Source organism: Pirellulales bacterium, from assembly GCA_036499395.1.
Classification (GTDB): Bacteria; Planctomycetota; Planctomycetia; order Pirellulales; family JACPPG01; genus JACPPG01.
This window is the reverse complement of record DASYDW010000100.1, coordinates 115,343-173,013: the sequence shown is the minus strand read 5'-3', so window position 1 is coordinate 173,013 and position 57,671 is coordinate 115,343. Positions and strand designations below refer to the sequence as shown.

The 57,671-nt window shown below is 61.9% G+C and carries 47 protein-coding genes and 1 tRNA gene (2 of these 48 running past the window's edge); 26 read left to right on the top strand and 22 right to left on the bottom strand.

The features are described 5' to 3' along the window. Positions 1-959: the 3' portion of a sigma-54 dependent transcriptional regulator gene (locus VGN12_18870; GenBank protein ID HEY4311518.1), read on the top strand. 439 nt of this gene lie to the left of the window's left edge; the window shows 959 of its 1,398 coding nt (coding positions 440-1,398); its start codon lies beyond the left edge, outside the window; its stop codon occupies positions 957-959. A 136-nt stretch (positions 960-1,095) separates the two neighbouring features. After that, positions 1,096-2,388, top strand: a complete 1,293-nt coding sequence (locus tag VGN12_18865) for a hydroxyacid-oxoacid transhydrogenase (protein HEY4311517.1) — start codon at positions 1,096-1,098, stop codon at positions 2,386-2,388. Positions 2,389-2,460: 72 nt separating this feature from the next. Here the strand turns inward: VGN12_18865 and VGN12_18860 are convergent, their stop codons facing one another. From VGN12_18860 to VGN12_18845, 4 genes are all read right to left on the bottom strand, one after another. Beyond that, complete coding sequence (locus tag VGN12_18860) at positions 2,461-2,886, bottom strand: hypothetical protein (GenBank protein HEY4311516.1); 426 nt, start codon at positions 2,884-2,886, stop codon at positions 2,461-2,463. Between the two features lie 23 nt (positions 2,887-2,909). Beyond that, positions 2,910-3,248, bottom strand: a complete 339-nt coding sequence (cutA, locus tag VGN12_18855) for a divalent-cation tolerance protein CutA (GenBank protein HEY4311515.1) — start codon at positions 3,246-3,248, stop codon at positions 2,910-2,912. An 87-nt stretch (positions 3,249-3,335) separates the two neighbouring features. After that, the gene (locus tag VGN12_18850; protein ID HEY4311514.1) at positions 3,336-4,298 is read right to left on the bottom strand and encodes a Gfo/Idh/MocA family oxidoreductase; all 963 of its coding nucleotides are present in this window, start codon (positions 4,296-4,298) and stop codon (positions 3,336-3,338) included. 116 nt (positions 4,299-4,414) lie between these two features. Then, positions 4,415-4,485: transfer RNA gene (locus tag VGN12_18845), tRNA-Cys, on the bottom strand. A gap of 191 nt (positions 4,486-4,676) precedes the next feature. On the opposite strand from VGN12_18845, the gene VGN12_18840 reads away from it, so the two are divergent. Beyond that, positions 4,677-5,987, top strand: coding sequence for a hypothetical protein (locus VGN12_18840; GenBank protein HEY4311513.1), 1,311 nt, complete (start codon positions 4,677-4,679; stop codon positions 5,985-5,987). A 30-nt stretch (positions 5,988-6,017) separates the two neighbouring features. On the opposite strand, the gene VGN12_18835 is transcribed toward VGN12_18840, so the two are convergent. The 3 genes from VGN12_18835 to VGN12_18825 form a co-directional block, all read right to left on the bottom strand. After that, entirely contained in the window at positions 6,018-6,473 is a 456-nt protein-coding gene (locus VGN12_18835) for a hypothetical protein (protein HEY4311512.1), read from the bottom strand. A 258-nt stretch (positions 6,474-6,731) separates the two neighbouring features. After that, positions 6,732-7,817 (bottom strand): hypothetical protein, encoded by a 1,086-nt coding sequence (locus VGN12_18830; protein ID HEY4311511.1) that lies wholly within the window; start codon positions 7,815-7,817, stop codon positions 6,732-6,734. A 32-nt stretch (positions 7,818-7,849) separates the two neighbouring features. Further along, on the bottom strand, positions 7,850-8,413 hold the full coding sequence (locus VGN12_18825) for a sigma-70 family RNA polymerase sigma factor (GenBank protein ID HEY4311510.1): 564 nt from the start codon (positions 8,411-8,413) through the stop codon (positions 7,850-7,852). Positions 8,414-8,733: 320 nt separating this feature from the next. On the opposite strand from VGN12_18825, the gene VGN12_18820 reads away from it, so the two are divergent. From VGN12_18820 to VGN12_18810, 3 genes are all read left to right on the top strand, one after another. Continuing rightward, positions 8,734-8,910 carry a hypothetical protein gene (locus VGN12_18820; GenBank protein HEY4311509.1) on the top strand — a complete coding sequence of 59 codons (177 nt, stop codon included), beginning with the start codon at positions 8,734-8,736 and terminating at the stop codon, positions 8,908-8,910. 310 nt (positions 8,911-9,220) lie between these two features. Then, positions 9,221-9,961, top strand: a complete 741-nt coding sequence (locus tag VGN12_18815) for a DUF1080 domain-containing protein (protein HEY4311508.1) — start codon at positions 9,221-9,223, stop codon at positions 9,959-9,961. 292 nt (positions 9,962-10,253) lie between these two features. Further along, entirely contained in the window at positions 10,254-14,195 is a 3,942-nt protein-coding gene (locus VGN12_18810; GenBank protein ID HEY4311507.1) for a dockerin type I domain-containing protein, read from the top strand. A 12-nt stretch (positions 14,196-14,207) separates the two neighbouring features. Here the strand turns inward: VGN12_18810 and VGN12_18805 are convergent, their stop codons facing one another. Continuing rightward, positions 14,208-14,690 carry a hypothetical protein gene (locus tag VGN12_18805; protein ID HEY4311506.1) on the bottom strand — a complete coding sequence of 161 codons (483 nt, stop codon included), beginning with the start codon at positions 14,688-14,690 and terminating at the stop codon, positions 14,208-14,210. Between the two features lie 148 nt (positions 14,691-14,838). Between VGN12_18805 and VGN12_18800 the strand changes: the two genes are divergently transcribed. Then, a complete protein-coding gene (locus tag VGN12_18800; GenBank protein HEY4311505.1) occupies positions 14,839-16,104 on the top strand; it encodes a DUF1501 domain-containing protein in 1,266 nt (421 codons plus the stop codon). Between the two features lie 54 nt (positions 16,105-16,158). Here the strand turns inward: VGN12_18800 and VGN12_18795 are convergent, their stop codons facing one another. Next, entirely contained in the window at positions 16,159-18,648 is a 2,490-nt protein-coding gene (locus VGN12_18795; protein ID HEY4311504.1) for a trypsin-like peptidase domain-containing protein, read from the bottom strand. Here VGN12_18795 and VGN12_18790 point away from each other — a divergent pair. Beyond that, positions 18,596-19,033, top strand: a complete 438-nt coding sequence (locus tag VGN12_18790) for a hypothetical protein (GenBank protein HEY4311503.1) — start codon at positions 18,596-18,598, stop codon at positions 19,031-19,033. The two genes, VGN12_18795 and VGN12_18790, sit on opposite strands and share 53 nt — an antisense overlap. 231 nt (positions 19,034-19,264) lie before the next feature. Here the strand turns inward: VGN12_18790 and VGN12_18785 are convergent, their stop codons facing one another. The 5 genes from VGN12_18785 to rpmG all read right to left on the bottom strand — a co-directional run bounded on the left by VGN12_18785 (position 19,265) and on the right by rpmG (position 23,690). Next, a complete protein-coding gene (locus VGN12_18785; protein HEY4311502.1) occupies positions 19,265-20,200 on the bottom strand; it encodes a hypothetical protein in 936 nt (311 codons plus the stop codon). 46 nt (positions 20,201-20,246) lie between these two features. Then, positions 20,247-20,648 (bottom strand): hypothetical protein, encoded by a 402-nt coding sequence (locus VGN12_18780; protein ID HEY4311501.1) that lies wholly within the window; start codon positions 20,646-20,648, stop codon positions 20,247-20,249. Between the two features lie 79 nt (positions 20,649-20,727). Then, positions 20,728-21,402 (bottom strand): protein-L-isoaspartate(D-aspartate) O-methyltransferase, encoded by a 675-nt coding sequence (locus VGN12_18775; protein HEY4311500.1) that lies wholly within the window; start codon positions 21,400-21,402, stop codon positions 20,728-20,730. 19 nt (positions 21,403-21,421) lie between these two features. Further along, the gene (gene recJ, locus VGN12_18770; GenBank protein ID HEY4311499.1) at positions 21,422-23,209 is read right to left on the bottom strand and encodes a single-stranded-DNA-specific exonuclease RecJ; all 1,788 of its coding nucleotides are present in this window, start codon (positions 23,207-23,209) and stop codon (positions 21,422-21,424) included. Between the two features lie 313 nt (positions 23,210-23,522). Continuing rightward, positions 23,523-23,690, bottom strand: coding sequence for a 50S ribosomal protein L33 (gene rpmG, locus VGN12_18765; protein HEY4311498.1), 168 nt, complete (start codon positions 23,688-23,690; stop codon positions 23,523-23,525). A 319-nt stretch (positions 23,691-24,009) separates the two neighbouring features. On the opposite strand from rpmG, the gene VGN12_18760 reads away from it, so the two are divergent. The 4 genes from VGN12_18760 to VGN12_18745 all read left to right on the top strand — a co-directional run bounded on the left by VGN12_18760 (position 24,010) and on the right by VGN12_18745 (position 30,462). After that, on the top strand, positions 24,010-25,782 hold the full coding sequence (locus tag VGN12_18760) for a prenyltransferase/squalene oxidase repeat-containing protein (GenBank protein HEY4311497.1): 1,773 nt from the start codon (positions 24,010-24,012) through the stop codon (positions 25,780-25,782). Between the two features lie 243 nt (positions 25,783-26,025). Then, positions 26,026-26,379 carry a helix-turn-helix transcriptional regulator gene (locus VGN12_18755; protein HEY4311496.1) on the top strand — a complete coding sequence of 118 codons (354 nt, stop codon included), beginning with the start codon at positions 26,026-26,028 and terminating at the stop codon, positions 26,377-26,379. 12 nt (positions 26,380-26,391) lie between these two features. Further along, positions 26,392-28,290 carry a hypothetical protein gene (locus VGN12_18750; protein ID HEY4311495.1) on the top strand — a complete coding sequence of 633 codons (1,899 nt, stop codon included), beginning with the start codon at positions 26,392-26,394 and terminating at the stop codon, positions 28,288-28,290. A 36-nt stretch (positions 28,291-28,326) separates the two neighbouring features. After that, positions 28,327-30,462 (top strand): hypothetical protein, encoded by a 2,136-nt coding sequence (locus VGN12_18745; protein HEY4311494.1) that lies wholly within the window; start codon positions 28,327-28,329, stop codon positions 30,460-30,462. Between the two features lie 3 nt (positions 30,463-30,465). Here the strand turns inward: VGN12_18745 and VGN12_18740 are convergent, their stop codons facing one another. From VGN12_18740 to VGN12_18730, 3 genes are all read right to left on the bottom strand, one after another. After that, positions 30,466-31,512 carry a hypothetical protein gene (locus VGN12_18740; protein HEY4311493.1) on the bottom strand — a complete coding sequence of 349 codons (1,047 nt, stop codon included), beginning with the start codon at positions 31,510-31,512 and terminating at the stop codon, positions 30,466-30,468. Positions 31,513-31,745: 233 nt separating this feature from the next. Continuing rightward, on the bottom strand, positions 31,746-32,630 hold the full coding sequence (locus tag VGN12_18735) for a hypothetical protein (GenBank protein ID HEY4311492.1): 885 nt from the start codon (positions 32,628-32,630) through the stop codon (positions 31,746-31,748). Between the two features lie 43 nt (positions 32,631-32,673). Beyond that, positions 32,674-33,654 carry a hypothetical protein gene (locus VGN12_18730; GenBank protein ID HEY4311491.1) on the bottom strand — a complete coding sequence of 327 codons (981 nt, stop codon included), beginning with the start codon at positions 33,652-33,654 and terminating at the stop codon, positions 32,674-32,676. A gap of 489 nt (positions 33,655-34,143) precedes the next feature. On the opposite strand from VGN12_18730, the gene VGN12_18725 reads away from it, so the two are divergent. The 3 genes from VGN12_18725 to VGN12_18715 are packed head-to-tail and all read left to right on the top strand — an operon-like array spanning position 34,144 to position 39,412. After that, the gene (locus VGN12_18725) at positions 34,144-36,375 is read left to right on the top strand and encodes a hypothetical protein (GenBank protein ID HEY4311490.1); all 2,232 of its coding nucleotides are present in this window, start codon (positions 34,144-34,146) and stop codon (positions 36,373-36,375) included. After that, on the top strand, positions 36,375-37,388 hold the full coding sequence (locus tag VGN12_18720) for a trypsin-like peptidase domain-containing protein (protein ID HEY4311489.1): 1,014 nt from the start codon (positions 36,375-36,377) through the stop codon (positions 37,386-37,388). The genes VGN12_18725 and VGN12_18720 overlap by 1 nt, the downstream gene beginning before the upstream one ends. Beyond that, a complete protein-coding gene (locus tag VGN12_18715) occupies positions 37,388-39,412 on the top strand; it encodes a hypothetical protein (protein HEY4311488.1) in 2,025 nt (674 codons plus the stop codon). Before VGN12_18720 ends, VGN12_18715 begins: the two co-directional genes overlap by 1 nt. A 155-nt stretch (positions 39,413-39,567) precedes the next feature. Here the strand turns inward: VGN12_18715 and VGN12_18710 are convergent, their stop codons facing one another. Both VGN12_18710 and prpB read right to left on the bottom strand, forming a co-directional pair. Next, the gene (locus tag VGN12_18710; protein ID HEY4311487.1) at positions 39,568-40,686 is read right to left on the bottom strand and encodes a citrate/2-methylcitrate synthase; all 1,119 of its coding nucleotides are present in this window, start codon (positions 40,684-40,686) and stop codon (positions 39,568-39,570) included. After that, positions 40,683-41,567, bottom strand: a complete 885-nt coding sequence (prpB, locus tag VGN12_18705) for a methylisocitrate lyase (GenBank protein HEY4311486.1) — start codon at positions 41,565-41,567, stop codon at positions 40,683-40,685. Before prpB ends, VGN12_18710 begins: the two co-directional genes overlap by 4 nt. Before the next feature lie 293 nt (positions 41,568-41,860). Here prpB and VGN12_18700 point away from each other — a divergent pair, with 293 nt between their 5' ends. The 6 genes from VGN12_18700 (at position 41,861) to VGN12_18675 (ending at position 47,401) form a co-directional block, all read left to right on the top strand. Next, positions 41,861-43,432 carry a DUF6798 domain-containing protein gene (locus VGN12_18700; GenBank protein HEY4311485.1) on the top strand — a complete coding sequence of 524 codons (1,572 nt, stop codon included), beginning with the start codon at positions 41,861-41,863 and terminating at the stop codon, positions 43,430-43,432. Between the two features lie 5 nt (positions 43,433-43,437). After that, on the top strand, positions 43,438-44,133 hold the full coding sequence (locus VGN12_18695) for a CoA pyrophosphatase (GenBank protein ID HEY4311484.1): 696 nt from the start codon (positions 43,438-43,440) through the stop codon (positions 44,131-44,133). A 146-nt stretch (positions 44,134-44,279) separates the two neighbouring features. Further along, on the top strand, positions 44,280-44,969 hold the full coding sequence (locus tag VGN12_18690) for an HAD family phosphatase (protein HEY4311483.1): 690 nt from the start codon (positions 44,280-44,282) through the stop codon (positions 44,967-44,969). A 218-nt stretch (positions 44,970-45,187) separates the two neighbouring features. Next, positions 45,188-45,937, top strand: a complete 750-nt coding sequence (locus VGN12_18685) for an NTP transferase domain-containing protein (GenBank protein HEY4311482.1) — start codon at positions 45,188-45,190, stop codon at positions 45,935-45,937. 161 nt (positions 45,938-46,098) lie between these two features. Then, positions 46,099-46,956 (top strand): HAD family hydrolase, encoded by an 858-nt coding sequence (locus VGN12_18680; GenBank protein ID HEY4311481.1) that lies wholly within the window; start codon positions 46,099-46,101, stop codon positions 46,954-46,956. A 220-nt stretch (positions 46,957-47,176) separates the two neighbouring features. Further along, positions 47,177-47,401, top strand: a complete 225-nt coding sequence (locus VGN12_18675) for a hypothetical protein (protein ID HEY4311480.1) — start codon at positions 47,177-47,179, stop codon at positions 47,399-47,401. A gap of 34 nt (positions 47,402-47,435) precedes the next feature. Here the strand turns inward: VGN12_18675 and VGN12_18670 are convergent, their stop codons facing one another. Together VGN12_18670 and VGN12_18665 are read right to left on the bottom strand one after the other, a co-directional pair. Further along, entirely contained in the window at positions 47,436-48,995 is a 1,560-nt protein-coding gene (locus VGN12_18670) for a DUF1501 domain-containing protein (protein ID HEY4311479.1), read from the bottom strand. Positions 48,996-49,105: 110 nt separating this feature from the next. Then, positions 49,106-51,130, bottom strand: a complete 2,025-nt coding sequence (locus VGN12_18665) for a VCBS repeat-containing protein (protein ID HEY4311478.1) — start codon at positions 51,128-51,130, stop codon at positions 49,106-49,108. A gap of 264 nt (positions 51,131-51,394) precedes the next feature. Between VGN12_18665 and VGN12_18660 the strand changes: the two genes are divergently transcribed. The 4 genes from VGN12_18660 to VGN12_18645 all read left to right on the top strand — a co-directional run bounded on the left by VGN12_18660 (position 51,395) and on the right by VGN12_18645 (position 54,446). Beyond that, positions 51,395-51,631 (top strand): FeoA family protein, encoded by a 237-nt coding sequence (locus VGN12_18660; protein ID HEY4311477.1) that lies wholly within the window; start codon positions 51,395-51,397, stop codon positions 51,629-51,631. Continuing rightward, positions 51,628-51,876: a ferrous iron transport protein A gene (locus VGN12_18655; GenBank protein HEY4311476.1), complete on the top strand. Its 249-nt coding sequence runs from the start codon at positions 51,628-51,630 to the stop codon at positions 51,874-51,876. Before VGN12_18660 ends, VGN12_18655 begins: the two co-directional genes overlap by 4 nt. Before the next feature lie 106 nt (positions 51,877-51,982). Next, positions 51,983-54,226, top strand: coding sequence for a ferrous iron transport protein B (gene feoB, locus VGN12_18650; GenBank protein ID HEY4311475.1), 2,244 nt, complete (start codon positions 51,983-51,985; stop codon positions 54,224-54,226). Positions 54,227-54,236: 10 nt separating this feature from the next. Beyond that, positions 54,237-54,446: a FeoB-associated Cys-rich membrane protein gene (locus VGN12_18645; protein ID HEY4311474.1), complete on the top strand. Its 210-nt coding sequence runs from the start codon at positions 54,237-54,239 to the stop codon at positions 54,444-54,446. Positions 54,447-54,507: 61 nt separating this feature from the next. On the opposite strand, the gene VGN12_18640 is transcribed toward VGN12_18645, so the two are convergent. Further along, on the bottom strand, positions 54,508-55,542 hold the full coding sequence (locus VGN12_18640; GenBank protein ID HEY4311473.1) for a DUF1573 domain-containing protein: 1,035 nt from the start codon (positions 55,540-55,542) through the stop codon (positions 54,508-54,510). Positions 55,543-56,113: 571 nt separating this feature from the next. On the opposite strand from VGN12_18640, the gene VGN12_18635 reads away from it, so the two are divergent. Next, positions 56,114-57,671, top strand: partial view of a thioredoxin-like domain-containing protein gene (locus VGN12_18635; protein HEY4311472.1) — the 5' portion only. The gene runs 701 nt beyond the window's last position; 1,558 of the gene's 2,259 nt are visible here — the first part of the coding sequence; it begins with the start codon at positions 56,114-56,116; the stop codon falls past the right edge of the window.

Genomic DNA, 57,671 nt, shown 5'->3' with positions numbered 1-57,671 from the left:
AAGAAGTCTTCAAACGCATCGCCCTGGTCGCGCGCACCGACGCTTCGGTCCTGATCACCGGCGAGAGCGGCACCGGCAAGGAACTCGTGGCGCGAGCGATTCAACGCCATTCGTTGCGTGCAGCATCGCCGCTGGTGCCCGTGAATCTCGCGGCGCTCAGCCCGACGTTGGTCGAAAGTGAATTGTTCGGCCATGCCCGCGGCGCGTTCACAGGCGCCGCGGGCGATCGGCAAGGACTGCTCGAGTTGGCCGACGGCGGAACGGTGTTTTTCGACGAGGCGGGCGACATTCCCGCCAACGTGCAAGTCAAGCTGTTGCGCGTGCTCGAGCAAGACGAGGTCACACCGGTCGGCGCGACCGAAGCGCGGGCGAGCAAGTTCCGTGTCATCGCGGCCACCAACCGCGACTTGCGCAGCGAAATCGTCCGCGGTAATTTCCGCGAAGACCTTTATTTCCGGTTGGCCGTCTTCGAGATTCCGCTCCCCCCGTTGCGCGACCGCGTGGAAGATATTCCGCTGTTGGCTGAGCGCTTCCTCGCCGCCAGCCAGCCGCACGATGCCAAGGCGCGATTCACCGAGGCCGCGATCGAAGAGCTATGCCGCCGCCCCTGGCCCGGCAACGTGCGCGAACTGCGCAACGCCGTCGAGCACGCCGTGATCCTGGCGCGCGGCAACGCAATCGGCCCCGAGTATTTCCCCTCAGCACTCGATCTCGACAATCCGCAGTCCGATGTCGGCACGATCACCAGCCTGATCCGACGCTGGGCCGAGCAACAGTATCGCGATTCGCAAGGAATCGAAGATCTGTACGAGCGGTTGCTTGAACTGGTTGAACCACCCTTGTTGGAGGTCGCCATGCGGACGCATCACGGCCAGCGTATGTCGGCCGCCCGCAGCCTGGGCTTGCACCGCGCCACGCTGCGCAAAAAGCTCGAACACTTCGGCGTCAGCAACGATTGAGTCGTGCCTGGTTCGCGTATGTTGACGAGGGCGGAAATCATCACACAGCCCCCACTCCGCCGCGGCGTCCCCGTGGGCTAAGGTTTCTCTTGGGCAGGTCTTCGTTTCTCGCTGATCGCATGGGAGTTCACGCCGCGTGACCGACACGTATCACGATCACGATGTCATCTTCGAGATGGCTACCAGCAACCTGCGCTTCGGCACAGGAGCCACGGCCGAGGTCGGCATGGACCTGACAGATATGCAGGCGCGCCGCGTGCTAGTCATGACCGACGCGCGCATGGCCCGGCTGCCGCCGGTGGCCAAGGTGTGCGAATCGCTCGAGCGCGAGCGGATTCAGTTCGACTTGTTCGACCGCGTTCGCGTCGAGCCCACCGATGAATCGTTTCAAGAGGCGATCAGCCTGGCCACGGCCGGCGATTTCGACGCGTTCGTCGCCGTCGGCGGTGGATCGACGATCGACACCGCCAAGGCCGCGAATCTGTACGCCACTTATCCCGCGGAATTGCTGACCTACGTCAACGCGCCGATCGGTCGCGCGCGGCCCGTGCCCGGTCCGCTGAAGCCGCTCATCGCGATTCCCACCACCGCCGGCACCGGCAGCGAAACGACGGGTGTTGCGATCTTCGACCTGCAGGCCACCCACGCCAAGGCCGGCATCGCCCACCGGCGGCTGAAGCCGACGCTCGGCATCGTCGACCCCGACAACACCCGCACACAGCCGCCGCTGGTGGCCGCCTCGTGCGGGCTGGACGTGTTATGCCATGCGTTGGAAAGCTTCACCGCCATTCCGTTTGACAGCCGCCCACGTCCCGAACGCCCCAACTTGCGGCCCGCCTACCAAGGGGCGAATCCGGTCAGCGATATCTGGTCGCTGCGCGCTTTGGAACTGACATCCCGCTACCTGCCACGCGCTTGCAATGGCGCAGATGATGAAGAAGCACGGTGGAACATGCTGCTGGCCAGCAGCTATGCGGGCATGGGTTTTGGCAATGCCGGTGTGCATCTGTGTCACGGCATGTCGTATCCCGTCAGTGGCATGGTGCGCGATTATCACCCGCCGGGATATCCGGACGATCATGCCCTGGTGCCGCACGGCATCTCGGTGATTCTCACCGCGCCGGCCGTCTTCCGCTTTACCGGTCCGGCTTCGCCCGAGCGTCACTTGCGCGCCGCCGAAGTCCTCGGTGCACCCGTCTCGGGCGTCAAAGGCGCAGACGCAGGCGAAGTCTTGGCCGATCGGCTCGTCGAGCTGATGCGCGAATTGCAACTCCCAAACGGCCTCGCCGCGATCGGTTTCACGTCGGCCGATATCCCCGCGCTCGCCAAGGGGGCCGTGATGCAACATCGCGTGACCAAGCTCTCACCACGCCCGGCCGGCGAAGACGACCTGGCGAAGCTCTTCGAAGCCTCGCTGAAGATTTGGTAGACGTAGGGTGCCCTGTGGGCACCGCATTGACCGTGTGTCGTTCATGGTGCTCAAAGAGCACCCTACAAGAAATCATTCCGCAGCAAAGGCCCGGAACGTTGGCTCGTCGACAAAAACCGCCTCGCGCGTCAATTGCATCATCACGTCGGTTTCCGGCCAAGACAGCGCGGTCAAGAATTGATCGAACGCCTCGGGTGGGCACGATCCTTTGACATCGACAAACAGCAGCCGCTCGTCACGATCGTACAACACGCCGTCCAACTGCCACGCGTTGTTAGCCGACGACGATACCCACACGAACGAGCCATCAGGCTCGATGAACAGACGCGGCAATTGTGCGAGCGCGGCCGACGCCTCTTCGAACGTCACGCGAAAGCAGGTCGAGAGCGCCTCTTGCGGCACCGCGAGCGTGACAATCGTTCGCCCGGCGATCTCGATCGAGGCGGCCGGTTTAGCTTCGACGGGGCGAGCGTGCAGTGTGATATGAAACTTGTACATCCGCGCCCCCCCCTGCTCTGCCGTTATTCGTGGTCGGTGGCCGGAGGGAGAATTTCGCCGCTCAACCAGTCGAGATACGCCTGGCTCCCCGCGACGACCGGCGTCGCCAGAATCTCGGGCACGTCATAAGTATGTAATTCGCGAATCGCTTTTTCCACGAGTTCGTACAGCCCGTGGCGCGTCTTCGCCACGCACTGCCACTCGTCGGATGTTTGAATGCGCCCTTCCCAACGAAAGGTACTGGTGATGGGCCCCAGCACTTGCACACAGCCTGCCAAGCGGCGCTCGACAAGCGCCGCGGCAATCCGCTGAGCTTCGTCCTTGGTCGCGGTCGTCGTGACAATTTGCAGGAAGTCGAGCATGGAAACCTCGGGGACGCTTCCCTCTCATCCTACCCTTTCACCCGCATCGGCGAAGGGTTTGAATTGCTGCTCAGAGGGCACGATCGATTAACACAATCCCGCGGCCCGCCGCACGGCATCGATGACCTTCATGTTCGCCAGACCGTCTTCGGCCGGTTCGAGCAATCGACCGGCCGCGACACTGGCGCAAAAACATTCGATCTGTCCCACGTACTGGTCGCTGACCGGAAAGCGGATCGTATCGGTCGCTTCACCGTGCCGATAGACAAGCTCAGTCTCCGGCGGCGGCAGCACCCCTTCCGGCAGTTCCAAAGCACCGGCCGTGCCCACGATTTCGATTCGATTGCGATAAGGGCATTCGAAGCTGCAATCCAGCAGCGCCACGACCCCGTGCGGAAACCGAAGCTGCATCGCCAGCGTCATGTCCACGCCCGACGTGTAGCGCTGCGCATGAGCATGAATCTCGACCGGCTCGGAGCCAGTGAATAACCTCGCGGCGTTGATGCCATAGCAACCAATATCGAAAATCGCGCCCCCCGCTCGCTGCGGATCGAGCCGCCAATCGGTGCGATCGATGTCGAACGAAAAATCCATCTTCACCAGACGCAACTCGCCCAGTTGACCACCAGCCAGCATCTTGCGGGCGTGCGCCACGCGCGACTGGTGGCGCCACATGAACGCCTCGTGCAAGATCACGCCGTGCCGCCGGCAACCGTCGACCATCTCCTGTGCCTCGGCGACGTCGAGCGCCAACGGCTTCTCGCACAGCACATGCTTACCGGCCTGCGCCGCGGCCAACACCCACGGCTTGTGCAGCTCGTTGGGGAGCGGAATATAGACCGCGTCGATCGCCGGATCCGCGATCAGCGCCGCGTACGAATCATGCACCGTCGGAATGTGGTACTCGTCGGCCCAGGCCCGTGCGGTTTGTTGATCGCGACTGGCAATCGCCGCGAGCTTCGCCGAGGGAGCCGCATCAAGCGCGGCAGCAATGGCCCGGCGAACGATCCGGGCACAGCCAAGAATGCCGAAATTCAAAGGTCTTGTCATGACCCAGAATTTAGCAAGCCTTCCGCGATTGTGAAGCAGGCGGAAGGGTGGTCCCGAACGACGGCCGCGTGTCAGACACGCTGGCGATTGAATCTGCCGGGCACGCGTGATCTCAAAGAGGCCGGTGGGAGTCGAACCCACTTAAACCGGGTTGCAGCCGGTTGCCGGGCCGTCTGGCTCCAGCCTCATGGTGTCGTTCATCGCTGAACTGGACGTAGGGTTAGATCGGTTGTCCGTGGCGTGCGGCTTAACTTCCGAGTAACAAATTCTGTCCGACAAACTCTGCCCTGTTTCCCACGCCACCGGCGCGTAGTTCCCGCCTTAAGCCAGACTACAATGGGTCGTAGCAGGTTCACCCGGTTTCGGAACAGGCGTGAAATGAATCAAGATTGTCCCCGTCTGCAACTCGTACTTTGGCTGGGCGTCGCCCTCGGCCTGGCGTCGCTCGCCGGCTGCTCGCGGGCGCCCCAGGCCGCGGCCGCGCACGATGCCGTGTCCCCAGAACTTGCCGAGGGGCCGGTGCCTGACGAAGGGCAAGTCACGCCGACTGCCGCGGGGCTGCAAGCCATCTCGCCCATCTATCACGTCGACCGCATCTACAAGTCGATGACCGGTCCGTGGAGTAGTCGCCAATTGCGATCGCTCGATGCTACCAAGCCGGAATTGGTCTGGATCACCGGCAGTAGCGTGCAGATGGTTGCCGCAGATGGCGTGACGCCAATGCCCGAGCAGTTCATGTGTCACACGAACTTCGATTTCGACGGCGACTGGCACAACGACCTGTTCCAGTCCACGACGCCGCTCGACGGGCGCCTGTTCACGCTATCACAGGGACAACTGTCGGTGCAGTTTCCGCCGGGATTCGGCATTCCCGTCATGTCCAACGAGATCATCGACCTGTCGACTCAGGTCATCAATCTGAACGTCAAGGACCGCGCCTTCGACGTCCGGCACAAGGTTGATATCAGCTTCGTCCGCAATGATGCCGCAAGCGGCGCGATGAAACCGCTGTACGAGCGGGCCCTGATGGGCATGGTTTCGCTCGAAGGGCGCGGGCTGGTTCCCGACCAAAAAGAAACTAGCACCGCGGCAGAACTCCTCCACGCAGCGCACGGCCCGTGCCTATCGTGCTGCGTCCCGGGCATGACGGCCGTCACCGGCTATGAACACAGCGACACGCTCGGGCAGCGATTCTCGACGCATTGGATCATCAAACCGGGGCGCGAAGAGAATCACACCCGGGTCACGAAGATGATGGCCCTGCCGTTCGACACCACGCTGCACTTCCTCGCGGTACACATCCACCCATTCGCCGAATCGCTCGAATTGCGCGACGTGACGGCTGACCAGAGCTTGTTCAAAAGCCACGTCCGCAATGTGTCCGAGGGGATCGGCGTGGCGGACGTCGAATACTTCACAAGCGCCGCGGGAATCCCGGTCTACCGGGATCACGAGTACGAGTTGGTCAGCATCTACAACAACACCACGGCCGAGGATCAGGACTCGATGGCCGTGATGTACGCGTATTTCCTGGACCAGAATTATCGTGGTCCGGATACATCGCTCGCTCAGGTGCATCGCGAAACCGGCACACTCGACGGCGAACTGGACGACACGGTGCAAGCGTTCAACGCCGCCACCAGTCCAGCCACGAGCGCCGGACCGATCTGCAACGCCGAAAAGAAGTAGGTCGGCAGCCAGCGTTTCTTTGCCAGCCGCTTACCACAATCCGTATGCCGCCGTCGATCGGGACGGTGCCATCGGCACGACGATCGTCGCCGAGTTCACTCCGCGCCACTCGGTGCTGTACGGAGAGTTCGATGTCCACATCGGCGAATAATTGCCGGTGAACGGCGTCGGGCTGACGGTCGGACGCGAATTCGAATATCCGAACCAGCGCTGCGCGGCCAATCGTGCCTGGCGTTGATCCGCCTCGAATTCGGCGCGCCGCCGCACGGCCGCCTGCGGATCGCTATAACGGCGCAGCGACTGCTGATAGAGCCACATCTCGGACGTCGGCGTCAATTGACCGAGCGAGAATTCCTGATCGGCCGTCGTGGCTTTCGTGCGCAGCGGGCGCGGTTCCGGATGCGGCCGTGAGTCCGGGTCCTGCGCACGGGCCGCGGCCGGCGCCAGCAGAGCGAATGCCACGATCGCTGCTAAACGAATCTTCATGCCAATCGCTCCTCGATGGAAATCGAGCTTGATGTGTGCCCGCGCCGCCGGGCTTCGCGCACGACCGCACCGCGCCTGTGAAGGATCGATGCGCAGCCTGGGCCCCTCGCAGGGCGAACGGCCGGCGCATCGCGCGGTGCCTGGGTCATGGTCGTCGCGAAACGAAGCGCACAGGCGGCGGGTCGCGCTGGTGCGCCAAAGGCAGGGAACGCTAGGACGCCCCCTGCAAGTCTGTTCGACCGCCGGAGGCTTGCGGGTTTAGCTGGATTTGTCCGCGTTTGTCAGTCGCAGCGGTACTTCGGAAAACAGAGCGTCCCTCCGGACGCTGCTGGCACCGGCGCGTGCTAGCTGTCCGCCGGCCGTTATGAACGACTTGTACTCCGCCGCGCCACCGCTGACGACCAGCACATAGACTAGCTTGCCGCTGCGCCATACGGACATCGCCTTGCCGCCGGTCGGCGGATACGGCTCGTCCGGAGGCTGCGACAGCAGCTCGCCAATTTGAAGCGCCTCGTACCCCGCGTCCGCATCAATGACGTACAACGTGGCCCGGGCTTTCGCACTGCGCAACTGATAAGCCACGCCGCGCCGTCCCAGGAAGTCCTTCACACGCCGCCACGACGTCGGCTGTACGGCCAACGACTTCCAAGGCGCGTAGCCCGTCGGCGGCTTTTCGAGATTCACCGGTTGCTGATCGATCGCGTCCTCGTTGACGTTCAACAAAGAAACGCGGGTGAGAATCTCGTCGGGCCCTAGCAAATGGGCCGACGAGGGATAAACCAGCCAGCCGATCACCGCGACGAGACAAACCGCGGCCAGCGCGCCCAGTCCGGCCCGCGAGCGTTTAGGAAACGCACGACCTTCTTTCGCAGGGCGCTCGCTATCCTCGAACACGACTTCCTCGGCGCTCGTGTTCCGCCCTTCGGCATCGGCGGGTAATCGCTCGGAAGATTTCCCTCTTCGAGGAGCACTGTCCCCAGAAGCACCGCCCGCGGAAATCTTGTCGGTCGATGTGCCGTCTGGAACCGAAAGGGGCGGAAGCTCGCTGACGCCGCTGTCTCCCGTAGCGCCGCTGCCGATCGCCGCGATGCGCTTTCTAGCGGCCGCTTCCAGCGCCCCTAACAATCTCTCGACCGAACCGGCAGGCACCGGCAAATCCTGCATGACATCGCCGATCGTGGCGTCCAATCGCTGGCTGCGCTGCAGCGTGCTACGCACGCGCGCGTCACGTCGACTCCGTTCCGCGAGCGGAGCGAACTCCGGCTGCGACATGTCGTCGCTAGCCGGGCGCACGGCGTCAATCCATTCCGAGGTTTGCTGGTCCACGGTCCGTTTATCTTCCATGTGTCTACTCGATCGGCAACTTTAGCCGTGGCTTACGTCGTCTCGCGCGAGACCGGCACGCGTTCCGGCTCTGGGCCGCGGCTTCCCGCGGCCTGCAACTCCAACTCGAACAAGCGCCCCCGCAGTTGCCCCTTGGCCCGCGACAGCCGGCTCATCACAGTCCCCAGCGGGATACCCAACCGCTCGGCGATGTCGCGATACGAACACTCCTCGAAATAGAACATCAACAACACCAACTTGAATTCATCCGCTAGCGCGTCGAGTGCCGCCTGCAATCGCTCTCGATCGACGGCGCTTTCGACCGCGCCTGCGGCCGGAATCTCGTTGACGTTCAATTCCACGCTGGCCGCTGTTTGCGGGGCTCGACGCCGCCGCGACTTCAAGTAGCAATTACGCAGGATCGTGAACAACCACGCGCGGGCCGTCTCGCTCGAACGCAATTGCGCGAGCTTGACCTGCGCCGCCAGAAACGTCTGCTGCGTCAAGTCCTCGGCATCCGCGACCGAACCCGCCAGACGGTACGCGTACCGGTAGACGTCCGCATGGTGATCCACGACCAGCCTTGCGATTTCCAGCACCACTGGGCCATCCGCCATGACTCACCCCTTCGACAGACCCGTTTCGAGCCTCGTTTATTCCCGCGCGCCGCCCCGATTTCCATAAACATCTCTCCCTCGTCGCGCGCTTCCACAGCACGAAGCGTCGGAAAGTGGATGCAGGAAATCGTGGAATCGGGATCGCAGAGCCGCCACGCTGCGTCCCCACCGAAAGAGAATTCTCATTTCATTGTAGCGAAACGGGAATAAACGCCCACTACTTGCGCATCTACTCGCTAATAGGCGGAAGCGACAGACGGGCCGCACGTCGCGCGCTCGACGCAAAAATCCGTAATTACGAATGAACGAAAGGTAGAACAATGAAGAAGCTGGGTATTTTGGCACTGTTGGTGGCAGCACTCGGTTCGGCGGTCGTAGGCTGCGAACCGGCCAAGAAGAAGACCGAAGCGCCGAAGGCCGCTGAAACCGCCGCGCCGGCTGAAACCCCCGCCGCCGAGGCTCCGAAGACCGAGGCTCCGGCCGAAGCCCCTAAGTAGTCAGGTAAAATCGCCAGCCGGAAACGGCTGGATTTGATTTCGGAGAATGCCGTTTGCATGGCAACGGCAAGAATCCACGGGGAGAGGTCCGCCCGACAGGCGACCTCTCCCCTTTTTATTGCGCTCCCTCAATTGCGATTCCTTAACTGAACGGTCGGTTTCTGCGACTACGGTTGGGCGACACGTCACCCGGGTGCTTGACGACCGCCTTGCCGGCAGCCGAAAATTGTCCCGGCATTCCCGCCCAACCGATTTTCCCGCCCCCACCAGACTTCACGCCCCTGGCCTACGCAGATAAGGACCCACAGCCATGACCGATCGGTTCACATTTCGCCGCCTGAAGAAACCCCTGGCAGTCGTCGCCCTGTTGGCGCTCGTCACAGTCACTGGCGCCTTAAAGGCCAAGGAATACATCAGTGGCAAAGTTTGGCCTGAACCGAAGATTGTCGAGCCGGGCTCGGTCGGTGGTCCGCCGGCCGATGCGATCGTGCTCTTCGGCGGAAAGGATCTCACAGCCTGGGAGGGGGGCGATAAGTGGGAAATCGCCGACGGCGTCGCCACGGCCAAGGGGGGCGGCATCACCACCAAGCAACCTTTCGGCGATTGCCAGTTGCACGTCGAATGGGCTGAACCCTCGGTCGTCACCGGATCAGGCCAGGGACGCGGCAACAGCGGCGTCTATCTGCAGGGGAACTACGAGGTGCAGATCCTCGATTCGTACGACAACAAAACCTACTTCGACGGCCAGTGTGGCTCGGTTTACAAGCAGACACCGCCGCTGGTGAACGTCTGCCGCAAGCCGGGCGAGTGGCAATCGTACGACATCATCTTCGAGGCTCCGAAGTTCGACGCGTCGGGCAATCTGACCAAGCCCGCCTTCATCACGGCCCTGCAAAACGGTGTGCTGATCCTGAATCACTTCCAGGTCGAAGGCGCCTCGGCCTGGGACGCCCCGCCGAAGTACACCGCGCACGAGCCGAAGCTGCCGTTGTCGATCCAGTTTCACGGCAATCCGGTCCGCTTCCGCAACCTTTGGATCCGCGAGCTTTAGTCGACCGTCTGCTCATCTCACGTGGCGCGCGGTAGATCCCAATAGCCAAGCTCCGCACTGCCAGTCGCGCGCGACGCGCTGCGTAGAATGCTCGCGCGCTCTGCCCCCCAGGTGGCCGAAGTTTTCTTGCAATAGGGAGGGCTTACTCCTACCATCCTGGAAATCGCCGGGGCGATTCCTTAGAGAACTTCTCATGCAGTAAGACGGTAAGACACCGTTACAAAGCGTTTGGGATAACGAACAACCAGAGGGGCGCGACGGCATGCCATTTCCCAAACGATCTCACCAGCGCGTGAAGCCTCGCTTTGGTGGCACCTCGCGCTCGATCGGTTTTGAGCCCCTCGAAGCGCGCCGCCTGCTGGCCGTCTTCAGCGCCAATAACGTCGGCAGCTTGATCGCCGACATTAACACCGCCAATACCAACGGCGACGCTTCGAACACGATCCACCTGGCCGCCGGCAGCTATACCCTAAGCGCCGCCACAGGCGAGCTGTTGATTCAGAACACGACGTCGCAGGTTAAGACGTTGAGCATCGTCGGCGCCGGGCCCGACCAGACCAAGATCGACGGCGCCGGTGCCACGCGCGTCATGGAGATCGAAGGCTCGGCCACCACGATGACCGTCGCGATCAAGAACCTGGCCCTGAATAACGGACTCGCCTCCGACGCCGGTCAAGCCGGCGGCACGGCAGCCATCGGCGGCGGGCTGCTGATCGATGGTGGGCAGGTCACGCTCAGTGGCGTCTCGATGGGCAGTAACCGCGCGATAGGCGCCGCTGGCTCGGCCGGCGCGCCCGGCGCCATTGATGGACAAAATGGACACGATGGGCAAAACGCCAGCGGCGGCGCGATCTACCTGGCCGGCGGCGTGCTTACGCTCAAGAACAATTCCAACGTTCACGACAATTTCACCCAAGGGGGAAGCGGCGGCGAGGGTGGCATCGGCGGTTTCCTCGGCAACACCGCGCAGGCAGGTGCGCAAGGTTCAGGCGGCGACGTCGGCGCGCCCGGTGAAGATCATTCCGACGTTCACACGATCCCCGGCGGCAACGGCGATGCCGGTGGTGATGGCCAGTCGGGCACTTCGGGAGCCAACGCCACGCGCGCCGCTGGCAAAGGGGGCGATGGCGGTCACGGCGGCAATGCCAATGGCGGTGGTATCTACGTCGCCAGTGGTCAGCTCAGCCTGCAAGACACGACGATCGTTTTCAATTCTACCTTCGCTGGTTCCGGTGGTCATGGTGGCGACGGCGCCGGTAGTTCACCTCTCGACGGCGGCGCGGGCGGCGGAGGTGGTGCAGGAGGTGACGGCGGAGCCGGCGGGCACGGCGGCCTGGGCGGACCGAAGAACATCCTCATGGGAGGCGACGGCAGCGGCCCCTTCGATGCCGGCTCGGGCGGCAGTGGCGGCTCGGGCGGAAAAGGTGCCTCGGGCGCGCAGGGTGGTAAGGGAGCCAAGGGTGCCGACGGTGGTGATGGCGGCGACGGTGGAAATGCACTCGGCGGCGGACTCTATGTCGCGTCAGGCAACGTGGCGATGCAATCCGGCGGCATCAATGTGAACTTCGCGTGGGGCGGCGCCGCAGGCGATGCCGGAGCAGGCGGAGATGGCGGTGGCGGCGGCGCAGGCGGCAGTGGCGGCGGCGGCGGAGAAGGAGGTGCTGGCGGGGAAATGGGCGGCTTCATCTCCACCAGCAGCGGCAACGGTGACGGCGGTGATGGCGGAGACGGCGGCGACGCGGCCGGCGCCGCCAGCGGCGGCGATGGTGGAGACGCGGGCGATGGTGGCACCGGCGGCAACGGCGGTCGCGCAGCAGGTGCCGGCTTATATGTCGCCGGCGGAACGTTCGTCATGACCGACGCGGCAATATTGGGCAACCCGGCGCGCGCGGGCCAGGGGGGCACGGGAGGCGAAGGAGGTGAAGGAGGCGCCGGAGCCGACGGCGGTGGTGGCGGCGAAGGAGCTCCCGGCGGTCACGGCGGTTTCGGCGGCGAAGATAACACCAGCGCCGACAACGCCGACGGTGGTAAAGGAGGCAGTGGCGGCGACGGATCGGATGGCGCCGACGGTGGCGGCGGCGGTGACGGCGGACATGGCGGCGCAGGCGGTTTCGGTGGCGATGCTCAAGGAGGCGCGCTTGCGATTGCCGCCGGCAGCGTGACGTTGAACAACGTCCAAATGCAAGACAACTCAGTCTATGGTGGGCAGGCCGGCGCGGGTGCGCTCGGCGGCGGCGGCGGTGATGGAGGAGGAGGCGGTGATGGTGGCGGCGGAGGATCGGGGGGCGATGGCGGCACCGCTGGTTCCACTTTCTACTATGGAAACTACGACGGGTCCGGCGGCGACGGCGGTGACGGTGGAAAGGGCGGAAACGGCGGCGGTGGTGGCGACGGAGGACAGGCCGGCATCAGCGGCGGCGGTGGTGGTGGCGGGAAAGCCCAAGGCGGAAGTATCTATCTAGCCGGCGGACAACTCAGCATCGGCGCTGGCACCGTCTACAGCGGCAATGTGAATGCCGGCGCAGGTGGAGTAGGAGCGCCCTTTGCCGTCGGCGGCGAAGCAGGCAAGGCCGGCGACAAGGGAGACGGCGGCCACGGTGGTGCGGGAGGCCTCAGCACTGAGCCTGGCGACGATGGAAACGACGGCGGCGACGGTGAAGATGGCGACGAGGGATCGGACGGCTCGCGCACAGGCCTGGGTCTCGATGGCAGCAATGGCGCGGCCAATGGCAGCGGCATCTACGTTGCCGGCGGCAGCGTCACGACATCATCGCCCGCCACGCACGGCACGGCCGCGACGACACCGTCGGGCGCGGTCTCGACAAACGGCCCCTTCACGGTCGAAGTTGACGCCGTGAATTCAAGCGGAGATGTCGACCCGACCTATAGCGGGCAGATTACGATCATGCTTGGAAACAATCCCAGCGGCGCGACCCTCTCGGGCACGCTCACCCTCACCGCCGTACACGGCGTCGCCACATTCACGGGCCTGTCACTTTCTAAGCCGGGCACGGGGTACACGCTGAATGTCACGATGGCCGGACTCGGCACGACAATGTCCGGCGCGTTCGACGTGGTTGCAGCGCCGCAGGTAGCGCAGGTCCTCGTCAACGGCACCAGTTGGCGCGGCCACGGCAATGGCGCCATCGTTCCGGCGGGCTTGAAAGAACTCAATCCTCTGCCCTGGCCCAACATCAATCAAATCGAGATCGTCTTTACTGCGAACGTAACGGTCACGCAGGCGAGCCTCGAACTATCAGGGCTCAACGGCGAGTACGCGACTTCAGGGTTCAGCTACAACGCGTCGACCTTCACTGCGACCTGGACGCTCGCTCATCCACTCAGTTCTGATCGTCTGAATATTCTGCTGCATTCGACCGGCCCCGCGGCCGTGACGGATGCACATGGCAATCCGCTCGATGGCGAATGGACGAGCGGCAGCCACACCTACCCCTCAGGCAACGGCGTCAGCGGGGGCGACTTCAATTTCGCCTTCAACGTGCTGAGCGGAGATGCCAATCAGGACGGCATCATCAACGCTCAGGATCTGGCACTGATCTCGTCAAACTGGCTGCACACCAGCAGCAGCGCCGACGTCAACGCCGATGGTATCGTCAACGCACAGGACCTGGCACTGATTTCCTCGCGCTGGCTCGCGACGCTGCCAGCCAGCGGCGCGGCACAAGTCACATCGAACGCCACGGTCACCCCACCAGTGCCGATCGCAAGCGTTGTGGGTCCGGTCGCAACAACAAGCGGCATTGCGAGTGGCGCGCTTCCAGCCGCCACGGTCGTGGAACCCCCGTTACGGTCTGTCGTGACGGCAACAGCAGTCAATTCTGATTCAGAGATCACGCCGGTCGCGTCCACAAGCATCGAAGCGATCTCAGTAAACGCGCCGACTGCGACGACGAACACCATCACCGTCGCGCTGCCCGCGTCGACGCCGGCTCTTGTGACCACGCCCACTGCTGAACATCTGGCCTCGTACATCGCAAACGCCAGCGGACCAAATCCCATTGCGGCAAGTGTTGATGGCGCACTTTCTACGGCAATCCCTATAAAAGCGACCGCACTATTCAATGTGGTGCCCAGTCGCGCTACCGGCCAGTCGCCCGCCACTTCAGGTGGTAAACGGGATACTCTCTCGGCATTCGAAGACGCGCATTACTGGTCGCTCGACGAGGACATTCTCGACGCACTGTTAGCCGCGCGACGAACGGGCCGCGGTTAGATGATTCGTTCACTAGAGTGTCAGGCGCGAATCGTTTTTAGCGTGCGCAGGGGGCAAGCTCGACTGAGAGCCTCGCTGATTGATACGGCAGAGCGCGAACCAGGCGATTATCCACAGCGCCAGAATGCCGATCGTTCCGACGAAACCTCGACGAATCATCTCGATCTGCGTCGGAGCGAGTTGCTCGGCGACCATCGCCATCATCGGCTCGCAACCATGCGCCGTAAGTCCAACTCCAATCGCTGTTTGTTCCCATTGAGTGACCGGCCACTCGGCGCAGACGCGCCACAATGGCGCCAGTAAAGCAATGAGGACGACGCAGTCGAGCATGGAAAAGCGGAACCAATGCGTCATCTTCCTGCGTGAATTGTGCATATTGCTTTTAGTCCTGCTACATAGAAGCCGGCCGTCGCGGATCGCAACGCAATCGCCTATTAGACGACCCGGGTAGGCAATTCGTTCCCACCGGCCATTCATAAATTTGCACTGATGCATGCCAGCCCGCTACAATGCGCGACGTCAGAATTCGTAAGCGGCGTACACAAAAACGCGCGACGAACGGGTTCGCCAAACAGAAGCCTTTTGATGTGCTTCTGAGATGACGGGAGCCCGACGTCGGAATCACAGGCGAGGGAGGCCGGCCATGTTGACCTTTTTTGGACGACGGCGGCGATTCTGCGACGGTATCTCGCGGCGCGATTTTCTCCGCGTCGGCGCGCTCTCGGTCGGCGGACTCACAATGGCTGACCTGCTCCGCCGGCAGGCCGCGGCGGCGGCAGGGCCCGCGCCAGGCAAGAGCGTGATCATGGTCTTCTTGCATGGCGGACCGTCGCACCTGGACATGTACGACATGAAGCCGCGCGCCCCGGCCGAATTCCGCGGCGAGTTCCAGCCGATCGCCAGCAACGTCCCCGGCATGGACTGCTGCGAGCTGATGCCACGCCAGGCGCAGATCATGGATCGGCTGGCCATCTTGCGCGGTTTGCACTTCGTCGAAGAGCATAGCGCGCACTCGTTGTGGACCGGATTTCCCGAGCGCGTCAATCGTCCGGCATTCGGCTCGGTGGTCAGTTACTTGAAGGGGCGCCAGGATGGTTTGCCGCCGTACGTCAGCTTGATGAATCAGCCCCTTTCGGAAAACCCCGCGTATTGCGGCACCGCGCACCGCCCGTTCGTCACCAGCGGGCCCGGCCTGGATGATCTCAGCCTGACCGCGGGCATCTCGCTCGACCGGTTGCGCAACCGCAAGCAATTGCTCGGTAGTCTCGACACGATTCGCCGCGATGTCGATTATCGCGGCGCACTCGCCGGCCTGGATACCTACACGGTGCGGGCACTCGACATGGTCGCCTCGAGCAAAAGCCGCGAGGCCTTCGACGTCGAGCAAGAACCCACCGTGGTGCGCGAAAAATACGGCAAGGAAAACGAAGATTTCCTGCGTGCCCGCCGCCTGGTCGAATCGGGCATCTCGGTCGTGACGCTGGTCGTTGGCGGCTGGGATACGCACAGCGACAATTTCAATTCCATGCGCCGCCTGTTGCCACGATTGGATCAAGGCGTCCATGCGCTGGTGACCGATCTCGACGAGCGCGGACTATCGCGCGATGTAGCCGTGGTGGTGTGGGGCGAGTTCGGCCGCACGCCGCGCGTCAATGCCACGGCCGGCCGGGACCATTGGCCGCGCGCCGGCTTTGCACTCTTGGCCGGCGGCAAATTCCAGAAGGGACAGATCATCGGCGAGACCGATCGGCGCGGCGAGTCCCCCGTCGGCCTGTCGATGAATTCCAGCCACGTGTTGACCAGCCTGTATCAGCACCTGGGCATCGACCCGGCGCTAACGATCCCCGATCACAATGGCCGACCGACTTACCTGCTCGACCAGCGCGATCCGGTGCCAGGCTTGATCTAACGGCGCGAACTCGACGGTAACTTCACAATATCGCCGGGCGCCGCGCGTACAGGCTCAATTCTGCCCCTGCGAAGGACGCGGAATGCGGCTGCGCGGCCCGCGTGTGCTGGGGCTGATGTGGCTCGATCGCGAGCGGCTCGTTGACGAGCTTTTCGTCGGCGCGGTTTTAACGACCTGTGGCGTCACCTGCAGCGGCGGCCGACTGGGATTCATTTCCGTCAGCAGCACTTCCACGGCGCGCAACAAATCCTCGCCGTACAGATTGCGATAGCGGATGATCCCCTTGGCATCGATCACGTAATTGGATGGGCAGACCTGCACATTCCAGCGGGTGCTGATCGGTCCCTTCGGCCCGTCCCAGATGCACGGCCAAGTCACCTTTTTCAGCGAGACCGTGGTGCGTCCTTTCTCCAGCGGATCGACGTTGATCCCCAGGATTCGAAAGGGATCGTTCTTGTAGATCCTCAAGAACTCCTGGTGATGCGCATAAAGCTCGCGGGCCTTTTCGAAGGCATCGGTGTAGAAATCAAGAACTACGACGTTGCCGCGGAAATCGCTCAGCTTGGCACCGTGGCCGTCGAAGTCCTTCCCTTTAATTTCCTGGGCCTTCTTACCGACGATCAGATGCTCAACCTCAAACAGCATGGGATCGGCGATGTCACCGATCGTTTTGTCACCGATCGGCACATCGGCGTATTGACTGTTGAGTCGCTTGAGCAGCGTTACGACCTTGGCCTCGGCCGATTTGTCGACGCCCGTGAGACCATCAACCTGATGCGCAACGAGCGCCAGCGTGGCAATCCCTTTGACTTCGCGATGGGGGCTTTGCGAACTGAGCTTGGTCAGAAAATCCTTCACGTCGGCCGGTTCACTCTTAATTAACAGGATCGCCACGTCACCTAGCTTTTCGTCTTCGACGTGGTCTTCGAGCAAACGCGATTCAACCGTCTTCAGGATCTGTCCGGCATGCGGTTTATCGAGGGTCGATAACTCACAGGCCGAAGCCAGCGCTTCGAGCGCAATCTTGTCCTTGCGATGTTGATCGGCCAAGGTAAGCAGCTTCTGCATATAAGCAACGACCGGGCTATGCGCTTTGGCCCTGCCCCGCTCCACTTCACTCCCGGCGCTGCGCATGCTCTTGACGTACTTCACGTATTCGTCCGTGAACCCTTTCAGCACGTCGCCGACCAGAGAATTGACAGCCGGCTTACCCCCCGGCGCCGGGAGTGGCTTCAACTCCGACGTCTGCTGCGGCAGACATTGGTCGATGACGCTGATGTGACAGGCAAACGCCAGATTCCCTTCCTCGTGCATGATCCACGAGTTCACGCCGATCACTTCGCCTCGCGCATTCAACAGCGGACCGCCACTATTGCCGTGCGTGATCGGCGCCGTGGTCTGTATCCAGCGGCCATCCTCGGCTAGGTCCGCGAATTCGCGAATGCCGTCCGGAATATCCTCGTAGCCGCGAATCGCGCTGACAATGCCTGTCGTCACCGTAAAGGCATAGCCCTTGGGATGGCCGATCGCGACGACGTCGTCTCCCTGCTGCGGATCAGCGCCGTGAGCAAGCGTAAGGACCGTGAGCGGATTGGGCGGATTTTTGAGGTGTACGACGGCCAAATCGTGCTTCGCATCGGCCAGATAATAGCCGTCGATATCACATTCGCTGCCGTCTTTGAACTGAGCCGTGGCCTTGGTCGCGTGCTCGATCACGTGGTGATTGGTCAGCACGCGGCCGCTGGCATCAATCAGGAAACCACTGCCAAACGCCTCTTTGCGGCCCGTGGCATCAAAAACGTTAATCAGCACGATCCCACCCCCCACGCGATCGATGATCTCGCGCGTTCCCCCCTTGGCCAATGAACGAGAGTCATCGTTAGCGCTGCCGTTCCCAGGCGATGTGGGCTGCGCGGGCGCGGCACCGGGTTGTCCCGACGCAGCACCAGGTTGTGTGGCCCCCGGCTGTCCCGGCTGACCACTACCAGGCTGCCCCATTCCGGGCGGCATGCCAGGGCGCATCGATCCCGGACGCATTGCGTGCCTTCCCCCCATCGGCATCCCCGGTCGCATACCATTCATCGGCATGCCCGGCGGCATCGCCCCGGGTGGCATTCCATTCGGTGGCATCCCGTTTGGTGGCACAGCGCCGGGAGGATATCCGTTCTGAGGTACAGCGACAAAATCTCCGGGGGGCGCCTGCGTGGTGTTCGTCTCGGGTGTCGCTTGTGACGGCGCATTGCCGGCTGCCGTTTCAGGAATCGACGCGTTAGTCGTTGGGCTGGCGTTCTGAGAAGCTGACTGCTGCACCGGTTGCGCGATTGGCTGCGCGGCCGGTTGAATAACCGCGGGTACAGCGGCAGGTACTGGGCTAACGACCTGCGCGCCCACAGACTGACCAACCAGCGGAGTCGGTGGTGCCGTCGCCGCGATCTGCGTCGGCTGGCTGGTTCGATTCAAGACGACAAACAACACGGCGATCAACAGCCCCATGCAGACACCGACGCCCCCCAGAATCAAGGGAAGCGTCAACTTCGAATGCATCGGCGACTGCGGTACCGTCTGCGAGGGCGTAGGGCGCGGCGCAAGCGGACTTTCGAATGACGCCGATAAGTCGACCACCGGCGCTCGCGGCGGGCCAGCCACCGGGCGCGAAGGTCGCGCACCGGACGATTGCGAAGATTTTGGCGACGATGCCGGTTTGCCAACCGGGGCGTCGGCCGGTCGTGGCCGCGCCGAGGGTGGACGCGTCGATGGCGTCTCGGTTGATGCTGGCCGCGACTTCGACGTTGGGGGGGCTGCCGAACTTGGGCGTGCCGCGGGCAAAGTGCCGGTCGCAGGCGCCTGCACCCGCACCGGTTCCTTGCAATGCGGACAGGCGACGCGCCGCCCCACCCACTCGGCCTTCTTGATGCCGATGCGTTGCTGACAGCTTGGGCAGCGGATCGCGAAAGGAACGAACGCCTCTTGCGAATCGGAACTCGCGTCCGACATGTCACGCCCCTCAGGCCGACCGGAATCAATGGCCTCGCGCGGACACCGCAACCCACGGTGCCACCAGTGGCATCGAGTGTAATGCGTCTAGGACCGCCGGGCAAATACTTTCGTGTGTAACAATTAGCGATCTACTACAGCGCCGACGAGTATCTGCCGCCGATCCTCACGGCCCCTCCGACACGCGATCGGGACTAGTGATTTCCCACCGCAAGACGCACTTCGCGTCACCCCCTGAAATTGGATCCACCGTGGCATCGGGATCGCGCCACAAACTGCCGAGCATCAGTTCACGGTCATCGATCGTATAAAGAAATGGCCGTTGCATGGCAGGGTCAATCGGCCCATCGGCCAGGTACGTTGGCACAAGGTTGTCTAGTGTGGCCGGCAGCGATTTGTGCTCAAGCCGATAACGAGCCAGGGCGACGGCCACGATCCCCAACTGATTCACAATCGTCGCGCGTGCCTCGGCTCGAATCGCGGCCAGTGCGGGGTCTGGGTTTGCAAAGAGTTGCAACACTGGGTCGTCCGGAAAGCTGCCCTGTATTCGAGGCATATCGCCGATGATTTGCAGGCCCTCCGCCAGCGGCAACGTGGCCGTAGCAATGCCATGTTCGCTAAAAGGCAAATACTTCAACATCCTTGGGGGGGTATCAAAACTCACCAGAAAATCTTCGGCGCGAGCAAGCACCCCGTTTTTTGAACCGCGCTGCGGATCCATGTTTAGCGGATCCCGGATAGCCTCGATGGCGACAACCCGCTCGCCCCACAGTGCGAGCTTCGTCCCTTCGTGAAAATCGGTTTGTTCCAGTTCGGATTGCAAAGAGGCGAGATCCGCCGACGAAAAATTTCCGTCCGCGACCATCAAAGAGATCGCTCGCACGATCCTCTGATGTGCAACTGTTCTAAGAAGTTGCGAGGCTAGGAGCGGTTCGGTCCCCAAAGAATTCACCGTACGTAATGCGGCCACCAACGAACCCGTTGCGGCCGTGAAGTCATCGAGCCGTGCGAAATCGTACGCCTCGAGAATCAGGTAGTTCGCAATCTCCGACACCTGAGAGACGTGAGGGATCAAGGCATTCAGCCCGTCCTCGAACCGCACCGCGTATCGGGCCGCGCCGCCGAGACGAGAGGCTTCGTGCCATCGTTCACGGTAAGAGGCAATCGCCGCAAGGAATGCTTCGGCATCCCGTTGACCGCTGCCACGGCTCGGCGAGCCGTGGCAGCACCAATTCCTGATCGACGATTTCCAACTTTTGCGCGGCAGCCGTGACTTCGATCGCCCAAACCTTTTCGTCGCACGCGTACAGATCGGTGGTGTTGGCCTGCGCGACCGGCCGCTCGTAAATCGCGTCGAGATCAGCCGCCGTGACAGGCTCGCCACGCGCTCGAAGTGCGTTCAGCGCTTCGTTAACGGCGCGATTCTGCCACTGCGCGCGAAGAAACGGAAATGCGATCGCCGGCGCCAACGCAGCGGTCGCCAGCAAAACAGCGCGGCGAGAAAAGCAACTGCTGAGCAGATAACGAATCGCTGTTGCGCCTCGAGTCATTCATCCGGCCCCGGTCGACCATTCGTACGGCTGGGCAGAATCTAGCTGACACGCTGCGCGCATGCCAGTTCGTGTTGCATTACTCCTCAGACCGGCGAGAGTCGCGCGCTGTTCCAGGCCCGCCCAGGAGCGGCACGAATCGGCAGTTCGTCAGCGACGTCCGGCGCAGTTTGCCGCCGACCAATTCCAGGCGTTCCAGCACCTGGCTCGTCGGTCCGCCCAGGGGGATGACCAGCGTCCCCCCGTCGGCCAATTGGTCGATCAGCGCCGGCGGGCATACGGCCGTGGCCGCCGCCACCAGGATGGCGCGATAGGGCGCTTCCTCCGCCCATCCCAACGTTCCGTCTCCGACGACCAGCTTTACGTTCTGATAGCCCAGCTCGGTCAACACGCGCCCGGCCCGGGCTGACAGCTCGGCATGAATCTCGATCGAGACGACCCGCGCGGCCAGTTCGGCTAGGATCGCCGTCTGATAGCCGCTGCCGGTACCGATATCAAGCACTGTTTCGTCACCGCGCAACCGCAAGGCTTCGGTCATCATGGCCACGATCACCGGCTGGCTGATCGTCTGACCGCACTCGATAGGAAGCGCGCGGTCGGCGTACGCGTCCTGCGGCTGGGGAACATCGACAAACCGCTCGCGCGGCACACGCCCCATCGCCTCCAGGACCCGACGATCGCTGATCCCGTGGCGCTGCAATTGCTCGCGCACCATGCGCAGGCGGGCCAGTTCCACTTCGGCCGACGATTCCATGACAGCGAGCTTTACACGTTTAGCGCGGCACAGGCTGCGCAAGAGATGCCGGCGGGGGCGCGGCGTTCGCGCTCGCGCGCCAGTCGACTACGTGCAATTCTACGGTGCGCCGGCCGCGAAATTCATTGATTACCGGACGGAAGGCGACGGATAGGGGAGTCGGACAGTTGGCAATTGCCTCGGCCCAGTCGCCGCCGCCGAAGGCCACGCCGCGCAGCGTGGTCTTGTGTTGCGTTAGCTTGAGCGACAGATGCCGCTCGCCTCCGCCTATCTTTTTTGGCGGCTCGGCCAGCGTGACGTCCGTCGCGCACAGCATGGGGCGTGGGTTGGAGTTGCCAAAAGGCGCCAGCCGCTCGATCTGGTCCACGGCCTGCAGCGTCAACTCCGAGAGGAACACCTCGGCATCGATCGTAATCTCGGCCTGTCGCTGCTCGTGAGAAATGTTCTCGGCGGCATGCTCGCAAAAATCGGCGCGAAACGCTTCGAGATTCTGCTCCTCGATTTTCAAGCCGGCCGCCGCGGCATGCCCGCCGTGCGTCAGCAAGTGCGACGAGCAGGCCGTTAGCGCGCGGCAAACATCGAAGCCCGGAATGCTGCGTGCCGAGCCAGTGCCGGGCTTTTGTCCCATCTCGTCAAAGGCAACCATCACGACAGGCCGATGGTGACGATCAACCAGGCGGCCCGCCACGATGCCGATCACGCCGGGGTGCCACCCTCGCGCGGCTAGCACCAGGGCCGAGTCCTGCCCGGCGTCGAATTGCTGCTGTGCCTGCGCCCCGGCCGCCAGCAGAATGCTCCGTTCCAGGCTTTGCCGACTGCCGTTGAGTTGATCGATGTACTCGGCCAGCATGTCGGCCCGTTCGGTCGATTGCGTCATTAGCAATTCGACCGCCAATTGTGCCTGCCCCAGTCGACCGGCGGCATTCAGACGTGGCGCCAGGGCAAAGGCGATGTCCTCGGCATTGAGCCGCGGCTTGCGATCCAACTCGGCACGCCGCATCAACGCCGCTATGCCCAGCACCGGCCGATCGCGCAGCGCCGCCAAACCATGCTGCACCAGCACGCGGTTTTCGTCCACCAACGGCACGACGTCGGCCACGGTCGCGAGTGCCGCCAGCCCGAGCGCTGAGAGCAGAAAGTTGCGCATCCGCTCGTTGACCTTCGGACCGCCCGCGGCTTGTTTAGAGACCAGCCAGGCAAGCTTGAAAGCCACGCCCGCGCCACTCAATCCGGCAAAGGGATAGGCGTGCCCCGGCAATTGCGGGTGGACGATCGCCGTCGCGTCGGGCAGGGCAACACCCGGCTGATGATGGTCCGTGATGATCAGGTCGACCCCCAGCTCGCGCGCCGCTTGTGCTTCGACGACGCTAGCGATACCGCAATCGACCGTGATCACGAGCTTGGCCCCTTGCTTGGCCAAGGTCGCCAAGGCTTCACAGTTCAGGCCATAGCCCTCTTCCAAACGGTGCGGCACGTAGTAGCCGACGTTCGCGCCGAGCAACGTCAGGCATTGCCACAGCAAGCTGGTGGCGGTCATACCGTCGACGTCGTAATCGCCGTAAACAACGATCCGCTGTTTGGCCGCTATTGCGCGCAAGATATGTTCGGCCGCCGCCGTGGCGCCCGGCAACAGCTCGGGATCGCGTAGCGACGTCAAGCGCGGCTCGAGAAAGTTCTGCGCCGCGGCCGGATCGGCCAGTCCTCGCGCGACCAGCAGTCGGGCTACGACCGGTGGCACGCGGGCCGCGCGCTCCAGGGCGCGGATCCGCTCGATGTCATGTGAATGAATGCGCCACAGCTTCGACATATCATCCTGACAAGCGCGCAAGAATGGCGGTTATCCGCCCGACGCCGTGACTAGAAATCATAGCGGCGGATCACGGCCGCCCGAATCGGTCCGTCTCGCGTTGGGCCGGCAATTGGTCGTTGCAGCCCGTCCTGCCTTGGGAGGATCACCCCTGTCTCGGAGTTTCCCACCTCTGAGGAATTGCCCGCCTCGGTGGACTCCTTACAACAGAATTCCTTGCAACGTTGTAAGCGGGGCTCCCGCCTCACAGGGTTAATGGCCTCACAGGACCACGACCTTTGCCGGCCTAATGCGTTTTCTCCTTCCAGGTGCCCTAACGCTTTTTCTTTTCCAGGTGCAGCGTGTGCTTACGCAGGCGGGGCGAATACTTCATCAGCTTCAGTTTCTCGCCGCCGGTTCGCCGCCGTATCGTATAATTCAGGTCGCCGGTTTCCTCGCAGGCGAGAAACACAACTTCGACCTTTTTCTTGCTCTTCGCCATCGGATCACTCGTCTCCCAAAATCGACTCAGGCGTATTTGGCTCTCGTTCGGGCCCTGATTCTAACCGCTCGGGGCCATCTTCTGCCAGCCCTAGGAGTTAAGGTCGGCCGATGGCCGGCATTTCCTTGCATAACGTGGCCTATCGTGTACGGTAAGTAGCTGGGGCGTTGCGCTTAAATGCGGGGGGCGTGCCGGCGCTTTGCGACCTCGGCCCGAGGCGATTTTTGGCTGTCTAATTGGCCTGCGGCATTGCCACCGCGCGGCATGACAGTCACCAGCGGACTGTCCGCTGGCGGGCTTAGGCGAGTGAGAACTAAGCATGGTCGATCAGCCATCGCCGAATGAGAACGCAGGGCGTGCTGCCCCGACGGCGAGCGCTTCTCCGGCCGTCGCCAGGCTGGTTGAAGCCACCCCCCACAAACCCGAAGCCAACCCTGGCAAACCCGTTGGCGCTGTTCCGGCCACTCCCGGCAAAACTGCTGCTGCCATCCCCAAGGGAACGGCACCGGTGAGCGCCGCGGCAGCTGGCAAAGCAACACCGGTCAAAGCAGCGGCTGGCGACGCGGCGAAGGACGCTACCGCCGTCGCCGACCCGGGCCTTGAAGAGCGTGGCGGACGACTCGACTGGATGACCGTCGTTCCCAGTTGGCTCGTCAGCCTGATCGTACACATGACGCTGCTCTTCGCGCTGGCGCTCGTGGTCGATCCCGCGAAAGTCGTCCAACACGTCGCCGACCTGGTAGCAACCGATGCCGAGGTGGGCCAGAACCTCGACCAGATCACCACGGCCGACCTGCCCCCAGGCGCCACCGATCTAGGGCAAACCGAAGGGCTAGCCGACGCGATCACGTTCTCGCCCGACGCCGACGGCACGGATATCAGCACATTGAACGAACTACCTGCCGCACCAGGCGGACCGCTCGACACCACCGACATCGGTCTGGCCGGCGTGCAGGTGATGGACCTGGGCAAGGCACTTGGCTCGGCCGGCGGCGGTGGCGGCGCTGGTGGCGCGGCGGGGGGCGAAGGACTCGAAGGGCGCGGCGACGCGGCGCGCAAGGCACTCGCCATGGAACGCGGCGGATCCGAGGCCAGCGAAAACGCGGTCGGCATGGCGCTGAACTGGATCGCCATCCATCAAAACCCTGACGGCGGCTGGAACTTCAACCATCGCAAAGGCCCCTGCCAAGGCCGTTGTGGCAACGCAGGGAAAATGGAGAACAGCGAGATCGCCGCGACCGCGATCGCGCTGCTCCCGTTCCTCGGCGCAGGCCAGACACACCTACAAGGCAACTACAAGAAAAACGTCCAGGCAGGACTTTACTACCTGGTCAATCACATGAAGGTTGGCCCCGACGGCGGAGACCTGTCTTACGACCAGGGAGTGATGTACGGTCACGGCCTGGCCTCGATCGCACTCTGCGAAGCCTATGGCATGACCAAGGACACCGGCCTGGCCGAGCCGGCGCAACTTGCCGTGAATTTCATCGTCTATGCGCAAGATGAAGTCGGCGGCGGCTGGCGATACACGCCGAAACAAGCCGGCGACACCTCGGTGCTCGGCTGGCAATTAATGGCGCTTAAGAGCGCCCACATGGCCTACCTGAACGTGCCGCCGAAGACGATCAAGGGGGCAGTGAATTTCTTGAACTCGGTGCAGGGCGAAAGCGGCGCCACGTACGGCTACGTTAATCCCGGCAAGGGGCCGGCCACCACGGCCATCGGCCTGCTGTGCCGCATGTACCTGGGCTGGAAACATGACGAGCCGGCACTGGGGCGCGGCATCGAGATGCTCTCGGCCCACGGCCCGTCCCCCAACAACATGTATTTCAACTATTACGCCACGCAGGTCATGCACCACTACGAAGGAGAAGAGTGGACCAAGTGGAACGCCAAGATGCGCGACTTTCTGGTGAACTCGCAAGGTCGCCAAGGGCATGAGCGCGGCAGTTGGTATCTGGGGGGGGACCACAGCTCCGAAGCCGGCGGCCGTTTGTACACGACCGCCATGTGCGCAATGACGCTCGAAGTCTATTACCGTCACCTGCCGATCTATCGCAAAGACAGCACGATGGAAGATTTCGACGAATAGTCAACCAGCGATCCGCAGCTTGCACAGATTCCGCAGATGAATTGAAAAGACGGGTAGCCACCGAGCACACCGAGGCCGCCGATTTTTTTAATCTGCGTCCACCTGCGAAATCTGCGGACCATCTACCTCCGCAGCGAGTGAGGCCAGCCCCACGCCCTCCTGGCACAAAAAAAGCGTTGACAAGCTCGCCGCCCATTACTATGTTACGCATAGTATGTAACACAAAGCCAAGAGGCACGGGACATGCGAATCGAACGCGAGCTGATGCGCGGCGCCGGACCGGTCGCGGTCCTCAAGCTCCTCGAAGGAGGCGCGAAGTACGGCTACGAACTGATCGAAACGCTGGCCCGATCTTCCGACGGCGTGCTCGACATGGGGCAGGCGACTCTCTATCCGCTGCTGTACAACCTCGAAGCCCAAGGGCTGGTCAAGGCCGAGTGGCGCGAGTCGCCGTCGGCACGTCAGCGGAAGTATTACGCCCTGACCGCCAACGGAAAGAAGCGGCTCGCCCACGACGTCGAGCAATGGCGCGCCGTGGCTCGCGCGATGCAAGGGTTGGGCGTTTTGCAACCCGGCCTCGGCGGCGCAACAGCGTAAGGGGCACCGGTCATGCGCAACCGATACGATACCACACCGCCGGCTTCGTGGCTCGCGCGGGCGCGCTACACTCCGCTCGCCGACGCGTTGAGAGGAGAGCTCTCGGCGCAGCTCGATCCGCGCACGTTAATCGCCGCAGCCAGACTGCCGGCACCGTTGGCGGAGTTGATCTATACCGTCGTTCGTCGCACCCGGCTGTGGCGCCGCGAAAAGGTTGACGTTACGCGCGAACTGATCGCGCACTTCACAGATGGCTTGGAGACGGGCCTGCGCGCCGAGCGATTGGTCGCCGACTTCGGCCCCCCCGAAACAATGGCACGACTAATCCGGCGCGGCAAGATCCGCAATCGCACCTGGATTTGGCACTGCGGACGAATGTTCTTACGAGCGAGTGGCGTCACGCTGCTTACTTTTACCGTAGTGTATGCGGTGCTTGCCGCACGATTCTATTTCAGTGCCCCCACCATGGCTCGCAACTACTGGCTCGAAGCCAATCAGGCGCGCGAGACGGCTGACGCCGCCTGGCCGCTCTATCGCGAGGCTCTTGTCAAGCTCGGCGATCCGCGCGACCAACAGCAGCATCCACGCGTCGAGGGCGGATGGTTCGAGGAAGGCCCAGGCGGAGCCCATCGCACGGCACTGGCCGACGCTGTCAAGCGACAACAAAAATCGATTGAGCTGACTCGCGCCGGGGCAAAGAAACCGCGTCTTGGATTCCTGATCGGTGATCCCGCCGATCATAACTTCTATCGCGCGGCGCAAGCTGATTGGCTTCTCGGCAACGAGACTCCGCCGGCCACAGAAAACCAGCCGCTGATCAATGCGATTCTTAGCGCTCCGCAGCAGATACGTGACCTGGCTCGCCTGCTCGTGGCCGATGCCTATGTGGCGGCCGAAGCGGCTGACGGCAGTCGCGTCGTCGATGATTACACGGCGATTTTGGCGCTCAGTGAGCAACTCCATCAGCCTCACAGTTTTCTTGTCGATCAATTGATCTCGCTGGCCATTTTCGGCAGCGCGCTTGAGAATCTCGATCGGCTCTTGGCCGATAGCGCCGGCTGCCTGACAGACGATCAATTGCGCACGCTCGCCCACCGCATTGCCGCTTACCGCGGCGGTAGAATTACCGTCGATTTCTCTGCCGAACGGGCACTGTTCGACGATATACTGCAGCGTGCCTACACCGACGACGGCCATGGTGACGGCCGCCTAACCGCACAGGGACTCAACGTTGTTGGCGACCTCGCCGGGGCGTCGACAGCGGACGATGTCTCGCCTTCCCTATTACTGTTTGGACCTGGCATGTCAGCGGTGATTGCCGGCCGCGCCGAGTCGCGGGCAATGGCTGCCCGATTCTTAGACGAGATCCAGGCAGCATACGAAGGTCCTCCCTGGCTTTGGGATGCTGAAAAGACCCAAGCTCCCGAAAAATGGCTGAAGGAGATCGCCCAAGGCCCCCTTGGTTTTCGTTACCTGTTTCCCGCCATGCACCTGCCAGGAACGGCACACGCACGCTGCGCAGCCGAACGCATGATTCAATGCCGCGACGCGACCGAAACGGTTATTGCGCTGGTGCTGTGGCACCGTCGAAACGGCGCCTGGCCGCAAACCCTTGATGAGCTAGTACCTGACTTGCTTCCCGAGGTGCCTACAGACCGTTTCGACGGGAAGCCGCTGCGATATACCATCCGCGCGGGCCAACCGATCCTGTACAGCATCGGCATCGATCGCGACGACGACGGTGGGCAGCCTACGAAGTCTTCGAATCGCACGCTCCCCGCATCCTACGGACCCGTCGCAGCCGGCGCCTCTCAAAGAGTCGAAGACGGCGACTGGATTCTTTGGCCGCCCGAATCAAAAGCAGTAACCGCTACTCGCGATGATGCGCCGCCGGTAGACCGCGACGAGTAATTCACAATCGATGGCATTCGGTGAGAAACGTTCGCCATGTCTGAAGCCTACGATCTGACACCGCCGACGTCCTGGTGGGGGCGTGCCCGGTTTACGCCCGTCGTCGATGCCTTGCGCGGTCAGCTCTCCGCGCGGCTCGATCCTCGCACCTTAATCGCCGCAGCGGATTTGCCGACCCCGCTGCCGGAGTTGATTTACGCGGTCGTTCGGGGCGCCAGATTATCGCGTCCCGAGAAAGTCGCTCTCACCCATGAACTGATTGCTCAGTTTACGGCCGGGCTCGCGGCCGGAGGTACTGCCGAGCAACTTACCATCGATTTCGGTACTGCCGAGCGAGCTGCGCAGTTGATCCGCAGCAATAAGCTGAGAAACGCACCTCTCGACTGGCAAGCCGCGCAATTGCCGGCGACGCTCGCCGAGTTGATCGGGACCATTGTCCACCGCGCGCGATTGTGGCGCGGCGAAAAATTAGACGTCACGCGCGAGCTCGTCGCACACTTTGCCGACGGCCTGGCTGCAGGAAGCACGGCCGATCAACTAGCCGCCGATTTCGGTCCGGTGGACCAGGCGGCACGTTTGATCCGCCGCGGTAAGATTCGCAATCGCCCCTACCTGTGGCACGCGGCTCGTTTTCTGGTGCGTACCGTCATGATTACAACGCTCGCGTGCATCGTGATCTACTCGCTCTTGGCCGCGCGGCTCTATTTCAGCACGCCCAGAATCGAGCGCAACTTTTGGATCGAGGCAAACACCGCCCGCGACGTACCTGACGTCGACGCCGGCTGGCCGCTCTATCGCCACGCGATCGTCGCGCTCGGTAGTTACGAAGATCGCAAGGCAACGCCAATGAAATTTCAATGGCTGCGCGCCGGACGACAAGGAAAGCACTGGGACCAAGTCGTCGCGTTCGTCGCAAGCCATCCGGCGGCCGCAAACCTCGCTCGCGAAGGGGCTCAGAAACCTCGGCTTGGCTACCTGCTGGGCGATCCGCGCGATCGCGACTATTTCCGCGAAGCGAAAGCCGATTGGCTTGATTCCGGCAAGGCGCCCGTGGCCAACGACAACGCTAACTTCATCAGTGTCATTCTGATGGGCGTACAAGAGTTGCGAGGCATCGCGCAGTTGTTGGTGGCCGACGCGCAAGTCGCTGCCGCCAAAGGGGACGGCAAACGTACCGCTAAAGGCCTGCACGCAGCGCTCGCCCTGAGCGATCAGATTTATCAGCCGCACAGTTTCCTGGTCGAGCAGATGGTCTCCTTCGCCTGTTTCGGCATGGCGCTCGAGGCGCTGGAAGTGATACTGGCCGATACGCCCGACGTTTTGACCGACAGTCAGCTTCGTGATCTGGCTCACCATATCGCGGCTTATCGCGCAGGAAATATCACTCTCGATTTCACAGCCGAACGTGCGGTGATCGGTGACATACTGCAGCGAGCCTACACCGACGATGGTCACGGCAACGGTCGCATTACGGCCGCTGGGCTATCTCTGGCCGAACGATGGAAATACAACTATGCACAGCCAATGCCCGGTAATAAGGATGACGCCCTGCTATGGCTGGCTGGACCAGGCATCTCGGCAGTCGTTGCCGGGCGCGCGGAAACTCGCGAGTTCATGCGCGGGTTCCTTGACCGGGCGATCGCCGCGCACCAAGGCCCACCCTGGCAATGGGACAGTACTGCAATCGAAGCCGCCGACCACGAATTCCGTGCGGCCATCGCGACGCCGCTCGGCAAGGTGCGTTATTTATTTCCGAACCTGATGATGCCCGGGATAATGTCGACTTTTAGCGATGTCGAGCACGCGATTCAGGCTCGCGACGCCGCCGAAGTGGTGATCGCCCTGGTCCTCTTCCATCGCAAAACCGCAACATGGCCAGCGAGCTTGAACGAGTTGGTGCCCGACTTGCTCCCGGCGGTGCCGGCGGATCGGTACGATGGCCAGCCGTTGCGCTATCGACTCCGCGATGGACGGCCCGTCGTTTACAGCATCGGCCCCGATCGGCACGACGACGGTGGTCAATCGACGCCTGACCCGTACAACGCCTTTGCCGGCAATTACGACCCGCCGTCGACAGAGCCGGACGTCCCGCCGCTGGCGACACAACGTTGGGCCAACGAATATGGCGACGCGGTCTTCTGGCCACCAGTGCCACAAAAGTCCGAGGATTGATGACTATTTTGCAGGCGCACCGTCGGGCGGCGTGTCCTGCTTGACGTCGTTTTTTGGGTGAGCCGGCATGATGCCGGAATAAACTCCTGCGATCGACGGGAAGGGTCCTTTGTCGAGCTTGCGCAGCAGCGAACGAATCTCAGCGTGTGCGTCTGCCGTTTGCCGCACTGCCAACAAACGCTTATCACTTTGGCCCGTCGGACTGTGTCCCTCCTTTTTTGCCTCAAATGTTGTTCCGAAAACCGCGCCGTCGCCCCCCTGCCCTTGCCAGCTGTTGGGCATCACCAGTGTTGTGACGGCCTGCTTCGCCTCGTCCGCGCTCAAGTACTGCAGTTGATAGATTACGAGCGTGGCATCTTGATCGTCGTCTTCGTCTTCATCTTCGTCCGTAGCCTGTAAATCGGCATCGGCCGCGTCGGCTTTCTCATCTTTCGGCAGCACGAACTGTAGTTCTTCCAGCAACGTGTGAATCTCCTCGTGCGCGGCAAACGTCTGTGAGATGACAAGCAGATCTCGATACGCTTTGATCGTTCCTGATCCGCCGCTGGTGTCCCACGACTTCGGCTGCACGGTGCCAGTAAGCAGGTCAGTCAGTTGCGCGGTCCGGCGGACCTTATCTTGGTTACCGACAATGTCGCGCACTCGGTACACTTCCGTAGAGAGTATCGTCGCGGCTTTTTCCTTGCTCGTAATCAACAGGATCTGGTCAACGATCGCAAAAGTTAGATCAAGCTCGTCAAGAATCAAGTGGAGCGAACTCCGTAGGCTGATCCCCTTCAGACTTTTCGTGATCGGCACCGCCGGATCGACCGCGGCGTCGGCCAACCCCTTACTATCGAGTTGCAGCTCGATCTCGTGTTTTGACTTGATATAGTCGACGACATCTGAAAGAGGAGTATCGGCAAACTCAAGCTCCGTATTGTTATTGAGTTCGCGCTCGATCTTTTCATCTTGGGCATCGACGAACCTGAGCGGACGTCCCGGTTGTGCCGAAGCCAGCCCGGCCCCAACGAAAACCAGCGCAGCAGCCAACGCAAGAATTCGCGACATAATAGCCTCCCCTTGTCTAGGAATTCAGAAAAGTGAATTCACACCGCAACGCGAACGCGTGATTCGTGGCCCCGCGGTTCCGGCGCTCGGGCTCACGACGCGCATCCTAACGATTCGGCGAGAGGACTTCAATAAATTTCGCACGAGCGCTGTGTGCCGACCAGCGCCGTCGGCGCTGCCGCTACGCTTTCGAAATGCTCCGGCCTCACAGAGGCCGGCTACAGAGGACTACGTCACCGCACGGTAACTGGCCGAACTGTCACTTTTTCACTTTCGACTTCCAATGGTGTAATCAACAGCAGCTGTCGGAAGCTGTGTTTCACCGGCGTGCCGGTCGCCGGTGCCTGGCCACCCGCTGGGACGGCATGCTCTTGCGTCTGCCCGGCGCAGACCATTGTTTCGCCCAATCGCCCGACAAAGCCTGTGGCGAACTCCGTCACTTTCAGGGCAGGTATCTTCATGCCGCCGGTGGTCACGGCATGGCTTTCGTCGAGAGTCGAGAAGCCAACCCGAATGTTGAGGCGCACGCGATTATCGGTCAAAGCCTGGGCGACGACTTCGGCGCTCGTGCCATAGAACTTCATCGCAACGTTCTTGGCGGCGGCGTCCGCCGGAACGGGAAATTCACCCCCCGTGCGAATCGAGGCCGGCACGCCATTCTCGACGATCATATTCGGGGCACACAGCGACGTGGCAAGCCCCTGCTTCTCAAGTGCATCGAGCAGGGCGAAGAATGGGTGATTCGCCGGCAGGCCGCTGCAGGTCATGATTTTTCCGGCGCCCTGTGTGACAGTAGGATCATCCAGTTTCAACTTGTCGATGGGCACCTTCAGTTCGGTCGCTTTCGTTTGATCAGTGCCGTCAGGCGTACGAAATCCGAAGCCCACCTTGTGCAAGAGCGTGACATCGACATCCACGATGCGAATCTTCAACTGAATGGGGGATACAACGCCCGCCTGCACTCGCAGGCTGTCCAACTCATTTTGGAGCGCGCTGACCTGCGCCTCTTTGGCTTCGACCTGCGCGATGTCAACGACCTTCGGCTCGGCGTCGTCGCCCCGTGCGGCAGAGACCAGCGTCAGAAAACCCAAACTCATCTTCAGCGCGATCCGTCGCATGATCTGCTCCTTTAATCTGTGGATTCCCACGACGTGACAAACTTTAATCGACAAAGACTGCCGGCTGCGGTTCGACCGCTTCCAGGTCGCACGCTTGTGGCGTCACCATGATCAGCTTCCGGTAGACGTGCGTCGGTGCGTTCGCGTCATCTTCGTCCTGCGCAGGATCGAAGACGAAGCGCAGCCGTCGGTGCAGGTAGGTGTCAACACCTGCGATCAGGTCGCGCTCGTCGTACGACGGATGATATGTACGCCGCTCGGCAGTACTCGTGCAAATCAACGTCTTCCCAAACTCCGCATCGCGCTCAATCGCGAACTCTTGGCTCTTCAATCCAGGAACGACGTGTTCGCCTTTTCGCAGCGCGATCGACAGATCAATCTCAGAAACTGCGATCCGCACGTTCAATCGGACACGATCCTTCACCAGTGGCCGCGCCGTCAGGTCGATCTTCGTGCCATAGAACTGCATTCTCACGTCGTCGCTTGCAACATCGCCGGCAGCGGGGCCAAGGACGCAAGGGAAGGCGCCGCCGCTCAGGTGCCACGTGGCGCGCCCTGGCTCGCAGCCAAGATTGGCATCGACAATTGACGTTGCCATCTCCTTCGCTTCCAAGTGATCCAGGAAGTCGAAGAACGGATGCTCCGCCGGCAACGCACGACAAAATGCAGATCCATCACGCTCGCCGACGTCGTCACGTTCCTGCAGCCGGGCAGCAATGGCCGAGAGAGTGGCCGCTCTTTGCGGGTCGCTCGAACGCATGCCCAGCTCGATCGCTTCTTCGCGTAGCCGGGTCAGATCGATTTCGACGACATGCACTTTAACCGACATCTGCGCAGCATGGCCCGCCAGCCGTCGCAAATGCTCGACCTCGCTCAACAGTGCAGCGAGCTGCGCCTCTTTGATCTCGAGCCGCTTAAGTATCGTGTCCTGTTTCGAGATGTCCTGATCGGCAACGTCCTCGCCGCGCACCGCGAGACCAGTGCCGAGAAGGAGCACGCTTGCGACAAGGAATCCGCGGATCACGATTATTGTCCCCTCGAACCTTTCGGCGACGGCCTTCACGCCCATGATTTACTGTCCAATGTTGGACTCGCGTCGGGTAAGTACCAAGGTTTGGGGACGGGCGTCAATCACAGCTCGCATTCACGCGACCGAATGCCCCGTGACGAGCCGGCGTTCAGGGGGTGCCCTGCCCCGGTCCACCTAGCGCACCGGTGCGGGTTTTTCGGGCGGCTGCCCTCTTTTGCCTGAATCCGAGCGTCGCTGGCAGCACGGCTAGAAGATCAGTCTCACGAGCAGGCGACCTAGAATTGAAGGATTCGGCCCGCAGCCGCCCCCGCCAGCCAAGCCGCTAGCGGACCGGGCGGCGCCCCGCGGCGCGATTCCTTCCCGACTTCCAGGGGCACCGTTATAGTCTGGAGAAGCTATTCGGGCCAAGACAGAACCGTGGGCAATGGCAGCGATGTTCTCGTGCGGCCTTCGGTTAGCACTATCATCCTCGCGCTGACAAACATGATGAACTCCTTCGATAGCGATCGTTTAGATTTTCGAGTTGCGACAATTCGTCGCGCGATTCTGTTGGCCGTGGCCGTGATGGCTCCCTGTCCTGTCGCTACGCCGGTCCGCGCTGCCGACGATATGGCCGGCTGGCAAGGGATGCGAATCGTCAAGCAAGAGGGCTCGCCGAATCGCGTCTTCGCCGCCGATCTGGCCGGCACCGGCCGCCAGCAGTTGGTCGTGATCAACACGCGCATGTCGCGGCTGGATATCTATCGCTGGGTACCGCCAGCCGAGCGTGAAACGGCTTCGGCCGCGGACGCCGATCGCCCCAACGATCTTCCCAGCGCTCCGGATTGGAAGCGCATTGAACTGTCGCTCGACGAAGTGCCGGCCGACGCGCTGGCCCGCGATATCGACGGCGACGGTAAGCCCGAGCTCCTGATTCTCACGAGCCCATCGAACAAGGTTCTGCTTTACAAGTTGAACGGAACGGACGAATGGAAGAAGACCGCGCACTGGGATCTGCTTCCCGGCGCCACCTCGGGCAAGCACGAACTGTTATTGCTGTGCGAATCCTCGCCGGACGTGTTCGAGCTGTTCGTCAGTTTCGAGCAAGGGATTCAAACCTTGAACCTGCAACCGGGCGCCCGCGCCACCTGGCTCAGCCCGCGCGAACGGCGTGGACGAGTGGAATGGCGTTTCGTCGATCTCGACGGCGACGGCGATCTCGATCTGTGGGAACAATCGCAGCAGCCCAAGCAAACGATTCGTTGGCATGAAAACCGCGACGGCAAGCTGATGTCCGCGCAAACGCTGTACGAGCAAGGTGTGGCCGGCGCGCGAGCGCTGCCGGTCGTCAGCGCCCCGGCCGAACTGTTGTTGCTCGGAGGCGTGCAAGAAGGGTTACTCCGGCGCTACGTCCTGGGACGCGGCGAAGAGAGCGAACTCGGTCGTCAGGAATCTTTGCCGATGCCCAGCGGGCCCAAGGCATTGTGGACCGGCATTCAACTGGCCGGTCATCCGGCGCTCGTGGCTGTCGACTCTACACAACCTCGGTTGCGAGTACAGCCCGTCGGCGACACTGGCTGGCAGGCCGAAGAGACGTTCCCGTTGATTAGCGGAGTACGTGGTCTGGCCGCCGCGCATGCGCAGCCGGGCAAGCTGCTGCTGTGGGTCAAAGACGGAACCGACCTTTATTCGAGCGTCTGGGAAAACAATCGCATGACCTACCCGGTCGCCATGCCGCAATCGGCCGACGTGGCGGATCGCACGATCCTGGCGCTCGGTTCGGTCGGCACCACGGCCTGGTGGGTCCAGCGCGTCGGCGCTGATCTCGATTTGTACGTCTGGGAAAAAGAACAGATGGAGCCCGTCCGCACCCGCTTCACCGGCCAGGGAACGAAGGCTGAGAAGGTGATGTGGCTAGGCGGAAAACGGGTGCTCGTCCAACCCTCTTACAGCAACACGCTGAAACTGGTCTCGGTCGATGACGCAGGCAAGGTCACATCGCGCGAGCCGGCGAACCTGGTGAAAGTCGACCTCAACGAGTTCGGAATCTACAACTATGCCGGCCGGCCGCGGTTGGGCCGTTTGACCGACGGCGTGCTGCAATGGCTTAACGACGACATGCAACCGACCGACCAGGTCATGCTGCCCGACGGACAGAAAATCGCCAGCTTCGTACCCTTGACTGACGGCACCGCCTGGGCCTTGGAGCAGGGAGGCGCATTCGTTCATCAATTGAAGCCCGACGATGCCGGCATCCTGCGAGTGAAGGACAGCATCAAGCCGCCGGGCGGCAGCCAATTGCTGTTCGACTCCGTCCTGGGACTGATGCTCGTCGATCAAGAAAGCGTGATCCGACTCGGCCGCGGACGCCCCTGGGAACTGACCCTTAAGGACAGCTTCGACGGTCGCGTCGGTCGCCCCAGCGGCGTTAAGGAACCGGCCATCCATCGCATCGCCACGACCGACGTCACCGGCGATGGCCAGGAAGACGTTATTCTCTTCGATGACGCGCGTCACCAGGTGACGGTTCTCGGCCGCGGGGAAAAAGGGCTCGTCGCACTGGGCTCGTGGAAAGTCTTCGACGATCGCACCTATCCCTACGGTGGCAAAGAAGAACAACAGATCACCGAGCCGCGCGTTGTGATCGGCCTCGACGCAGACGGCGATCACGTCCAAGACCTGGCCCTGCTCTGCCAGGATCGTTTGATTATTTACATCGCCCGGGAGGCGAACTGATGCTGCGACGTCTTCTCCTCGTTGCTCTGACAACGGTCTCGTTTGTCGCGACCGCACATGCCGGCCAGCAGGTCACGGTCACGCTCGTCGGCGGGGCCAAGATCACGGCCGAACTACTGCGCGAAAACGACCAAGGCATCGTCCTCGACCTGGGGCACGACGTGCTGCAGATCCCGGCCAAACGACTGCTGGGGATCGATCGCGGCGCGAGCCAGGCCGCCGAAGAATCGAATCGCGACCGCGGCATCTTCCTGACAGGACGTGCCGCGCCGGCTGACGTCCCGGAGCTCGCCAAACGCTGCGGCGATTCGGTCGTGATGGTCAAAACCGCCATCGGCCAGGGCAGCGGATTCGTCATCAGCAACAAGGGGCACGTGATCACGAACTATCACGTCGTCGAAGGCGAAACCAAGATCTCGGTGACCTATTTCAAACCGACATCCCAAGGCTATGAAAAGCACGAGCTGAAAAAAGTCCGCATCCTGGCGCTGCAGCCGCTGCGCGACATTGCTCTCCTGCAGCTCGACCTGGCTGAGCTATCGGGCGAGGCGCCCAAGCCGGTGCTGATCGACGACCGTGACGACCTCCGCGTCGGCGACGTCGTGTTTGCCATCGGCAACCCGCTCGGACTGGAACGCACCGTGACGCAGGGGATCGTTAGCTCGACCAGTCGCACGATCGGTCACCTGCGACTGATTCAGACCGACGCCGCAATCAATCCAGGCAACAGCGGCGGTCCGCTATTCAATCTGCGCGGTGAAGTCGTGGGCATCGCCTGTGCCGGCGCCACTTTGTTCGACGGCCTGGCCTTCGGCATTCCGGCCGCCGACCTGATCGAGTTCCTGATCCATCGTGACGCGTATCTGTACGATTCGTCACAGCCGCAAAACGGCATCACGTATCTACCTCCGCCAACGCGTGAAGCGGCAGCCGCAGCAGCCGCGGCGGCGAAAAAAGCGGACAGTGCAAAAAACCAACCGACTGAAACCGGCGCCAGTGCGAAAGGCCAATAATGAAATCTCGACGTTTTACTCGTTACGCAGTTTTGTTTTTGATCGTTGCGTTCGCCGCTCAATTGTCGCGCGCGGCTGAGGCCCTGCAGCCTTCGCACGAATGTCTGCCTGACGAGACGGTTTTCGTCTTGCGCGTGCCCGAGGGGCGCAAGTTTGTCGACGCCTTCCGCGAGCAAACCAAGCTGGGCAGCGTGCTGCTTAGCCAGAAGCGCTTCGAAGGAATCGTCAGCCTGATCCAGGAGCAAGCGGCCGACGGGTTTTCTAAGTTCACGGAGTCGCTCGCCAAGTACAACCTGAAGATCGAAGACTTTCCCAAGCTGTTCAACAAAGAGGTCGGCATCGCGGTGATTGTTGAACCGCGCCGCGACCGCTATCCGTTGGCCGTCGGCCTGGGGTGGGCCGAGCCCGACTCGGATTTGGGTCAACGCCTAATGACGGCGCTCGCCCAATCCCTGGACGAGGAAAAGGATCTGCCGGCCGGCGCCAGACGCGTCGACTTCGACGTCGATGGCCAGACCGTGATTCACATCACGGCCCCCACGCGCGGCCCAGCGGTTTTGCCGCATATCGATGCCAGCGATCTGGAAGACCTGGACGAGGATGCGGTCAAAGCCAAGCTCGAAGAGCAGCGACAGAAAGCCACTGACGGCAAACAGATCACGGTCGACGAAGTACACACGTTCTTTACCCGCATCGAGGACCGCATCCTTGTCGGCACGACCTTTCCGCAATCGGAAACCGAGGTTCGTGAGAAGCTCGGAAATGATCCCGACAAGAAGATCGACCTCGACGCGATCACCGGTCTGGAAGAAGCCAAGGGCATCTTTGCCCGCTTCTTGAAAGCCCATCGTTCCTCGGAGCCGGTAGGGCTCACGCCGCGCATCATGTCGACGCCTGGCCTGGCCGCGGCGATGCCGGACGGCGTCCCGCTGTTGGACGTGTTGTTCATGGCCCAACCGCTGCTGAAGCTGGCCGAGAACGCCGAAAGCCCGACTCCGGCCCGCGTCATCAAGGCGCTCGGTCTCGATCGACTCGGCCCCGGTGCTCTGCGTATCGCGCTCGATCGAGGTGCGATGCGTGCCGGGCTGTTCTTCTCAGCTCCTGAACCAAGGCAAGGCCTGCTGGCCCTGCTCGACCAGCCTACGTTTCAGCCGGAAACGCCCGCCTGGGTGCCGGCCAGCGTGCTGAGCTTTGACCAATTGAGCTTCGACCTGGGCAAGGCCTACAAATTGATTCGCGACGTCATCGTTGCCGAAGCCGGCGATCAGGTCGAATCCATGGTTGTCCAAGTCGAGCAACAGATCAGCGCGTTCACGCAGAACGACGTCCAAACCATTCTGTCGGCGGTCGGCACGAATCATTATTTCGTCTCCTTCCCACCTGCCGAGCTGACCGTCAAGCCGGCCGATGGAGAAGAGGTGCAAGCCCCCGAGACACGCACGGGCATCGTGTGGCAACTGAAGGACGCCGAGCTGTGGAAAAAACTGATTCAGCTCGCCTCGGGCTTTGCCGCCCTGACAGAAGGCGTGGTCAGCCCGGCCGAAGAGCAAGGCTTCATCGGCTTGCGGTTCAAGGTAGAAGATGTGTTTACCGGAGGTTTGTTTGTCGGCCACGGCTACATGGTGCTAGGAATCGGACAGGATGTGGTCGAACCGCTGTTGTCGACCGTTCGCAATCCTCCCGAAGGATCGGCGGCGTTTCGTAATGGCGACTTGCCTCGCAAGGCCGCGGCACTCATGCCGCCCGAGGCCTGCATCTACTTCCAGGTGACCGATTTCGATCGTTATTTGAAGACATTGCGGCAACAACTCGGCTCGGTCTTCAATTACACGACGTCATCCGTGGCCGCGCCAGGAACCTCGACATCCGGTGACGAGGACGATCAGAAGCTCGTCAAGAAGCTGCAAGAGCTATTGCCGAGCGAACAAGAGATCGAAGGGACCACAGGCGTCAGCGTCAGCCACCTGGTCCCCAGCCAACACGGCGTGACCTTCCGCGCCGCGGTCGAAATGCCGGCACCGTAAATCGAAGCCGAGTGAAACGCGGGTGCCACTGCTGGCTCGTCCAGCAGTGGCCGTCGTAGGGTGCGCTTCGTAGGGTGCGCTGTGCGCACTAGGATTAATAGATCGCTCAACCAGCGCGCAGACCGCTCTGCGAACTGCACCACGATTAACGGCGACTACCGCTTCTCGATCGGCACATACGGCCGGGCCGCGTAGCCGATATAACGAGCCCGCGGCCGGATCAGCCGGTTGTTGTCGGCCTGCTCGATGACGTGGGCACTCCAGCCAGATACGCGGCTGACAACGAACAGCGGCGTGTAGAGATAAATCGGCAAGCCCATGTAGTGATATAGCCGAGCGCTGGGCCAATCAAGATTCGGGGGCAGCTTCTTTTCGCCGGTCACGATCCCTTCGATGATCTCGGCCATCTTCTCCATGTCCTCGTTGCCGGTCTCGACAGCGATTTCCTGGCAGAGGGTCTTCAGATACTTAGCCCGAGGATCGCCGGTTTTGTACACCCGGTGTCCGAAGCCCATGATCAATTGCTTGGCGGCCAGCGCCTTGCGCACCCACGGCTCGGCATTCTGCGAGGTGCCAACTTCTTGCAGCACTTCCAGCACGCGTTCGTTCGCCCCGCCGTGCAAGGGTCCCTTCAGCGCCCCAACTGCGCCGGTGATCGCGGAGTGCAAATCGGCCCGCGTGGAAGTGATCACGCGTGCGGCAAAGGTCGAGGCGTTGTACTCGTGTTCGGCGTAGAGAATCAGCGATACATCCATCGCCTTGGTCCAGCGCTCGCTCGGCTTTTCACCTCGCAGCATCCACAGAATGTTGCCCGCGATCGACAGGTTCGGGTCCGGCTTCACCGGCTCCTCGCCGCCGGTCAAACGATGCCGGGCCGCCATGATGACGGGCAGTTGCGCCAGCAATCGTTCGGCCTTGCGCAGGTTGGCTTCGTGGCTGTTGTCGTCCGTGTCAGGGTCCCAATGCGCGAGCAAGCTGACGCCGGTACGCATCACGTCCATCGTCGAAGCATGGTCGGGAATCTTGCGCAGAACGTCGATGATCTCCTTGGGCACCCCGGCCCCGCGTGCCAATTGCGCACGAAACTCTTTCAGATCCGCGGCCTTCGGCAATTCGCCGTACAGGATCAGATAGGCCGTCTCTTCGAACGTGGAATGCGTGGCCAACTCTTCGACTGAGTACCCACGATAGTGCAGCCCTTCGTCGACGGTGCTGATTCCCGTCTCGCCCGCAATCACGCCTTCCAGGCCTGGACTGTAAACGGCTTCGCTCATGAATTCGCCTCGTTTTGGAAATACGCTCGGTCACGGTCTTCATAACCGGTGTAGCCGAGCAGGTCGTAGAGTTCTTGTCGCGATTGCATGCGGTCGAGCAGTGCTTGTTGCGTGCCCGCAGCCGTAATGGCACTCAGGGCATCGTCCACCGCCTTCATCGCCACGCGCAATAGCGTCACCGGCAACAGCACGCCGGCGTATCCCATTTGTTTCAACTCGGTGAGCGGCAACAGCGGGCTCTTGCCAAACTCGGTCATATTCGCCACTAGCGGCGCCTTGATCGTGCGGGCAAACTGCTCGAACTCTTTCGCGTCCGCGAGCGCTTCGGGGAAAATCCAGTCAGCCCCCGCATCGAGAAAACGCTTCGCCCGATCGAGCGCCTCGCTCATGCCACTCACGCCGCGGGCATCAGTGCGCGCCAGGATCACGACGTCGCTCGTACCCCGTGCCGCCACGGCCGCGCGAATCTTCGCGCCCATTTCGGCCGGCTCGACTAGACTCTTTCCTGACAAGTGTCCGCAACGCTTGGGCAGCCGCTGATCTTCGAGCTGAATCGCAGCGGCCCCCGCGGCAACGAGCTCGGTGACCGTACGCTCGACGTTCACCGCTTCGCCGAAGCCCGTGTCAGCGTCGACGATCAAGGGGATCGTCGTGGCTCGCGTCAGCCGGGTTGTCTGTTCGACCAGCTCCGACAGGGTGAACAGCCCGATATCCGGAAGCGCGAGCGCTCCGGCCGAAAAAGCCGCGCCCGAAAGATACATGGACTGAAAGCCGGCCCGCTCGATCATCTTGCCGACCAGGGCGTCGAACGCGCCCGGGATGAGGATCGTCGACTCCTTGACGGCCGCACGCAGCTTTTTGCCGGGAGAATCCGAGGTCACTGACGAACCGTCCCTTGCAACCAGGTGATCGAGGGTGCCCACTTGCCCGAATCATAGGTGCCCGGCGAGTACCTTCGCAAGGGGCGACACCGTGACGGCAACTGCTACCGCGTGTCATGACTGAGTTTTTCGTCGGTTTACGACGTGTGTCTCACGGTGCGCTAATCGACTCCACATCGACTGGCCTCACGGTTTCGTCCCGCTTAGCCTTAAGATGTCTCGCAGCACGGCGGAACTTTACCCTTAGACTCTACCTTGCGCGAACGAACGACAGCCGGCCTTAGATGACAAGAATGCAAGCGCCCGAATCCGCCGCAATCGAATCACCCGCTGCTGCGCCGCGCCGGGTCGGTTGGGCGTGGCTCGAGGCAGCGCTCATCTTCCTGGTGTTCGCCGCCTATGCCGGCTGGCCCGTGCCGGAGCCGAACGAGCCCCACTATCTGTCCAAGGCCCGACATTATTGGCAACCGGATTGGATCGCAGATGATTTCTTTCTTTCATCCGCCGATTCGCACTGGACGTTTTATTTGACGTGCGGTTGGCTCAGCCGGTTTATGTCCATGCCGACGATGGCCTGGACGGGCCGCGTTCTCACCTGGGCCCTGCTGGCCATTGCCTGGCGCCGTTTGAGTTGGTCGCTATTGCCAACGTTCGGCGCTGCCGTGGTGTCGGCAGCGCTCTTCGTGGCTACGAATGAAAACTTTCACATGGCCGGCGAATGGGTCGTCGGCGGGTTCGAGGCCAAGGGCTTTGCTTATGCGCTGGTGTTCGCCGCCTTGGCCGAATTGGTTCGCGGCCGTTGGAACCTGACCTGGGTGCTGCTCGGCGCGGCCAGCGCGCTACACGTGCTGGTCGGCGGATGGGTAGCGGTCGCCGTTGCGTTTTGCTGGCTCACGATCGGCGCCGATCGTCCCCGGCTGACGTCGATGCTGCCCGGGCTTGTTGCAGGAGGGCTCCTCGCGCTGCCGGGATTGGTGCCTGGGCTTTTGCTCAACGTCGGCGCCGACCCGAACGCCGTGACGCGGGCCAATTTGATCTACGTCTACGAGCGGCTGCCGCACCATTTGTCATTCTTCGGGATCAAGTCGGCACTGCGCGAGCGATTTGCGCTCGTCGTCCTTTGCTGGGTCGTGTTGTCGATTATCCTGCCCGCCGATGCCGGACGACGCCGCTTAGGGCGCGTCATTAACGCCTCGCTGTTGATCGCGCTGGTCGGTATGGGGCTGAGTTTTGCCGGCACGTATCACCCCGATGCCGTGGCCGGCCTGCTGCGTTTCTACTGGTTTCGCACGGCCGACGCACTGGTTCCCTTGGGCGTGGCACTGTGGATCGTTGCCATAGCAAGCCGCTTCCTGCCACATATCGGCGGACGGGTCGCTTCCTCGGTCCTACTGCTCGCCGCCTCGGCCTGGCTTCTGCAGCCGCAGATCGCCGCGAGGCTCTCTCCGCCAATCCCGCGCGCCGACAAGCCAGGAAAAGTCGCGAATCATTTCGACTGGCGTGATGCCTGCCAGTGGGTGGCCGCTCATACGCCGGCCGATGCGCGTTTTCTTACGCCGCGCACGGCGCAAACATTCCGCTGGTACGCAGCGCGCAGTGAAGTGGCCACCTGGAAGGACCTGCCGCAGGACGCGCAAAGTATCGTCGCCTGGCGCGAGCGCTTGGACGAGGTATACGGCACTGGCGACCCGGAAGATCCGTGGTACGAGAGTCTGGCCGAGACGCCGACCGATCGCGTGCGCAGCGTGGCAAAAAAATATGGCGCAGGCTACATCTTGACCGAGTCGCAGCCGCCGCTAGATTTCCCCTGCCTGTACCATAATGAAACATACTCGGTCTACGAGCTTCCGTCCGCGGGAGAATGACACCGATGGTCGAAGGATCGCCCACGACCGATTGCAACCTGACACGATGGCTCGCGGCGCGATTGCAGCAGCCGATGCCCCCCGAGGCGGTGCGCGCGCGATTCGCGCCAGCTTTGAGTTATGGCCGCCACTTTGGCCCTGCCGCGCACGATGCCAGGCACGCGGCCGTGGTGATTCTGCTCTATCCACGCGACAACCAATGGTTTGTCCCTTTCACCGTCCGTCCGGACACGATGCTGGCGCACGCAGGTCAGATCAGCTTTCCCGGCGGGATGGTCGAACCAGGCGAAACGTCCGAGGTCGCGGCGCTGCGCGAGCTCGAGGAAGAACTGGGCATACCGAACACATCGGTCGAAATCTTGGGAAGACTGTCACCGCTGTACGTCTTTGTGAGCAACTTCCTGGTGACGCCCTGGCTAGCCGTGGCCCAGGGGCCGGTCGAGTTTCGACCGTGCGAGTTCGAAGTCGCTGAGGTGCTCGAGATGCCGCTCGCGCATTTGCTGGACGCCGGCAATTACAGCATGCATCACTATCGTCGTGGCGAGCTGAAATTCTCCGCACCGCACCTGTCCTGGGGCAAACACCGCGTCTGGGGAGCGACCTGCATTATTCTTGCTGAATTGGTAGCGATTCTGGCTGAGTTGCCCTCCAACTCGTTCGACTTAAATGCCGGCGTGGCCCCGCGTCCAGCCGACGTCTGACGACCTCTCCGCGACGTTGCACCGGCGTGGCATGGCCTTTTCGAGCCGGCCGCGATAAAGTTGGGCGAGACCTGCCCACCACCGCGATTCTGACGGAAACGGATCGCGTCGCTGTCGCTGCCATCATGATTTTCGCTAACTCGCCTATGTCTTCCTCCGCGTCACCGCGGGCCGTCGTCTTCGATCTCGACGGCCTGATGTTCAATACCGAAGAGCTATATCAGGATGTGGGCGCCGAGCTGTTACGCCGTCGCGGCTGCGAATTCGGTGCGGACTTGCTGGATGCCATGATGGGCCGGCCGAATCATGTGGCGCTGCAGATAATGATCGACTGGCACGAACTCTCGGCCACGGTCGACGATTTGTCACGCGAAACGGACGAGATCTTTCCCGGGATTCTCGACGCGCGTTTGGAACCAATGCCCGGCCTGCTGGATTTGCTCGCGGCGCTGGAGCGACATGGTATCCCGAAGGCGATCGCGACCAGTAGCCGCCGTTCGTTCGTCGACGACGTGCTATCGCGGTTTGCGCTCGCGCCGCGGTTCGACTTTCTGCTCACCGCCGAAAGCGTCACGCAAGGCAAACCCCATCCCGAGATCTATCAGAAGGCCGCCGCCCGATTCGGTGTGCCGACAAGCGAAATCGGCGTGCTCGAAGATAGCGCCAACGGCTGCCGAGCGGCCGTCACTGCTGGCGCGCGCGTCGTCGCCGTTCCCGGCGGGCATAGCCTGAACCATGATTTCAGCGGTGCCGAGTTCGTGGCGCAAAGCCTTAGCGATCCACGCATCTACGCCATGTTTGGCCTCACGCCGCCGACGCCCGGGCGCTCGTCTTGACGCTAGCAGCACGACGTTGCTAGACTCCGCCGCCCATTCAGGGGAGCAACAAAAAGGCGCTGCCTTCTCCGGAACAGTTGCCCCCAGGATCCGCTAACGACCGTGGGCGCCGAGCGTCCGCTAGCGAGTGCTGGTCCTCAGAGTATTACACGAATTTCGAGCGCGACAGCCCAGGCGGGCTGCGACGATCAATCCTGCTCAGCAACGAGGTGACTTTGATGGCGAGAACGATGGCGGTCATTCAGCCCCGCATCACGACGCACGGGCTCAAGCCGCACCACATGCGCAAGCTAGGGGGACAATCCCTGCTGGAGCGCGTGGTGCGCCGCGTGACGGATTGCGAGCGGCTGGAACGCGTCGTGGTAGTTATCAGCGACCGCCCGGAAGACGAGATGATCTTCAACCTCGTGCCGCGCGATGTCACGGTTTATGTCAGCCAACGCAAAGACGTGCTGGCACGCGCCTGCGATGCGATCGATCATTTTCGGCCTGATGCCGTCGTGAGCGTGCCCGCGGATCAGCCATGCATCGACACTGATTTTCTCGACCGCTTGATCTCGACCGCTGTCGAGCATCCTAGCTGCGATTACATCAGCTACGGATCACGCGATGGTCAGCCGGCAGTTCTATCGTCGTTGGGCGTCTTCGCCGAATGGTGCCGAGCGAGCGCGCTTGTGCGTGCCGAACGTGAAGCGACGGCCGCCGAGGATCGCGCCAAGATCACGCGTTACTTGTATTCGCACCCCGAAGTTTTTCAGCTGCGATTGATTCCGATTCCCTCGGAGCTCGATCGGAACGATTTGCGTCTGACCGTCGCCCACGAGGAAGACTGGGAGCACTTGCACACGATCTACGAAGCCTTGGGCGCCGAAGATTTCGAATGGCGACAGATCGCGGATCTGCTGCATCGCAATCCCACGGTGCTGGCGCGGATGGCGCATTTGAATCGCGAGTTTGCGACACGCTAAGCGGCGCGTCGACATCGGGAAGCCGAACGTGCGCAGGGGCGCACGTCGGCATGCAGGCGGCTTGATTGCCGAGAGAGGAATTCGACACACCGGTCCGCCCTGGCCAGTTGTGCCGGGAACGGCCCTTTTGCGGCGCACCAGCCCTGGAAAGGATTCCAAGCATGGGCGCGGAAATCGATACTTTCATCGCACCCTCGGATGGCATGCTGACCCTCGGCCGGATGCCGCGCGAGGTCATATCCGTGGCAGGGCGCGAACCGGCGCCCGTCACGCGTGCGCGGACCAATACGGCCGCGACGACGCCTTCGACACCGGCCACGTCGCTCACGGGCGTGCTGTTTGATCTGGACGATGTTCTCTACGACGCATCGGCATGGGATCGTTGGCTGTCGCAGATCTTCGGCCGCTTGTCGCTGCGCGCCGTCGAAGCCGCTTTCACCCCGCTGTGGCGCGATTCGTTTTTGCCGGCCATTCACCGTGGGCAGCAGGAATTTCAACTGGCGCTCGCATGCTGCCTGACCAGCATTGGGCTCGCTCCCAGTCACGTCGAAGAGATCGTGGCCGCCAGTCGAGCGCAGCGCCGGCGAGAATCAAACAATCTCCGCCCTTTTCCCGGTGTCCGCAATACTCTCGAACGTTTGCAAGCGGCTGGAATTGGTCGCACAGTGCTAGCCAATACCGATCGATCGGCCCAGGCGTTGCGCGGCCAACTTGATCGACTGGGGCTCAGTAAACAATTTGAAAAGGTAATCTCGTCGACTGACCTGAAGGCAAGCCTGTGCGACGATACCTGTTACCAGCAGGCAATCGCAACGATTCAGCGTGCGCCTGGCGAGTTGCTGTTCGTAGGCCATTGCCCGCGCGATTTGCAGGTCGCCCAAACGGCCGGCTTCAAGACCGTGGCATTTAACCTGCCGCAACCACCCAGCGGTATTAAACGTATCGACCGCTTCGAGGAACTACTCGCGATCGTGTTGCCCCCCAACGCCACCCCGGCGGATTGCCACCGCGCCGTTTAGGTTGTCATCATTCGTCTTGACCCGTTTGGGACGGGACCGTACTCTGCGACCCCTTCGTTGCCGAGAGCTTCCGTATTCGGCCAATCGGCCGTGCTCGGTTCGAGCGCAAGTGTTCATCGCGTCTTTTCGATCTTCGTCGCCCGCACGACCGAGATCCGTGTGACGCCGGCACTGCGACCCAGGGCTTGAAATCCACAGAGACAGGGAAGGAACCCTCCGCATGCTCGCGCCCTCGCGCCCCTCGCACGACCACAACGCGCCGACTTTGTACCGCAAGTCGGCAGCTCAGCGATTTCGCACGGTCGGACCGGTGGCCAGTTATCGCACGAAGGATGACTGCGAACCTGTGGGCGCCCTGCCACGATGGACGTCGTGGGCGATGTTCGCCTGGTTGGCAGGCACGGTCGCGGCCTATTCCCTGATCTTGGCGCGCTGGTGGGAATGACCCCACGGGGCGATCTTGCCATGCGTTCCGGAATTCAGAGTAGCGCAGCGATGGGACGGCCACGATAGATCTGATACGGCCGCCCCGTCGTGTCGACGAATTCCCGCTCGGGCCCGATTCCCAACTGCTGAAAGATCGTGGCTGCCAGATCGGCCGGAGTATAGGCTTCGGTCACTGGTGATCCGCCTTGTCGATCCGAGGCGCCGACTACGCGCCCTGGCTGAATGCCTCCGCCGGCGAGGAAGCAGGTAAAGACGTCCCCCCAGTGGTGCCGGCCAGCAGTGAAAACCTCGCCCGACGCGTTCTTACCTCCGACGGCAATCGGCGAAACGCGCGGTGTGCGCCCCATCTCGCCACACATCACGATCAGAGTTTCGTCCAGCAAGCCGCGCTCGGCCAGATCGTCGAGAAACCCGCTCAAGCAATGATCGATCGAGGGGAGTAGCTTCCCCTTCAGATCACGAAACGCATTCTGGTGCGTGTCCCAGCCGCGCAAGTTGACTTGCACCATCCGCACGCCGGCCTCGACCAGGCGTCGCGCGACCAGAAAAGCCTGCCCCCATTCCTCGCGTCCGTACAGATCGCGCGTTTTATCCGATTCCTGTGTCAGGTCGAATGGGTTCTGTCGACCACGATCAGCGGTCAGTGCCAGCCGCAAAGCTTGCTCACGCTGCGCCTCGTATAGCACGAGTGCATCGTGCCGCGTGGGACTGTCCGCCGCGCGGCGCAGCTCTTCGAGCTGCAGCAGCAGATCATAACGATTCGTCAGTTGCGGAATCGAAATGCCCGACTCTGTGCCGAAATCGGGCAGATGAAAATCGGGATTCCGGCAACTACTGTTGTCCCACCAGGCGTTCGCCCCCGGTCCGGGAGCACGCGCGGGATCGTTCGGATTGTCGTGACTGAAACAATTCGGGCATGAGCCGGCCGCATCCTTGGCGTGGCAGGTCGGCGCCAAATCGACACCCCACCGACCATAGCGGGGCCCTAGTAGTCCCGGTTCACGTCCGGGGTACGACATGTTATTCGTACGTGGAATTTCGACCACTGCCGGTAATCCGACACTCGCCTGCGGCGGTGCGGCGTAGGCAATCATCGATCCGATCGACGGCCATGCCATCCGACCAGCGCGCGGCGTTGCGATCGTCGCGTTCGTGTCGCCGACTGGCATCTCGGTCGAGCCGGTATGCAACAAATAGAAACAACTATTATGTTCGTTGCGAAATTGGCGATCGGCCGTGTGGTGCATCGAACGCAGGAGCGAAAACCGATCGGCGCGGGTTGCCAGCTTCGGCAAGTATTCGCAGAAGTTCACGCCCGGCAGCGCAGTTTGCGTCGTGCCGTATTCGCCGCGAATGCCCTCGGGTGCCTCGGGCTTTGGATCGAACGTTTCGTGTTGCGAGGGGCCACCCGATTGAAAGATGAACACGATCGATTTCGCACGGCCAGATTTTGCCGGTGTCCCGCTAGCCTGCGATTCCAGACGCAGAAGGTCGGCCAAACCCATGCCGAACAGGCTGACGCCCCCGACCTGCAACAATTCACGGCGACCGATGCGCGGATGATCGTCGCGCTGGCAACCGAACCGGTGCATGGTGGGCCTCGCTAGGATTAAAGAAGGCAGGAGACCGCAGTCACGGTCGAAGGTCAGGAGGGGTGTCAGGCATTCTAGCAGGGAGGTTTAGCGACTGTCAGCAAACATTGTTACTTTTTGCCGGCGCGCGGATTACGCAAAAAGTAGAAATGACCGTCCTCGGCGCCGCCGAGAAAGTCAGGCACACCATCGGCGTCGAAATCGACGACCGTTGGGCTGACGTCATGCCCTTCGATATTCTGTCGCGCGATAGTACCGGCGCGGCGAAATGCAAAACAACCCGGCTCCCCATCGACTTGAAATAGGACGTCTGCCGACGTCGAGTTGAGCAACAGATCGAATCGTCCATCCCCGTTCCAATCCGTGACGCAAAGCTTTCTACGGCCACTGCCCCCTGCGCGGCGATCGTTCAAACGTAACGGCTGTCCGGAGTCGTCGACGAACACGCGCTCGGGTGGTAACAATTCGAGTGTTCCGTCGACACCCTGTTGCCGGCGAAACAGCGCCAAATACCCCTCGGCATCGAGCATCGCCATGTCCGGTAATTTGTCGCCATTGAAATCATGCACGACCGGAGTCGTGCGCCATTGTGTGGCTAACACCTTGGGCTTTGGCGTCCACCACGTCCAAGTCGGTTTGGCAGGCCCCGCGGGCCACTGCACTTCGATCGGTCGCGGCGCGGACAGTCGTGGTGCGGTGCGCGTGCCGGTGTTTCGTAGCCACTCGACGCGTCCCCAGATCGAATTCAGCACAATGTCAGGCAGCCCATCATGATCCCAATCGGCAACCGAAAGCGTCGTGTAGCCCCACTTGGCCTCGGCGGGCCCCTGAATGCTGCCGTGAGCGCCGGCCATCACGCGAAATGGCGCACCATCGACTTCCAGCCGGTGCGGTCGGTTCCAGCGAGGACTTGCCACGCCCGCGCCGCTGAGGTTCTCGAACCACTCGATGTATCCGGCCGTATTCCCCGAAACGATGTCTGTATCGCCGTCGCCATCCCAATCAAATCCCACGGGCGTGGCCAGCGCGCCGCATTTCAGGTCATCGGCAACTTGCTGAAAATAACGGGGCGCCAAAAAAACTGGCACGTGATCGTTTGTCAAACCTCCGCTGTTCTCGACAAGCGCTACGCGACCATCTTCATCTCCCACGATCAAGTCCAGGTCGCCGTCACGATCCCAATCGAAGGCAACGGGCACGATCATCTCAAGGTCCATGACAAGCGGCTTTCCATCCGCTGTCTTCAATCGCCGCCCTGATGCGTAGCGCGGTGACGTTCGCGTGCCAACGTTCTCGAAGTAAGTAAGACCGTCCAAGAATTCACCGCACAGTAGATCCAGATCGCCATCGCCGTCGAAATCGGCGAAGTTCGGTGAAGGGCAGCCATAGGTGTCGACAGGGCCGGCGCCGGCTTGCACCTTCTCTGGCGTGGCGTATTTCGGCGTTTTCGTTGTGCCGGTGTTTCGCAGCCAATAGACAAATCCATGCAGCGGGCCGTTTTGCCAATGCCCCTCCTCGTCCCACGCATCGTCCCACCCGTAATCGCTCCAATCCTCGATACCGATAATCAAATCCAAGCGATCATCGCCGTCGTAATCGGCATAGCGCCATTGGTTGTGCCGCATCTTCGTGCCGCGTGCTTGCGGTGCTTTCCCCAGCGGGGTGTGGATGCGCTCGGGCGCGGATAGCGCCACGAACCGCTCTAGCCCCATTTGCAAGAAGTCGGGATATTCCTTGCCCGGCGAAACGACGCGCAAACGACCTTCGACATAGCTCGGCATGACGTAATGAACGGTCGCGCTCAACCGCCGGGCCGGCTGAAACACAGGAAACTTGTCTCGCGACGTGTCGCCGGTCGTATTCTCGAACAGCCAGATGCCGTTGGAAGGTTTGTCGGGGCAAGAGACGACGAGGTCGAAATCCCCGTCCCCATCGGCATCGCAGGGAACGGGCCACGCCCACAGGCCTACCCCCAAGTCGACGACCAGTCCGGGGTTGTTGTATTTCAATCGAGTTAACTGACCGACCGCGTCATCATTAGCCTGAGTGGGCGCGGTGACAACGAAACAAATCGCGACGCACCCGGCAATCGCACGAAACGTCAACCGATCGAAACAAGAACGAAGTTTCCGCATGAATAACTTGGCTCGCTTGCAGGGGAAACCAGGCCGGCCGCAAGATTCTGACTGCCGCAGGGCCCTCGACAGCAAGTATTCGTTCGCAATCGCGGCTGAAGCTACCGCCAAACCGCGGCGGAACGCCCGCGCTTACTCTCCGATGTTACGCAATCGGGACGGTTTTTTTACAGCCGCCAGCTTGCTCGTACCGATTTCCTCTCTTAGAATACACCGGACTTGAGAATGAGTCTCAATACCAGCAACTGCTGAGGCGACTTCTTCGTGAACGACTCCATTCCTTTGCAATGCCTCGAAATCGGGTCAATAGGTGCCGTGACCGCAGTGGTCGGCCACGGCGATCTGGTCCATCGCTTGGATGAGATTGGGTTGCGGCAAGGGGCCGAAGTTCAAATGGTGCAAGCAGGCCAACCCTGCATTGTACGCGTCAACGGTCAGCGACTGTGCCTGCGGGCCGACGAGTTGTTGCGCGTGCTAGTACGGCCGGGGGTTCTGGCGTGACCCGCTCCAATTCCGCAACGAACTGCCTGGCCGATTTGGCCGTCGGCGGACGCGGCCGCGTTTTGAACGTGGTGGGATGCGATGAAATCTCGCTGCGACTGCTTGAGATGGGGCTCACACCGGGCGTCGACGTCGAGCTACTTGGGACCGCCCCGCTTGGCGATCCGCTCGAGTTTGACGTCCGCGGCTACCATTTGAGCGTGCGAAAGAGCGAAGCTCAGCGCGTCGAGATTCAATCCTTGTAAAAGGAACGTCTTCGAAGGCGTTCTGTCGAGCCGGTCGGGCTTAACGCAAAGGGGCCGGACGACCGTCGTATGCCTGCCCACCCGCTGCCTTTGATTGCGACCGGCCATGACGCTTAGTGCTTCCTCGACAATTTGCGTCGCGCTGATCGGTAATCCCAACACCGGTAAATCGACTCTGTTTAGCGCACTGGCCGGCATGCGGCAGCGCGTCGGCAACTATCCGGGCGTAACGGTCGAAAAGAAAATCGGCCACCTCACGTACGGCGCGCATCAGTTCACACTAATCGACCTGCCCGGAACCTATAGCCTGGCGCCACGATCTCCGGACGAGATGGTGGCCGTGGACGTCCTCCTCGGCCGGCGCGACGACGCACCGCGACCCGATGTGGTGTTGTGCATCGTCGACGCCAGCAACTTGCAGCGCAATTTGTATGTCGTCAGCCAGGCCCTGGAACTGGGGCTGCCGACGGTCGTAGCACTGAACATGATGGACGTCGCCCGAACGCGCGGCGTTACGATCGACGTCGAACGACTTTCGAAAAACCTCGGCGTCCCCGTGGTCCCGATCCAGGCCAATCGCAAGCGCGGCATCGACGAAGTCAAAGCGGCTCTTGCCAAGCTGGCCGGGCAACCGGTCGCGCCGCGATCGAGTCCATTCCCTGCCGCCTTTCAGCAAGAGGTCGCCTTACTCTGCCAGCGACTGGGCGCGGCACCCGGCTCGCCCGCGGCAGGCAACGGAAAGGCGCCGCCCCCGCGGTATCTTGTTGAAAGGTTACTGCTGGATACCACGGGCTATTTGCAAGACATCATCGTCGCGGGACACGACCCTGGTTTGCATGGCGCGATCGACGAGGCGCGCCAGCGGCTGTCCGCTGTCGGTTGCCAGGTTCCGGCGATCGAAGCGGTTTCACGGTACGGCTGGATCCACGAAAAGCTGGCTGACATTGTGACCCGGCCGCAGGTTCGGCCCGTCACGTTCAGCGACCGGCTGGATCGCATCCTGACGCACCGCCTGTGGGGAACGGCCATCTTCGCGCTAACGATGGTCATTGTCTTTCAGGCCGTGTTTTCCTGGGCCGAGCCCGCACAAAATCTGATCGACGAAGGTGTCGCAAAAGTCGCACAATTTGCCGAAGAGCAAATACCAGACAGCGCGCTCCGCAGCCTGGTCGTCGATGGCTTGATCGGCGGCGTTGGTGGCGTCCTGGCATTCCTGCCGCAAATCTTCATTTTGTTTTTCTTCATTGCGCTGTTGGAAGATTGCGGTTACATGGCCCGCGCCGCGTACCTGATGGACAAGCTGATGGTACGCGTCGGTCTGAGCGGGAAATCCTTCATCCCGCTGTTGTCGTCATTCGCCTGCGCGATCCCCGGCATCATGGCAACGCGAACGATCGAGGATCGCCGCGATCGGCTGACCACAATCCTGATTGCACCGCTTATGAGTTGCAGCGCCCGCTTGCCTGTTTATGCCCTGCTGATCGCGGTGTTCATCCCGGATCGCGGATTCTTGGGCGGCCTGCTGAATCTAAAAGGGCTGACGCTGGCCGCGATGTACCTGATCGGTATCGTCACGGCGACCCTGGTGGCGCTGGTCCTCAAAAAGACGCTGCTACGCGGGCCGACGCCCCCATTCGTGATGGAATTACCCAGCTACAAAGTGCCTGCGTTTTCGATCGTGATGCATCGCATACTCGAGCGAGGCTGGTCGTTCGTACGGCGCGCCGGAACCCTGATCGTGGCGGTGGCAGTCGTGGTGTGGGCCAGCCTCTACTATCCGCACGACGCGTCCGTCGCGGCTCCCTATGCCGAGCAGCGATCGCGGCTCGAGGAACAGGCGGCCGCGCTGCCAGACGACGATCCGCAACGAGCTCCTATCGAAGAACAATTGGCCGACCTCGACCACCAAATTGCCGGCGACTATCAACAGCAGAGCATCCTTGGGCGGCTCGGACACTTGATCGAGCCGGCCGTCCGCCCGCTGGGTTGGGATTGGCGCATCGGCTGCGCCGCGATTGCGTCGTTTCCGGCCCGCGAGGTCGTCGTAGCGACGCTCGGGATCATTTACAATTTAGGCGAGATCGACGTCGACAATACCAACGAGGCCGGTCTGGACAACGCCCTGCGCCAGGCGACCTGGGACGGCACGGACCAAAAGGTCTACAACATCCCGGTAGCGTTATCGCTGATGGTCTTTTTCGCGCTCTGTGCGCAGTGCGCGGCAACGCTGGTCGTGATCAAACGCGAGACGAACAGTTGGTGGTGGCCAACGTTCACCTTCGGCTACATGACGGCGCTGGCGTACGTCGCGGCCCTGGTTACTTATCAGGTAGGAATGGCGATCTCGTAGAGCATTGCACATGCAACTCAGCACCGACGAAATCGTGACGCTCGCCATCGTGGCACTGGCTGCGGGTTACCTGCTGCGCCGGGCCTGGGGCGTTGTCATGAGCAAACGTCGCGGCGGCTGCGGCACATGTGCCAGTTGCCCCGCTCAGGCGGCCGGTGCCGAGCCACAGGTGCTCAGTGTCGATAGCCTGCTAAAGCCCGTTCTTGAGAACCGTCGCTGATCAAATGCCGCGTGCAATCGCGTTCGGCCCACGGAAGCACACCGACGATTGACACGCCACGTTACTCGGCGTTAGGCGACGAAGTCGTCCGCTCAAGCGGGCGCTCGGGTGAAACCACTTGGGCATAGGCCGAGAACTCAGCCACCACATCTTCACCCAGGTCGGTCGTCACGCGGATCTTCTGCGCGATCTTGCCCGTCTTATCGCCGGCCAGGAAAGTGATCGGCACCACGTGCAAGGGCTTAGCGACGTTCGGAGCCTTGATCTCGAAGCTCTCGTCGTCGCAATAGATGCCCGTGATCCGGAACGGTTTCTTGGCCTTGATAACCAATTGCTTGGTCGCCTTTTGACCAGGCTCCAGCACTCCCATCAGCACCGAGGCCGGGCTTACGGTCAGATCCGCGACAACGCGCCCTTCGACGTCCAAAGGCACTTCGGGCGAGCGTTGGTCGTTGGTTAACAGCACCAGTTGCTCGCTGATCGTGCCGGCCGGGGCGTCAGGCCGCAATTGAACTTTCAGGTCGTAAGTCACCTGTCCCGAGTCGCGACGAGTTTCGAAGATCTGCGCGTCGACGTAAGGGCTTTGCGACTTCACGTCGGTAATTTGCCAATCACCACGTCCCGCGTACGCAATCGAGATCTGTTTCTCGACAGGTGTTCCCTGGTCGACGGTTCCTAGATCGACTTCGCCCGGGTGAATCACGATGTCGCGACGAATATAGCCTGCGACCTGCAACTGCACTTCGGCGTAGTAGGGCTTATCGAATACCACGGTCAACGTGGCGCTACGCTGGCCGAGAAAACTTCGGGTATTGAAGGCGGCGACGACCGCGGTCTCGTCGTACGTCTTCAACGTGTCGTTCAACACGCGCGGCGTCGTGCAGCCGCAACTCGATCGCACGTCGATGATGTGCGCGTCTTCTTTGTACGGGTTGTGAAATTTGAAGTTGTACTCAACCCGCGCGCCCCGCGCGACGTTCCCGAAGTCGTGACTGGTCGTTTCGAACATCTTGCGCGCCCAATCTTGGCCTTGAGCCAAGCCGTTGAGCGCCAGCATCACCAGCAACCCCAAACATTGCAGACGAACGCAAGACATACATTTCCTCACAGGAATCGCAGGCGGCCGTTGCCACGGCGCGAGGGCCGCGACACGCGGCTCTGGATCGCGACGTCGGCTCGATGTTGGCCGCGTATCATTCGATCTTCGTGGGAACTCTACGACCCTGTTACGAAAGTGTCAACTTCTTTCTATCAAAAGAGATACGCGTGCCAAACGCCTTCCAAGCAGGACAAATAAATCATTTTCGGCCATTGCCCCTGCCCCACTGTAGGAACCATCTCCAATCGACCGTAGGTGCCTGAAATGCCGTAGATAGGGGCCCGCGCCTGGTTCCAAAAGTGCCAGAGATTCCCGCCGCGACGAGAAATCCCACCGCATCCCCCTTCTTGGCAGATCGCAAAATGCCTGGTGTTACAGGGTCGGGGAGCGAGCGAAATCCCGTCCCGCCGCTGCCTGCTGGACATTTGCCGCGATCGGCAACGAAGAGGTTCTGCGCTTCTTAAACCCGCGCGACGCTAAACGCCTGTCGATCGTTGCTAGGCCGCGCGGAGCGCGTAACGTACGATGGGCATCTGAAATCAGTCCGAACTTTTGAATGGACTCAACGATGGCCTATCGAGCTCTGAAATGCAGCGTGCCCGACTCCTCGGACGCTGTCGCTAGCATTCGCGTGCGATTACTCCTCTTAGGGATGCTGACGCTGTCAATCGTGTTCGTCGACAGATTTTCAGGAGTACCATCCGCGATGCTCGGGCTGCCGTCCGTGGCCGCCGCGCCACCCACGGGCGCTCTGGTCGCGCTCACGGCGATCAGCGCCAACCAGGATCAGCCTGAAGCTGCCCCGGCGTCGAATGACGGCAATCCGTTTCCGCGCCGCATGGCCGTGCCGGACCTCAGCGGCGGCGTCGACTGGATCAACACGGCCGGACCGCTTGAGTTGAAGGACCTGCGCGGCAAATTCGTGCTGCTGGATTTCTGGACTTACTGCTGCATCAACTGCATGCATATCTTGCCGGAATTGAAAAAACTCGAAGAGTCGTTCCCCAACGAGCTGGTCGTGATCGGCGTTCATTCCGCCAAGTTCGAAAACGAGGAAGATTCAAAGAACATCACCGAGGCGGTGCTGCGCTACGAAATCAAACATCCCGTCGTCAACGATGCCAAGCACGCGATTTGGGACCGCTTCGGCATTCGTAGCTGGCCAACTGCCATCCTCATCGATCCCGAGGGCAAAGCCGTTTACGGCCGCAGCGGCGAGTTCAAGGCCAACGAATTCGCCACGCTGCTGAAACAAGCCATCCCCTATTACCGCAAAAAGGGGACGCTCGACGAAACGCCGCTCCGCTTCGACCTCGCGGCCGAGGGCGCGGCGGACACCCCACTACGCTTTCCGGGCAAAGTACTAGCGGACGAACCTGGCGAGCGCCTGTTTATCGCCGATAGCAACCACAATCGCATCGTCATTGCCGACTTCGAGGGGGCCCTGGTCGACGTTATCGGCAGTGGAGCCCTCGGCACTACCGACGGAGAATTCTCGGCCGCCACGTTTAATCACCCTCAGGGGATGGCCCTCAACGGCGATACGCTCTACGTCGCGGATACCGAAAACCACATGCTGCGAAAGGTCGATCTCGTCAAACGGCGCGTCACGACCATCGCCGGCGACGGCCACCAGGCGCAGGCGTGGCCGGGCATGGTCGCCAACCCCGCCGCCGCAGCAGAGCAAGCGCTTCCTGCGCGCTTCGCCGGCCCACCGCGTACGACGGAATTGAACAGCCCCTGGGACTTGCAGATCCATGGCGACGACCTGTACATCGCGATGGCGGGCCCGCACCAGATCTGGAAGATGCCGCTCGACGAGAGTGAAATCAGCATATACGCCGGCAACAGTCGCGAGGATATCGTCGACGGCCCGCTCGTCCCCAGCGAACCTTATGAAGCCGGCTATGCGTCGTTTGCACAACCCAGCGGACTGGCGGCCGACAAGCAGTGGCTGTACGTCGCGGATAGCGAAGGGAGTTCGCTGCGCGCCGTTCCCTTTGATCCCAGCAAGCGCGTTCGCACGGTGATTGGCACCGCGGACTTGCCGGCCGGGCGGTTGTTCGCGTTCGGCGATCACGACGGGTCGGGCCGCACGGTGCGCCTGCAGCATCCGCTGGGCATCG

What these genes read in the sequence shown, in the direction of transcription:
- VGN12_18675 (HEY4311480.1), top strand. Translation starts at nt 47,177, where the DNA reads ATGCTCGCGCCCTCGCGCCCCTCGCACGACCACAACGCGCCGACTTTG.
- VGN12_18710 (HEY4311487.1), bottom strand. Translation starts at nt 40,686, where the DNA reads ATGAGCGAAGCCGTTTACAGTCCAGGCCTGGAAGGCGTGATTGCGGGC.
- VGN12_18690 (HEY4311483.1), top strand. Translation starts at nt 44,280, where the DNA reads ATGTCTTCCTCCGCGTCACCGCGGGCCGTCGTCTTCGATCTCGACGGC.
- VGN12_18850 (HEY4311514.1), bottom strand. Translation starts at nt 4,298, where the DNA reads ATGACAAGACCTTTGAATTTCGGCATTCTTGGCTGTGCCCGGATCGTT.
- VGN12_18780 (HEY4311501.1), bottom strand. Translation starts at nt 20,648, where the DNA reads ATGACTCGAGGCGCAACAGCGATTCGTTATCTGCTCAGCAGTTGCTTT.
- VGN12_18670 (HEY4311479.1), bottom strand. Translation starts at nt 48,995, where the DNA reads ATGCACCGGTTCGGTTGCCAGCGCGACGATCATCCGCGCATCGGTCGC.
- VGN12_18755 (HEY4311496.1), top strand. Translation starts at nt 26,026, where the DNA reads ATGCGAATCGAACGCGAGCTGATGCGCGGCGCCGGACCGGTCGCGGTC.
- recJ (HEY4311499.1), bottom strand. Translation starts at nt 23,209, where the DNA reads ATGTCGAAGCTGTGGCGCATTCATTCACATGACATCGAGCGGATCCGC.
- feoB (HEY4311475.1), top strand. Translation starts at nt 51,983, where the DNA reads ATGACGCTTAGTGCTTCCTCGACAATTTGCGTCGCGCTGATCGGTAAT.
- VGN12_18735 (HEY4311492.1), bottom strand. Translation starts at nt 32,630, where the DNA reads ATGCGACGGATCGCGCTGAAGATGAGTTTGGGTTTTCTGACGCTGGTC.
- VGN12_18840 (HEY4311513.1), top strand. Translation starts at nt 4,677, where the DNA reads ATGAATCAAGATTGTCCCCGTCTGCAACTCGTACTTTGGCTGGGCGTC.
- VGN12_18695 (HEY4311484.1), top strand. Translation starts at nt 43,438, where the DNA reads ATGGTCGAAGGATCGCCCACGACCGATTGCAACCTGACACGATGGCTC.
- VGN12_18830 (HEY4311511.1), bottom strand. Translation starts at nt 7,817, where the DNA reads ATGGAAGATAAACGGACCGTGGACCAGCAAACCTCGGAATGGATTGAC.
- rpmG (HEY4311498.1), bottom strand. Translation starts at nt 23,690, where the DNA reads ATGGCGAAGAGCAAGAAAAAGGTCGAAGTTGTGTTTCTCGCCTGCGAG.
- VGN12_18820 (HEY4311509.1), top strand. Translation starts at nt 8,734, where the DNA reads ATGAAGAAGCTGGGTATTTTGGCACTGTTGGTGGCAGCACTCGGTTCG.
- cutA (HEY4311515.1), bottom strand. Translation starts at nt 3,248, where the DNA reads ATGCTCGACTTCCTGCAAATTGTCACGACGACCGCGACCAAGGACGAA.
- VGN12_18805 (HEY4311506.1), bottom strand. Translation starts at nt 14,690, where the DNA reads ATGCATCAGTGCAAATTTATGAATGGCCGGTGGGAACGAATTGCCTAC.
- VGN12_18640 (HEY4311473.1), bottom strand. Translation starts at nt 55,542, where the DNA reads ATGTCTTGCGTTCGTCTGCAATGTTTGGGGTTGCTGGTGATGCTGGCG.
- VGN12_18860 (HEY4311516.1), bottom strand. Translation starts at nt 2,886, where the DNA reads ATGTACAAGTTTCATATCACACTGCACGCTCGCCCCGTCGAAGCTAAA.
- VGN12_18775 (HEY4311500.1), bottom strand. Translation starts at nt 21,402, where the DNA reads ATGGAATCGTCGGCCGAAGTGGAACTGGCCCGCCTGCGCATGGTGCGC.
- VGN12_18715 (HEY4311488.1), top strand. Translation starts at nt 37,388, where the DNA reads ATGAAATCTCGACGTTTTACTCGTTACGCAGTTTTGTTTTTGATCGTT.
- VGN12_18750 (HEY4311495.1), top strand. Translation starts at nt 26,392, where the DNA reads ATGCGCAACCGATACGATACCACACCGCCGGCTTCGTGGCTCGCGCGG.
- VGN12_18700 (HEY4311485.1), top strand. Translation starts at nt 41,861, where the DNA reads ATGCAAGCGCCCGAATCCGCCGCAATCGAATCACCCGCTGCTGCGCCG.
- VGN12_18795 (HEY4311504.1), bottom strand. Translation starts at nt 18,648, where the DNA reads ATGCATTCGAAGTTGACGCTTCCCTTGATTCTGGGGGGCGTCGGTGTC.
- VGN12_18685 (HEY4311482.1), top strand. Translation starts at nt 45,188, where the DNA reads ATGGCGAGAACGATGGCGGTCATTCAGCCCCGCATCACGACGCACGGG.
- VGN12_18815 (HEY4311508.1), top strand. Translation starts at nt 9,221, where the DNA reads ATGACCGATCGGTTCACATTTCGCCGCCTGAAGAAACCCCTGGCAGTC.
- VGN12_18835 (HEY4311512.1), bottom strand. Translation starts at nt 6,473, where the DNA reads ATGAAGATTCGTTTAGCAGCGATCGTGGCATTCGCTCTGCTGGCGCCG.
- VGN12_18645 (HEY4311474.1), top strand. Translation starts at nt 54,237, where the DNA reads ATGCAACTCAGCACCGACGAAATCGTGACGCTCGCCATCGTGGCACTG.
- VGN12_18825 (HEY4311510.1), bottom strand. Translation starts at nt 8,413, where the DNA reads ATGGCGGATGGCCCAGTGGTGCTGGAAATCGCAAGGCTGGTCGTGGAT.
- VGN12_18725 (HEY4311490.1), top strand. Translation starts at nt 34,144, where the DNA reads ATGATGAACTCCTTCGATAGCGATCGTTTAGATTTTCGAGTTGCGACA.
- VGN12_18800 (HEY4311505.1), top strand. Translation starts at nt 14,839, where the DNA reads ATGTTGACCTTTTTTGGACGACGGCGGCGATTCTGCGACGGTATCTCG.
- VGN12_18740 (HEY4311493.1), bottom strand. Translation starts at nt 31,512, where the DNA reads ATGTCGCGAATTCTTGCGTTGGCTGCTGCGCTGGTTTTCGTTGGGGCC.
- VGN12_18745 (HEY4311494.1), top strand. Translation starts at nt 28,327, where the DNA reads ATGTCTGAAGCCTACGATCTGACACCGCCGACGTCCTGGTGGGGGCGT.
- VGN12_18680 (HEY4311481.1), top strand. Translation starts at nt 46,099, where the DNA reads ATGGGCGCGGAAATCGATACTTTCATCGCACCCTCGGATGGCATGCTG.
- VGN12_18665 (HEY4311478.1), bottom strand. Translation starts at nt 51,130, where the DNA reads ATGCGGAAACTTCGTTCTTGTTTCGATCGGTTGACGTTTCGTGCGATT.
- VGN12_18760 (HEY4311497.1), top strand. Translation starts at nt 24,010, where the DNA reads ATGGTCGATCAGCCATCGCCGAATGAGAACGCAGGGCGTGCTGCCCCG.
- VGN12_18720 (HEY4311489.1), top strand. Translation starts at nt 36,375, where the DNA reads ATGCTGCGACGTCTTCTCCTCGTTGCTCTGACAACGGTCTCGTTTGTC.
- VGN12_18790 (HEY4311503.1), top strand. Translation starts at nt 18,596, where the DNA reads ATGCAGACACCGACGCCCCCCAGAATCAAGGGAAGCGTCAACTTCGAA.